The organism is Pseudomonas sp. RIT-PI-S, assembly GCF_025642975.1.
In the GTDB taxonomy this organism is placed as follows: Bacteria; Pseudomonadota; Gammaproteobacteria; order Pseudomonadales; family Pseudomonadaceae; genus Aquipseudomonas.
Window position 1 is genome coordinate 226,008 of record NZ_JANZKJ010000001.1, and the last position, 56,838, is coordinate 282,845.

Below are 56,838 nucleotides of genomic sequence, written 5' to 3' on the forward strand. Positions count from 1 at the left end.
TTCGACCATGAAGCCGCTGTCCATGAGCGCGGCGCTGGAAACCGGCCGCTGGAAGCCGACGGATAAGGTCGACGTGTACCCAGGTTCGCTGCAGATCGGCCGTTACACCATCAAGGACGTTTCCAAGACCGAAGGCCCGGTGCTGGACCTCACCGGCATCCTGATCAACTCCAGTAACGTGGGCATGAGCAAGGTGGCCTTCGACGTCGGGGGCGAAAACATCTACCGGGTGATGTCGTCCGTGGGCCTGGGCCAATACTCGGGCCTGGGCTTCCCCGGGGAACGTGTGGGCAACCTGCCCAACCACCGCGAATGGCACAAGGCCGAAACCGCCACGTTGTCGTATGGCTACGGCCTGTCAGTGACCGCGTTGCAGCTGGTGCACGCCTACGCGACGCTCGCCAACCACGGCAAGCTGGTGCCGCTGTCCATCCTCAAGGTGGACAACGAGCCTGAAGGCAACCAGGTGATTCCTGAAAACGTTGCCTCGACCATCCAGGGCATGCTGCAGCAGGTGATTGAAGCGCCGCGCGGCGTGTTCCGTGCCCAGGTGCCGGGTTATCACGTGGCCGGCAAGAGCGGTACCGCGCGTAAGGCGACCATTGGCTCGCGTGGGTATACCGAGAACGCCTACCGTTCCCTGTTCGCTGGCTTCGGGCCGGTGAGCAACCCCCGCTACGCGGTCGTGGTAGTGGTCGACGAACCCGGCACCGGCGCGTACTTCGGAGGGCTGATCTCCGCGCCGGTGTTCAGCAAAGTGATGTCTGGCACCTTGCGGCTGATGAACGTGCCGCCAGATAACCTCGCCAGCACCCCGCAACAGCAGGCCGACGCTGCTCCCGTAGCGGCACCGGCCTCCGGCAAAGGACGGCAAGGCTGATGAGCATGCCTCTGACTTACCTGTTCCCCGATGCGGGGCGCGATCCATTGATTCGCGAGCTCGCCTTGGATAGCCGTGATGTGCGCCCAGGCGATTTGTTCCTGGCCGTGCCGGGCACCCGCGTCGATGGCCGCCAGCATATCGCCGATGCCCTGGCCCGCGGTGCCGCCGCCGTGGCCTATGAGGCGGATGGTGCAACCGTGCTGCCGCTGACCGACGTGCCGTTGATCCCGGTGCGTGGCCTGGCCGGGCAGCTCTCGGCCATCGCCGGGCGCTTCTATTCCGAGCCGGGCCGCCACCTTCGCCTGGTGGGCGTTACCGGCACCAATGGTAAAACCAGCGTGACCCAACTGATCGCCCAGGCGCTGGATCACCTGGGCTTGCGCTGCGGGTTGATCGGTACCCTGGGAAGCGGCTTCCATGGTGAGCTGAAGAGCGGCCGGCTGACCACTCCAGATGCGGTCGTGGTGCAGGCCACCCTGGCGGATCTGCGCAAGGCCGGTGCCCGCGCCGTGGCCATGGAAGTTTCTTCCCACGCGCTGGAGCAGGGCCGGGTCGCCGCGCTCGACTTTTCCATAGGGGTATTTACCAACCTGTCCCGCGACCACCTCGACTATCACGGCAGCATGCAGGCCTATGCCGAGGCTAAGGCCCGCTTGTTCGCCTGGCCGACCCTGCGTGCCCGGGTGATCAACCTGGATGACGCCTTCGGCCGTGAGCTGGCTGGTCGCCCGGGAATTTCGCGGGTGATCGGCTACAGCCTGGAAGACGCCACCGCCGCGCTCTATTGCCGCGAGGCGCGCTTCGACGACCACGGCGTAAGCGCTACCCTGGTTACCGCGCAAGGCACGTTCAACTTGCGCAGTAACCTGCTTGGCCGGTTCAACCTCAGCAACTTGCTGGCCGCCGTCGGCGCGCTGGTGGCGCTGGACTACCCGCTCGATGAAATCCTCGCGGTGGTACCGAAGCTGCAAGGCCCGCAGGGTCGCGTGCAACGCCTTGGGGGTGGGAACCGCCCGCTGGTGGTGGTCGATTACGCGCATACGCCCGACGCGCTGGAAAAAGTGCTCGGGGCGCTGCGGCCTCATGCCAGCGGCAGCCTGGTGTGCGTGTTCGGCTGCGGCGGTGACCGCGACCGCGGCAAGCGGCCGCTGATGGCGCGTATGGCCGAAGACTTGGCGGACAAGGTCATCGTGACCGACGACAACCCGCGTAGTGAGTCATCGGATGCCATCTTCGACGATATCCGCCCAGGCTTTACCCAACCGGACCGCGCGCGCTTCCTGCCCGGGCGCGGCTTGGCCATCGACGCTGCCATCGCTGAGGCCGGCCCTGGGGACGTAGTGGTGCTGGCTGGCAAGGGCCATGAGGATTACCAGGAAATCCTCGGCGAGCGCCATCCATTCTCCGATATCGAACACGCCGAAGCGGCCTTGGCGACTTGGGAGGCCAACCATGCTTGAGCCCATGGTTCTCAGCCGGCTGGCACTGCCCTTGAATGGGCGCTTGATCGGCGACGATTGCAGCGTTGACGGCGTAAGCATCGACAGCCGCGCCATTACCCCCGGTCAACTGTTTATCGCACTGGCCGGCCCGCGCTTCGATGGCCATGACTACCTGGCTGACGTCGCCGCCAAAGGCGCGGTTGCCGCGTTGGTCGAGCGGGAAGTTGCCGATGTGGACCTGCCGCAACTGCTGGTGGCCGACTGCCGAGTGGCACTGGGCCAACTGGGCGCCCTGAACCGCGCCGCGTTTGCCGGGCCGGTCGCGGCCATCACCGGCTCGAGCGGCAAGACCACGGTCAAGGAAATGCTCGCAGCCATCTTGCGCGTGCGGGGCCCGGCCTTGGCCACCCGCGGTAATCTCAACAACGACCTTGGCGCGCCACTGACCCTGCTCGAACTGGGCACGGAACACTGGGCCGCGGTGATCGAACTGGGCGCTTCGCGCATAGGGGAAATCGCCTATACGGTCGGCCTGACCCGCCCTCAGGTGGCGCTGATCAATAACGCCGGCACCGCCCACGTGGGCGAATTCGGTGGCCCGGAAAAAATCGTCGAGGCCAAGGGGGAGATCCTCGAAGGGCTCGACGATACCGGCGTGGCGGTGCTTAACCTCGACGATGTGGCTTACCCGATATGGAAAGCCAGGGCAGGGGGCCGCAGCGTCCTGACCTTCTCTTTGGCTAACCCCGATGCCAGCTTCCATGCTGGCCCCGTGATCTCCGATGCCCGCGGTTGCCCAGGGTTCGAGCTGCGCTGCAACGACGGCGTGGAGAGCATCCAGCTCAACCTGCTGGGCCAGCACAATGTACTCAACGCCCTGGCCGCCGCCGCCGCGGCCCGTGCCATGGGCGCGACGTTGCCGGAAATCGCCCGCGGCCTCAACAGCGTGCAGCCCGTGAAGGGGCGCACCGTCGCTCAGGTTACCGCCACCGGTACCCGGGTAATCGACGACACCTATAACGCTAACCCCTCCTCGGTAGCCGCGGCGGTTGATATACTCGCCGGCTTTTCCGGCCGCACCGTCCTGGTGCTCGGAGATATCGGCGAACTGGGTGACTGGGCTATCGAGGGCCACCGCCAGGTGGGTGCCTATGCCCAGGGCAAGGTCGACGCGCTGTATGCGGTCGGCCCACTCATGGCCAACGCCGTTCAGGCGTTCGGTGACAACGCCCGCCATTTCGATACTCAGGCTGATCTGATCCAGGCCTTGGCCGTGGAACAGGTCGCCGACACAACCATTTTGATCAAAGGCTCGCGCAGCGCTGCGATGGAACACGTCGTAGCGGCCTTGTGCGAAACCCGCGGGGAGAAACATTAATGCTTTTGCTGTTGGCCGAATTCCTGCAACAGTTCTACAAGGGCTTCGCGGTCTTCCAGTACCTGACCCTTCGCGGGATTCTGGGTGTACTGACCGCGCTGGTGCTTGCGCTGTGGCTCGGGCCCTGGATGATCCGCACGTTGCAAATTCGCCAAATCGGCCAGGCCGTGCGCAACGATGGGCCGCAATCGCACTTGTCCAAGTCGGGTACGCCTACCATGGGTGGCGCACTTATCCTGTCCGCCATCGGTATCAGCACGCTGCTGTGGGCCGACCTGACCAACCGTTATGTCTGGGTGGTGCTCGTCGTTACTTTCTTGTTCGGCGGCATCGGCTGGGTCGATGACTACCGCAAGGTGATCGAAAAGAACTCCCGCGGCCTTCCTAGCCGCTGGAAGTACTTCTGGCAGTCGGTGTTCGGGATCTGCGCTGCGGTGTTCCTTTACACCACCGCCAACACTCCGGTCGAAACCACGCTGATCATTCCCATGTTCAAGGACGCCAGCATCGCGTTGGGCGCCGGCTTCATGATCCTGGCCTACCTGGTGATCGTCGGCTCCAGCAACGCGGTGAACCTTACCGACGGCCTCGACGGTCTGGCGATCATGCCAACGGTGATGGTGGGCGGCGCGCTGGGCATCTTCTGCTACCTGTCGGGTAACGTGAAGTTCGCCGACTACCTGCTCATTCCTTATGTACCGGGCGCGGGCGAGCTGATCGTGTTCTGCGGCGCGCTGATCGGGGCAGGGCTGGGGTTCTTGTGGTTCAACACCTACCCCGCCCAGGTTTTCATGGGCGACGTCGGCGCACTGGCGCTGGGCGCCGCCCTCGGCACCATCGCCGTGATCGTCCGTCAGGAAATCGTGCTGTTCATCATGGGCGGTGTGTTCGTGATGGAAACGCTCTCGGTGGTGATCCAGGTCGCTTCCTTCAAGCTGACCGGCCGGCGAGTATTCCGCATGGCACCGATCCATCACCATTTCGAACTCAAAGGCTGGCCCGAACCTCGGGTGATCGTCCGCTTCTGGATCATTACGGTGATCCTGGTGCTGATAGGCCTTGCCACGTTGAAATTGAGGTAAGCCTGTGTCGCTGATCGCTTCCGATCAATTCCGCATCGTTGTCGGCCTCGGCAAGAGCGGCATGTCCCTGGTTCGCTTCCTGGCGAAGCAGGGCGTTGCCTTTGCCGTGGCCGACACCCGCGAGAATCCACCGGAACTGGCGACCCTCAAGCGTGACTTCCCGCAGGTGGAAGTGCGATGCGGCGCCCTCGATACCGAATTTCTCTGCCGCGCCAGCGAGCTGTACGTGAGCCCCGGCCTGGCCGTCTCCACTCCAGCCCTGGCCGAGGCCGCCGCGCGAGGGGTGAAGCTGTCGGGCGATATCGACCTCTTCGCCCGTCATGCCAAGGCGCCGATTGTTGCCATCACCGGCTCCAACGCCAAGAGCACCGTGACCACCCTGGTAGGCGGCATGGCCCAGGCCGCCGGCAAGCGGGTGGCCGTTGGTGGCAACCTCGGCACCCCGGCGCTGGACCTGCTGGCCGACGACGTCGAGCTGTATGCGATGGAACTGTCCAGTTTCCAGCTGGAAACCACACATCAGCTCAAAGCCGAAGTTGCCACTGTGCTCAACCTCAGCGAAGACCACATGGACCGCTACAGCGGCATGCCGGCGTATCACCTGGCCAAGCACCGGATCTTCCGCGGCGCCCGGCAGGTGGTGGTCAACCGCCAGGATGCATTGACCCGGCCGCTGCTGCGTGACGACATGCGCGTGGGTTCGTTTGGCCTGGATGCACCCGACCTGCACGCCTTTGGCATTCGCCAACAGGGCGCGGCTAAATACCTGGCCTTCGGTCAGGACCTGCTGCTGCCGGTCAATGAGCTGAAAATCCGTGGCGCGCACAATCAAGCCAATGCCCTTGCGGCGTTGGCCCTCGGCCATGCGGTCGGGTTGCCACTGGCGCCGATGCTGCAAGCGCTGCGCGACTTCACCGGGCTGGCGCACCGCTGCCAGTGGCTGCGCGAGCGTAACGGGGTGGCTTGGTACGATGACTCCAAAGCCACCAACGTGGGCGCTGCCCTGGCGGCGATCCAAGGGCTGGGCAGTGATATTGAAGGCAAGCTGGTGTTGGTCGCCGGCGGCGACGGCAAGGGCGCGGACTTTGCCGACCTGCGCGCCCCCGTGAGCCGTTATTGCCGTGCCGTGGTGCTGATAGGCCGCGACGCCGGGCGTGTGGCTCAGGCGTTGGACGAAACGGTGGCCAAGGTACAGGTCGCGAGCCTGGATGAAGCCGTCGAGCGGTGCGCCGAGCTGGCCCAGGCGGGTGACGCGGTGCTGCTCTCACCGGCCTGCGCCAGCCTGGACATGTTCCGTAATTACGAAGAACGCGGGCGCCTGTTCGCCCAGGCCGTGGAGGCACTGGCATGATTTTCAACGCCATCAAGCCCTTCCCATCGCCGCTGATCAGCAACCGCGGTATCGACATCGACTTCCCGATGTTGGCCGGCTGCCTGGCGTTGCTCGGCCTCGGCCTGGTGATGATCACCTCGGCCTCGAGCGAAGTGGCCGCAGCCCAGAGCGGCAATCCGCTGTACAACATGATCCGCCACCTGGTTTACCTGGTGCTGGGCCTAGGCGCCTGCGGGGTCACGTTGATGATCCCTATCGCCACGTGGCAGCGCCTCGGCTGGCTGCTGCTGTTCGGTGCCTTCGGCCTGCTGTTTTTGGTGATCGTTCCGGGAGTAGGGCGTGAGGTCAACGGCTCCATGCGCTGGATCGGCTTCGGCGCCTTCAACGTGCAGCCGTCGGAGCTGGCCAAGGTGTTCGTGGTGATCTTCTTGTCTGGCTACCTGGTACGACGCCAGCAAGAAGTGCGAGAAAGCTGGATGGGCTTCTTCAAGCCGTTCATCGTGCTGCTGCCCATGGCTGGCCTGCTGCTGATGGAACCGGACTTCGGCGCCACCGTGGTCATGATGGGGGCTGCGGCCGCAATGCTGTTCCTCGGCGGGGTTGGGCTGTTCCGCTTTGCCCTGATGGTGGTGCTGGCGGTGGCGGCGGTGTTCGTGCTGGTGCAGGCCCAGCCCTACCGTATGGCGCGGCTGATCACCTTTACCGACCCATGGGCGGACCAGTTTGGCTCCGGCTACCAGCTGACCCAGGCGCTGATCGCTTTCGGCCGCGGCGAGTGGTTCGGCGTAGGCCTGGGCAACAGCGTGCAGAAACAGTTCTACCTGCCCGAAGCACATACCGACTTCGTGTTCTCGGTGCTGGCCGAAGAACTGGGCGTGGTGGGTTCGCTGTGCACGGTCGCGTTGTTCGTATTCGTGTGCATCCGCGGGATGTACATCGGCCTTTGGGCGGAGAAGTCCAAGCAATTCTTCGCCGCGTACATGGCCTACGGCTTGTCCTTCCTGTGGATCGGCCAGTTCCTGATCAATATCGGGGTGAACGTCGGCCTGCTGCCGACCAAGGGCCTGACCCTGCCGTTCCTCAGCTATGGTGGCAGCTCGCTGGTCATCTGCTGTGCCTGCCTGGGCTTGTTGCTGCGCATCGAATGGGAAAGCCGCACGCACCTGGGCAGCGAAGAGGTGGAGTTCACCGAGAAGGACTTTGCCGAGGAGCCGCACCATGGCCGGTAACGTCCTGATCATGGCTGGCGGCACGGGGGGGCATGTGTTCCCGGCGCTGGCCTGCGCGCGGGAGTTCCAGGCGCGCGGTTACGGCGTGCACTGGCTGGGCACGCCGCGTGGCATCGAGAACGAGCTGGTGCCTGCAGCGGGCTTCACCCTGCACACCATCAGCGCCAGCGGGCTGCGCGGCAAGGGCCGAGGTGCCCTGCTAAAGGCGCCGTGGATGCTGCTCAAATCGGTGCTGCAGGCGCGGGCGATCATTCGCCGCCTGCGGCCGATCTGCGTGGTCGGTTTCGGCGGTTACGTCACTGGGCCCGGCGGCCTGGCGGCACGGCTGAGCCGGGTGCCGGTGGTGGTGCACGAGCAGAATGCCGTTGCCGGTACCGCCAATCGGTTGCTGCTGCCCTTGGCCAGCCGAGTCTGCGAAGCTTTCCCGCATACCTTCGCATCCTCGGCCAAGTGCCTGACCACCGGCAACCCGGTGCGCAGCGAGCTGTTCCTGGAAACCCCGCGTCAACCGCTGCCGGGGCGGCGCGCCCGCCTGCTGGTGATGGGCGGCAGCCTCGGCGCCGAGCCGCTCAACAAGCTGGTGCCGCAGGCGCTGGCGAGCCTCCCCGAAGTGCATCGCCCCGAAGTGTTCCACCAGGCTGGCAAGCAACACGATGCTGCTACCGCCGAACGTTACAAGGCTGCCGGCGTCGAGGCCCAGGTGGCGCCTTTCATCGCCGACATGGCCCAGGCCTACGCCTGGGCAGACCTGGTGATCTGCCGGGCTGGCGCGCTCACGGTCAGCGAACTGGCCGCCGCTGGCCTGCCTTCGCTGCTAGTGCCCTTGCCCCATGCCATTGACGACCACCAGAGCCGCAATGCCGATTTTCTGGCCCGCGAAGGCGCTGCCTTCGTCATGCCGCAAGCAACAACCGGCGCCGCGGAACTTGCCGCGCGCCTCGAAGAGGTTTTGATGCAACCGCAGAAACTCATGACCATGGCCGAAACCGCCCGCCGCCTGGCCAAACCCGACGCTACCCGCAGCGTGGTCGATGCTTGCCTGGAGGTGGCCCATGGTTGAAAGCCAGCGCGCCATCCCGCAACCGGAAATGCGCCGTATCCGTCGTATCCACTTCGTCGGCATCGGCGGCGTGGGCATGTGTGGTATCGCTGAGGTGCTGCTCAACCTGGGCTATCAAGTGTCTGGCTCGGACCTCAAATCCTCGGCCGTGACCGAGCGCCTGCGCGCGTTCGGGGCCGAAGTGTTCATCGGCCACCGCGCCGAGAACGCCGCGCGGGCCGATGTGCTGGTGGTGTCCAGCGCGGTCAATGTGAGCAACCCGGAAGTCGCGACTGCCCTGGAGCGTCGCATCCCGGTGGTACGCCGTGCCGAAATGCTCGCCGAGCTGATGCGCTACCGTCACGGCATCGCCGTGGCCGGTACCCATGGCAAGACCACTACCACCAGCCTGCTGGCGTCGGTGTTCGCCGCTGCCGGGCTGGACCCGACCTTCGTGATCGGCGGCCGCCTGAATGCCGCCGGGACCAACGCCCAGCTCGGCAGCAGCCGCTACCTGATCGCCGAAGCCGACGAAAGCGACGCCAGCTTCCTGCACCTGCAACCGCTGGTCGCCGTGGTCACCAATATCGATGCCGACCACATGGCGACCTACGAAGGCGATTTCAACAAGCTGAAGAAGACCTTCGTCGAGTTCCTGCATAACCTGCCGTTCTACGGGCTGGCTGTCGCTTGCCTGGACGACCCGGTGGTGCGCGAAATCTTGCCGCAGATCGCCCGCCCGACGGCCACCTATGGCCTGCACGAAGCCGCCGACGTACGTGGCATCAATATTCGTCAGGACGGCATGCAGACCTACTTCACCGTTCTGCGTCGCGACCGCGAGCCCTTGGACGTGTCGGTCAACATGCCCGGCAATCACAACGTGCTCAACGCGTTGGCCACTATCGCCATCGCAACCGATGAAGGCATCAGCGACGAGGCCATCGTGCGCGGGTTGTCTGGCTTCCAGGGCGTCGGCCGGCGGTTCCAGGTGTACGGCGAGCTGCCGGTGGACGGCGGTAGCGTGATGCTGGTGGACGACTACGGCCACCATCCGCGCGAAGTGGCGGCGGTGATCGATGCCGTGCGTGGCGGTTGGCCAGAGCGCCGCCTGGTCATGCTCTACCAACCGCACCGCTATAGCCGCACCCGCGACCTCTATGACGACTTCGTGCAGGTACTGGCGGACGCCAACGTGCTGTTGCTGATGGAAGTCTACCCAGCCGGCGAAGAGCCCATCCCGGGCGCGGACAGCCGCCAGCTGTGCCACAGCATCCGCCAGCGCGGCCAGCTCGACCCGATCTATGTGGAGCGGGGCACGGAGATCGCGCCAGTGGTCAAGCCGTTGCTGCGCCCAGGCGACATCCTGCTGTGCCAAGGCGCCGGGGACGTTGGTTCCATCGCGCCTCAACTGTTGAAAAGCCCTCTGTTTGCCGGTGCAGTAGCCACTCCGGGGAAAAGCCAATGACCGCCCGTGCCTATGAAAGCTTGATGTCCACGATCGCGCCCAGTGACTTCGGGCGCGTGGCTGTGTTGTATGGCGGCACCAGCGCCGAGCGCGAGGTTTCGCTCAAGTCGGGCGCGCAGGTGCTGGGCGCGTTGCAGGCGGCAGGCGTCGACGCCTTCGGCATCGACGTGGGCGACGATCTGCTGCAGGTGCTCACGCGCGAGAAGATCGACCGTGCCTTCATCATCCTGCACGGCCGCGGCGGCGAAGATGGCAGCATGCAAGGGCTGCTCGAATGCCTGGGCATCCCTTATACCGGCAGCGGCATCCTCGCGTCGGCCCTGGCCATGGATAAACTGCGCACCAAGCAGGTGTGGCACAGCTTGGGCATTTCTACGCCTCGTCACGCGGTTCTGGCCAACGAAGACGATTGTGTGACCGCGGTCACGGAACTGGGCCTGCCTTTGATCGTCAAACCCGCCCATGAAGGTTCAAGTATTGGCATGGCGAAGGTGACCAGCAGCGACGAACTGGTCGAAGCCTGGAAAGCCGCCAGCGCCTATGATTCGCAAGTTCTGGTCGAGCAATGGATCGACGGGCCGGAATTCACCGTGGCCGTCCTGCGTGGGCAAGTGTTGCCAGCGATTGGCCTGGGCACCCCCCACACCTTTTACGACTACGACGCCAAGTACCTGGCTAACGATACCCAGTACCGCATTCCCAGTGGGCTCTCTCCAGAGAAGGAAGAAGAGCTGTTGCAGCTGAGCCTGCGCGCCTGCCAGGCGATCGGGATCAGCGGTTGGGGCCGGGTCGACATCATGCAGGACGCCCATGGCGCCTTCTGGCTGCTCGAAGTGAATACCGCGCCGGGGATGACCGATCACAGCCTGGTACCGATGGCGGCGCGTGCCGCCGGGCTGGATTTCCAGCAATTGGTGCTGTCCATCCTGGCCGATTCTCTGCAGGTGCGAGGCTAACCCATGCGCGCCGCGACCCTTCGTCATCAGCAGCCAATGCCCACCCGCAAGGCCCCGCCTCGCGGCGCCAGCCGTATGGTTGCCAAGGAACCCGTTGCCATGCGCCTGCCGCACGCCAGCGGTGGCTTTTTCAAGAAGCTGCTGTGGCCGCTGGCGCTGGTGGCACTGGCTGCGGGCACATACGAGGGCGCGCAGCGCGCCATGCCGTACCTTGATCGGCCGATTTCCAAGATCAATGTTCAGGGCGACCTGAGCTACGTCAGCCAGCAGGCCGTGCAGCAGCGCATCGCGCCTTATTCGAATGCGCGCTTTTTCAGCATCGACCTGACCGGCATGCGCACCGAACTGGAACAGATGCCCTGGATCGCCCATGCCGAAGTACGTCGGGTATGGCCCGACCAAGTGGTGATTCGCCTCGAAGAACAGCTGCCGGTAGCCCGTTGGGGCGAAGGGCAGTTGCTGAACAATCAGGGCCAGGCATTCGCACCGCGCGAACTGGCCAATTATGAGCACCTGCCGCAGCTGTTTGGCCCGCAGCGTGCTCAGCAACAGGTCATGCAGCAGTATCAAGTGCTGAGCCAGATGCTTCGGCCCCTGGGGTTCTCCATAGCACGGCTTGAATTGCGTGAACGCGGCAGCTGGTTCCTGACCACGGGCGCAGGAAGCGCCGGGCCGGGCATCGATTTGCTGCTGGGGCGTGATCATCTGGTGGAAAAGCTGCGCCGGTTCATCGCCATATACGACAAGACCCTTAAAGACCAGATCACGAATATCGCTCGCGTCGATCTGCGCTACGCCAACGGCTTGGCCGTAGGCTGGCGCGATCCGAGCGCGGCGGCGCCAGCGGTACCGACCGTGGCGAAGAATTGACAAGAGGCAGGACATGGCAAACGCGCAAAGCGGCAAAATGATCGTCGGGCTGGATATCGGCACCTCCAAGGTGGTGGCGCTGGTGGGCGAAGTCGCGGCCGATGGCACCCTCGAGATCGTCGGTATCGGCACGCACCCGTCCCGCGGGCTCAAGAAGGGCGTGGTGGTGAACATCGAGTCCACCGTGCAATCGATCCAGCGCGCGGTGGAAGAGGCCCAGCTGATGGCCGGCTGCCGAATCCACTCGGCCTTCGTAGGGGTGGCGGGCAACCATATCCGTAGCCTGAACTCCCACGGCATCGTTGCCATCCGTGACCGCGAGGTCAGCACCGCCGACCTGGAGCGCGTGCTCGATGCCGCCCAGGCCGTGGCGATCCCAGCGGACCAGCGGGTGCTGCATACCCTCCCGCAGGACTACGTCATCGACAATCAGGAAGGCGTGCGCGAGCCGCTGGGGATGTCTGGCGTGCGCCTGGAAGCCAAGGTGCATGTGGTGACCTGCGCGGTGAACGCTGCGCAGAACATCGAGAAATGCGTGCGCCGCTGCGGCCTGGAAATCGACGACATCATCCTCGAGCAACTGGCCTCGGCCTATTCGGTGCTCACCGACGATGAAAAGGAGCTGGGCGTATGCCTGGTGGACATCGGCGGCGGCACCACGGACATCGCCATCTTCACCGAAGGCGCCATCCGCCACACCGCGGTGATCCCGATCGCCGGCGACCAGGTGACCAACGACATCGCCATGGCGCTGCGTACCCCGACCCAGTACGCCGAGGAAATCAAGATCCGCTACGCCTGCTGCCTGGCCAAGCTGGCCGGTGCCGGCGAAACCATCAAGGTGCCGAGCGTAGGCGACCGGCCGCCGCGCGAGCTGTCGCGCCAGGCGCTGGCCGAGGTGGTCGAGCCGCGCTATGACGAACTGTTCACGCTCATTCAGGCAGAGTTGCGTCGTAGCGGCTACGAAGATCTGATTCCAGCGGGGATCGTGCTCACCGGCGGCACCGCCAAGATGGAAGGCGCGGTGGAGCTGGCCGAAGAAATTTTCCATATGCCGGTGCGCCTGGGCGTGCCGCATACCGTGCGGGGGCTGGATGACGTCATCCGTAACCCGATCTATTCGACAGGCGTAGGGCTTCTGACTTACGGCCTGCAGAAGCAATCCGAAGGCGTGACCTTGACCGGCCTGACTGGCCGCGACAGCAGCTATGGCGATGAGCCCAAGGCGCCGGTGCTGGAACGTCTCAAGCGGTGGGTTCAGGGCAATTTCTGATCGACGGCAGTAGGCGAAAAAACTAGAGAATGAAAGGAGAGGGAACATGTTCGAGCTGGTAGACAACATCCCGCAAAGCCCGGTCATCAAAGTGATCGGCGTAGGTGGCGGCGGCGGCAACGCGGTCAATCACATGGTCAAGAGCAACATCGAGGGTGTGGAGTTCATCTGCGCCAACACCGATGCCCAAGCACTGAAAAACATCGGTGCGCGGACCATCCTGCAACTGGGCACCGGCGTTACCAAGGGCCTGGGCGCTGGCGCCAACCCGGAAGTCGGCCGTCAGGCTGCGATGGAAGACCGTGAGCGTATCGCTGAAGTGCTGCAGGGCACCAACATGGTGTTCATCACCACTGGCATGGGCGGCGGTACCGGTACCGGTGCGGCGCCGATCATCGCCGAAGTGGCCAAGGAAATGGGCATCCTGACCGTTGCGGTCGTGACCCGTCCGTTCCCGTTCGAAGGCCGCAAGCGTATGCAGATCGCCGACGAAGGCATCCGCGCGCTGGCAGACAGCGTTGACTCGCTGATCACCATCCCGAACGAAAAACTGCTGACCATCCTTGGTAAGGACGCCAGCCTGCTGTCGGCCTTCGCCAAGGCTGACGACGTATTGGCCGGCGCGGTGCGCGGTATTTCCGACATCATCAAGCGCCCAGGCATGATCAACGTCGACTTCGCCGACGTGCGTACCGTAATGAGCGAAATGGGCATGGCGATGATGGGTACTGGCTGCGCCAGCGGCCCGAACCGCGCTCGCGAGGCGACCGAAGCCGCTATCCGCAACCCGCTGCTCGAAGACGTTAACCTGCAAGGTGCTCGCGGCATCCTCGTGAACATCACCGCTGGCCCGGACCTGTCCCTGGGTGAGTACTCGGACGTCGGTAGCATCATCGAAGCGTTCGCCTCGGACCACGCCATGGTCAAGGTTGGTACCGTGATCGATCCGGACATGCGCGACGAGCTGCACGTCACCGTGGTCGCCACTGGCTTGGGCGCTAAGATCGAGAAGCCGGTCAAGGTCATCGACAACACCATGCAAACCGCTGTAGCTCAGCAGTCTCAGGCACCGGCACCGGCCCGCCAGGAGCAACCCGCAGTAAACTATCGCGACCTCGAGCGCCCGACCGTAATGCGTAACCAGGCTCACGCCGGTGCCGCCGCGGCCGCCAAGCTCAACCCGAACGATGACCTGGATTACCTGGACATCCCGGCATTCCTGCGTCGCCAGGCTGATTGATGGAATTTATCAGGAGTATAGGGGTGATTGGTGTTCAGCAAAGGCGGGGTCTGGTATTATCGCCCACCTTTGTTGATACCAGTTCGCAACTTGCGCTGAAGCGGCCACTGCCATGATTAAACAACGCACCCTGAAGAACATCATCCGTGCCACAGGCGTCGGTCTGCATTCCGGGGAAAAGGTCTACCTTACCCTCAAGCCCGCGCCCGTCGATGCCGGTATCGTGTTCTGCCGTACCGATCTGGACCCAGTGGTCCAGATCCCCGCGCGTGCGGAAAACGTCGGTGAAACCACCATGTCCACCACCCTGATCCAGGGGGACATCAAGGTCGACACCGTGGAGCATCTGCTTTCGGCCATGGCCGGCCTGGGGATCGATAACGCCTACGTCGAACTCTCCGCGCCGGAAGTGCCGATCATGGATGGCAGTGCCGGTCCCTTCGTATTCCTGATTCAATCGGCTGGCCTGGAAGAACAGGACGCGCCGAAGAAATTCATCCGCATCCTTCGTGAAGTGTCAGTGGAAGACGGCGACAAGTGCGCCACTTTCCTGCCATTCGACGGGTTCAAGGTGAGTTTCGAAATTGATTTCGACCATCCGGTATTCAAGGATCGCACCCAGAGCGCCAGTGTGGATTTCTCCAGCACGTCTTTCGTCAAGGAAGTCAGCCGGGCCCGCACCTTCGGCTTCATGAGCGATATCGAATACCTGCGCAAGCACAACCTGGCGTTAGGCGGCAGCGTAGAAAACGCCATCGTGGTCGACAAGGAAGGTGTACTGAACGAAGACGGCCTCCGGTATGAGGACGAATTCGTCAAGCACAAGATCCTCGATGCCATTGGCGATCTTTACCTGCTGGGCAACAGCCTGATCGGTGAATTCCGCGGCTTCAAGTCGGGGCATGCCCTGAACAACCGGCTGCTGCGCAAGCTCATCGAACAGAAGGACGCATGGGAAGTGGTCACCTTCGAAGACGCGAGTACCGCGCCGATCTCCTACATGCGCCCGGTTGCGGCGGTTTAAGCTCGAACCTTTTCTCTCTATTTCAAAGCCACCTTCGGGTGGCTTTTTTTTATGAGCTCGGGGGTGTGGGTAGGTTTGCGTAGCAGCCGGGTTGGCCCGCGACAGGCCTAGCACCGTGTTATCGCCGGACGCGGCCAGGGCCAGCTGCTACGGGAAATATGTCGGGGTAAAGGTCACTTGCGCCGATGCTTGGCCAGGCGCTCCAGCGCAGCACGCAGGTTGGGGTCGCTAATGCCGTCGGCCGTGGCTTGCAAGTTGTCCGCGGCGGAGTCGGACAGGTCCAGCCCTGGCCCATTGGGGCGCTTGGGGCCAACGCTAGGCTGTACCTTGAACAGAATCCGGGTCAACCCGCTGAATTCAGGCATGGCTTGCAGCCCTTGTTGCAAACGCCGCTGCTGATACCGCAAGCGGGTTGCCCAGTGGCCGTCGGTGACCACCAGCAGCAAGCTACCTTCGCGCCAGGCCGCCACGTGGCAGTGTTCGCGCGCGGCTGGCTGCAGTTGGGTGTCCAGCAGCTTCTTCAGCTGGCCCAGGCGTTGCGCCTGGTTGAGCAGCGCCTTGAGCGGCCTGGCCTCGCGCAACAGGACCGCGGGCGGGCGCGCGGGGTGAGGACGAAATGCCATGAGTGATCTCCGAGAGGGGAGGCATGTTAACAGATGGTCGCAAGCACGAAAGTCAGCCTCTTTGCCATGACGTTTGCTTCAGACGCTTGAAGTTGAAAAAAAAGGCCTTATTGTAAACCCGCCCCGTAAAAGCGCTGTGCCAGCATTGTGGCGTCGCCACTTTCCTCTCCATCGTTTCCGGGTAGAATGCTCGTTCGCATGCGGCCATGAGGGCTGCTCGGGCGACTCCTTGGGGCCGCCCTCCATCCCTAAGTGTGGAAGATCCAGCCGATATGTTTGCGCCTCTGTTGAAAAAACTTTTTGGAAGCAAGAACGAGCGTGAAGTAAAACGCATGCTCAAGACGGTCGGTATCGTCAATGCCTTCGAAGAGAAGATGGTCGCGCTCTCGGACGAGCAGCTGCGTGCCAAGACCGCCGAGTTCCAGGCTCGCGTGGCCAAAGGTGAAACCCTCGATGACCTGCTCCCCGAAGCCTTCGCGGTATGCCGCGAAGCCGGCAAGCGGATCATGGGCATGCGCCACTTCGACGTCCAGCTGATCGGCGGCATGACCCTGCACGAAGGGCAGATCGCTGAAATGCGTACCGGTGAGGGCAAGACCCTCGTGGCGACCCTGGCGGTGTACCTGAACGCGCTGTCCGGCAAGGGCGTGCACGTGGTCACGGTGAACGATTACCTGGCCCGCCGCGACGCCAACTGGATGCGCCCGCTGTATGAATTTCTTGGCTTGACCGTGGGCGTGGTCACGCCCTTCCAGCCACCTGAAGACAAGCGCGCCGCCTATGCCGCGGATATCACCTACGGCACCAACAACGAATTCGGCTTCGATTACCTTCGCGACAACATGGCCTTCAGCATCGACGAGAAATTCCAGCGCGAGCTGAATTTTGCCGTCATCGACGAAGTGGACTCGATCCTCATCGACGAAGCCCGTACTCCGCTGATCATTTCCGGCCAGGCCGAGGACAGCTCCCGCCTGTACATGGAGATCAACCGGCTGATTCCGCGCCTCGAGCAGCATATCGAGGAAGTGGAAGGCGAAGTCACCAAGCAGGGCCACTACACCATTGACGAGAAAAGCCGCCAGGTCGAACTCAACGAAGGGGGCCACCAGTTCATCGAGGAGCTGCTGACCCAGGCCGGCCTGCTGGCCGAGGGCGAAAGCCTGTACTCGGCGCACAACCTGGGCCTGCTGACCCACGTTTACGCTGGCCTGCGCGCGCACAAGCTGTTCCACCGCAACGTTGAATACATCGTGCAGGATGGCAGCATCCTGCTGATCGACGAGCATACCGGCCGGACCATGCCGGGCCGTCGCCTGTCCGAGGGCCTGCACCAGGCCATCGAAGCCAAGGAAGGGCTCAAGATCCAGGCCGAGAGCCAGACCCTGGCCTCCACGACCTTCCAGAACTACTTCCGCCTCTACACCAAGCTGTCCGGCATGACCGGTACCGCGGACACCGAAGCGTTCGAGTTCCAGCAGATCTACAACCTGCCGGTGTTGGTCATCCCGCCAAACCGCCCGCTGGCGCGCAAGGATTTCAACGACCTGGTGTACCTCACCGCGGAAGAGAAGTACGCGGCGATCATCACCGACATCAAGGAATGCATGGCCACCGGCCGCCCGGTGCTGGTGGGTACGGCTACCATCGAAACCTCCGAGCACATGTCCAACCTGCTCAAGAAGGAGGGTATCGATCACAAGGTGCTCAACGCCAAGTACCACGAGAAGGAAGCGGAAATCATCGCTCAGGCCGGGCGGCCTGGCGCGCTGACCATCGCCACCAACATGGCGGGCCGTGGTACGGACATCCTGCTGGGCGGTAACTGGGAAGTCGAAGTCGCCGCATTGGAAAACCCCACCGAGGAGCAGGTGGCGCAGATCAAGGCCGACTGGCAGAAGCGCCACCAACGGGTGCTGGAAGCTGGTGGCTTGCATGTGATCGCCTCCGAGCGCCATGAGTCCCGGCGTATCGATAACCAGCTCCGCGGCCGTGCTGGCCGTCAGGGTGACGCCGGCTCCAGCCGCTTCTACCTGTCGCTGGAAGACTCGCTGATGCGTATCTTCGCCTCCGACCGCGTGAAGAACTTCATGAAGGCCTTGGGCATGCAGTCAGGCGAGGCCATCGAGCACCGCATGGTGACCAACGCCATCGAAAAGGCCCAGCGCAAGGTCGAGGGGCGCAACTTCGACATCCGCAAGCAGTTGCTGGAGTTCGACGACGTCGCCAACGAGCAGCGCAAGGTGATCTACCACATGCGCAACAGCTTGCTGGCCGCCGAGAACATTGGCGACACCATCGCCGAGTTCCGCCAGGAAGTGCTGGACGCTACCGTATCTCAGCACATCCCGCCGCAGTCGCTGCCCGAGCAGTGGGACATCGCCGGCCTGGAGGCTGCCTTGCAAGCAGACTTCGCGGTCAGCCTGCCGATCCAGCAGTGGCTGGACGACGACGAGAAGCTCTACGAGGAAACCCTGCGCGAGCGCCTGCTGGCTGAAATCCTTGCTGCCTACAACGAGAAGGAAACCCAGGCCAGTGCCGAAGCCCTGCGCACCTTCGAGAAGCAGATCCTGCTGCGTGTAGTGGACGACCTGTGGAAAGACCACCTGTCGACCATGGACCATCTGCGTCACGGTATTCACCTGCGCGGCTACGCCCAGAAAAACCCCAAGCAGGAATACAAGCGCGAGTCCTTCACGCTGTTCCAGGAACTGCTCGACTCGATCAAGCGCGACACCATCCGCGTGCTCTCGCACGTACAGGTGCGCCGCGAAGACCCGGCCGAGGAAGAAGCCCGGCTGCGTCGCGAGGCCGAAGAGCTGGCCCAGCGCATGCAGTTCCAGCACGCCGAGGCGCCGGGCCTGGATCAGCCCGAGGCCCTCGAGCAAGGCGAAGAGGGCGTCGTGGCCGCGCTGGCGCCACTGCGCAACGACCAGAAGCTGGGGCGCAATGAGCTGTGCTGGTGTGGTTCCGGCAAAAAATTCAAGCATTGCCACGGTCGCATTGAGTAAAGCTTTGCACGTAAAGTGGCTGCACTCGGCTATGCAGCGTCAAAAACCGGCGCGGAATGTTCATTTACAATCAGTGAACTCCGCTTCCTCGCCGGTCTTTTCCTGCTTAGCCTTCGCCGACTTTTCGTATCAAAGCTGAGGCTTTTGTCGAATCACGCCGCGCCGGCCCTAGCCGTCGCGGCGTTTATCTTTCCAGGGTTCGCCCACTTTCAAGGAGTCATCAATGGCTGTCGGTCTCGGTCCCTTGCCCACGCTGCACCCTGTTCCCGGTTTTGAGTTGGGCATCGCTTCGGCGGGCATCAAGCGACCAGGCCGCAAGGATGTGGTAGTGATGCGTTGCGCCGAGGGTGCCAGCGTGGCGGGCGTGTTCACCCTGAACGCCTTCTGCGCCGCGCCGGTGATCCTCGCCAAGCAGCGTGCCAGCGGCCCTGTGCATTACTTGCTGACCAACACCGGTAACGCCAATGCCGGCACTGGCCAACCTGGCCTGCTCGCCGCCGAGCGCACCTGTGAAACACTCGCCCGCCTGGCCGGGGTAGAGCCTGCGGCCGTGTTGCCCTTTTCCACTGGGGTGATTGGCGAACCGCTGCCGGTAGAGAAAATCGAAGGCGCCCTGCAAGCAGCGCTGGACGACCTCTCGGAGAACAACTGGGCCCAGGCCGCTACTGGAATCATGACCACGGACACCCTGCCCAAGGGTGCCAGCCGGCAGTTCAGCCACGACGGCGTGACGGTCACGGTGACCGGCATCAGCAAGGGCGCCGGGATGATCCGGCCGAACATGGCCACCATGCTCGGGTATATCGCCACCGACGCCAAAGTGGCCCAGCCGTTGCTGCAAGACCTGATCCGTGACGCCGCGAACAAGTCGTTCAACCGCATCACCATCGATGGCGATACCTCCACTAACGATTGCTGCATGCTGATCGCAACCGGCAAGGCCGCCTTGCCTGAAATCACCGAAGCCAGCGGGCCGCTGTTCGCTGCGCTCAAGGCAGCGGTGTTCGAGGTGTGCATGGAGGTCGCTCAGGCGATCGTGCGCGACGGCGAGGGCGCGACCAAGTTCGTGACGGTGCAAGTGAACGGGGGCGGTACTCACCAGGAGTGCCTGGATGTGGGCTATGCGGTGGCCCATTCGCCCCTGATCAAGACTGCCTTGTTCGCTTCCGATCCGAACTGGGGGCGCATCCTCGCCGCCGTGGGCCGTGCCGGGGTACCCGAGCTGGACGTGAGCAAGATCGATGTATACCTGGGCGCTGTGTGCATTGCCAGCCGGGGTGGCCGCGCGCCGAGCTATACCGAGGAGCAGGGCGCCGCGGTAATGGCCGAGGCGGAGATTGGCATTCGCATCGAGCTAGGCCGAGGTGATTGCAGCGAGACAATCTGGACCACGGACCTGTCTCACGAATACGTGAAAATCAACGCCGAATACCGCACCTGATCGGCGAAGGAGCTATTGTGAAACGGGTTCATGTAGCCGCCGCGGTCATCCGCCGCGCCGACGGCAAGGTACTGATCGCCAAGCGCAACGCCACCCAGCATCAAGGCAACCTCTGGGAGTTCCCCGGCGGTAAGCTGGAGGAGGGTGAGCTGCCTCGTGCGGGCCTTGCCCGGGAACTGGCCGAGGAGCTTGGCATTCGTGTGACCTCGGCGCGACCGCTGATCAAGGTAGCCCATGACTACCCCGACAAGCAGGTGCTGCTGGACGTTTGGGAGGTCGATGGCTTCGACGGCGAGCCTCACGGCGCTGAAGGGCAACCCCTTGCCTGGGTAGCGCCCAAGGCACTGCCAGATTACGACTTCCCCGCCGCCAACCAACCGATCGTCACTGCCGCGCGGCTGCCGTCCCGTTACCTGATCACGCCCGATGGGCTGGCCGGGCCCGAGTTGCTCGGGGGGCTGCGCAGGGCTATTGCCGAGGGCGCCCGCCTGGTGCAGCTGCGTGCGCCGAACCTCTACGATCCGCAGTATCGGGATCTGGCGGTGGACGCGGTGGGCTTATGCGCTGGTAAGGCGCAGTTGATGCTCAAGGGGCCACTTGAATGGCTTGGGGATTTTCCCGCTGCGGGCTGGCATCTCTCCGCCGCTCAACTTCGCAAGTACGCAGCCAATGGCCGTCCATTCCCCCCAGATCGCTGGTTGGCGGCTTCCTGTCATGGTGCCGAGGAGTTGGAACTGGCCGAGCGCATGGGGGTGGATTTCGTGACGCTATCCCCCGTGCAGCCGACTCAGACCCACCCGGACGCGGCGCCGTTGGGCTGGGCGCAGGTGCAAGCGCTGATCGCAGGCTTCAGCAAGCCGGTGTTTTTCCTGGGGGGTGTTGGCCCTGATGATTGCCAACGAGCATGGGAAGCCGGCGCTCAGGGTGTGGCAGGGATTCGCGCATTCTGGCCAGCATTGCCTTGATCGCAGCGCGTGCAGCCCTGCTTCGCAGGCTGTCGCCTGCCCCTACACCGGGCCTTCTGCCTGCGCCCATAGCACTTCATCAACCCCTTCGCGGCGGGCGATGATCCGCGCGGCCACGAACAGCAGGTCGGACAGGCGGTTCAAGTAGGCCATGCCAACGCCGGTCAACGGCTCCTCCCGGTGCAACTGCTGGCAGCGGCGCTCGGCGGCACGGGCCTGGCAGCGGCAGATGTGGGCCTGGGCCACGCGCGCCGAGCCGCCTGGGAGGATGAAGTTGCGCAGCGGCCCCAATTCGTTGTTCCAGCGGTCGATGGCGGCTTCCACCCGGGCGACTTCACCGTCGTACAGTGCGCGGTGGCCAGGGATCGCCAGTTCTCCACCAAAGTCGAACAGGCGGTGCTGGCAGGGCGCAAGTACTTTGCCGACCTCGGCCAGCGCTGGTTCGTCGGCAAGCTGTGCCAGCAATAGCCCAAGGTGGCTGTTGAGGGTGTCTACCTCGCCGATGGCTTCGATGCGCGGGTGATCCTTGGATACCCGTCGGCCATCGCCCAAGCCCGTTACGCCGCCGTCACCCGTACGGGTGTAGATTTTCGATAACCGATTACCCATTTCCTCCTCCCAGGGCGGCGGGCCCCGCCACGGCCGGCTGAACCAGCGGCAAACGCAAGGTGAAACAGGTACCCACGCCTTGCGTCGACTGCACTTCCATCTGGCCTTTGTGATTGTTGGTGATAATGAAGTACGACACCGACAGCCCCAGCCCAGTGCCTTGACCAACCTCTTTGGTCGTGAAGAAAGGTTCGAACATCCGCTTGCGCACGCTCTCAGGCATGCCCACGCCGTTATCCTCTACCTGAATCTCGGCCCAAGGCCCGTTGAGTTTCGTGCGCAGCAGAATCCGCCCCGGCTCGGCCGGGTTATCCCGCTGATGAATCGCCTGGGCGGCGTTTTTCAGCAGGTTGAGCAGTACCTGCTCCAGCTCGTTGGCAGTGCCCGGCACCGGCCCTAGGCGGGGGTCAAACTGGCGCACGATCGATTGCCCGCGGAAATCGAAGCCGATGCTCAGGTCGAAATCGCTGCTGGCAATTTCCACGGCCTGATCGATCAAGGCCGGTAGGTCGCAAGGCGCCATCTGCCGATCGCTGCGGCGGCTGAAGCTGAGCATATGGGTCACGATCTTCGCCGCCCGGGCACCGGCGCCCTGGATACCTTCCAGCAGTTGCGGTATTTCCCGCGCTTGCAGGTACTCGTTCACCTTCGCCAAGGGCACGCCGGCTGCCTCGGCCTGCGCTTGGTTCTTCGGCAGCTCCGGCGATAGCCTTCGGCGAATGTTCTGCACGTTATGCAGGATGGCCCCAAGGGGATTATTGATCTCGTGCGCCATGCCGGCAGCCAGCCCGCCGACCGACAGCATTTTTTCGGACTGCACCATCATTTCTTCCAAGGACAGCCGCTGGCTGATGTCGTCGATGCGGATCACCACCCCGCGGCCGGCGCTTCCCGCCAGCGGGTAGCAGGTGAGCGCGTAATGGTGCGGTACATCCCCCTTGAGCCAGGTCACCCGCTCGACCTTGACCACCCGGTGCTGCTCCACGGTGGTCTTGAGTTGCGGCAAGAAGGGTTTGATGGGTTCGAACGCCAGGAAAATAGGCTGGCTGAGCGCTTCGTCCAACGGGGTGCCGGAAAGCGCACTGGCTTCCTTGTTCCACTGGGTGACGTATAGCTCCTCGTCCAGGGCGATCAACGCCGAGGGCATCGAGTCGATGATGCTGTTGAGGTAGTTCTGAAAACCGGTCAGCTTCTTTTCGATCTTGCTGCGTACCTGCACTTCAAGTTCGAGCTTGCGGTTAGTGTGGCGGGTTTCCTCCGCAAGACCTTGGGCGGCATCGTACGCGGCTTGAGAGTCGTCCCGGGCGCGCTTGAGCTGCTGCTCGCGCGCCTCGATGCGCGACAGCATGGTATTGAAGGCTTCGGCCAGGCTGCCGATCTCATCGTGATTGCCGGGCGCGGCGCGCAGGGAATAGTTCTCCTCCCGCGTAACCTGCCGGGTCAGCTCTTCGAGGTCGTAGATCGGCCGGGTGATCAGCCGCCGGATCTGCCGGGCGATCAGCATCCATAACAATACGCTGAACACCAAGATGCCAACGCTGGCGGTAAAGGTGCCGGTGTAGAAGGCCATTGGCAGTTCGCTGCTGGCCACCAGTAACAGATGGCCGGGCCGGCCCGCCGCCAGCGGCAGTTCGGCCACTTGTATGCTGCGAAATTCCGTGAGGCGCCAGTCGTCCAGGTCGTCGAAGTGCTTGGGCAGGGTAAGGTGGCTGCCGTGCTGCAATTGCGCCAGGCGTTGACCGTCGGGCCCATACACCGCCGCCGCGCGCAATGGTGAATAGCTGTCGAACTCCTGGAGCAGGGCGTTCGCCGCCTCCCCTGACGTGGCCGCGCGTTGCGCGAGCTGTGGTTGCGTTACCAGCCGGGCGATGGTCTGCAGGGCTTGGGGCGCCATGCTTTCATGGGAAATCCAATAGGCTGCGCTGATAAAAGTCAGGTTGGCCACCACCAGTACCGTGACCATCAGCACCAGTAGTGCGGCGAGCAGTTTTTGCCCAACGGGGAGATTTTCAAGACGCTGTCGCAGTTGCATCGCAGATCCAGCTCGCAGGGAACGCGCCGGAGTGTAGCAAAGAGTGTGCTCAGTTCGTTGGCAGGCCTTTGTCTCGGAGCGCTTGCAAGAGCGCCTGGCGCAGGCTTTCCAGGGTGGGCACTGGCACCGCCGCGCGCTGTGCCTGTACACAGGCATGACCGATCAGGTAGGCGATTTCCGTACGGCGGCCGGCAGCTACGTCCTGGTACATGGAGGAGTAGTTCGCAGCCGTCGCAGTGATGACCTTTCCCACCTCCGCGTGCAGATCATGTGCGGCGTCGGGCTGGCCAATTGCTTGCAGCAGGGCGGTCAGCTCCTCACACAGGGCCGTGACCTGCGGCGAATGATCGTGCAACTCGCCGTTACGGCATTGGTGCAGCACCGTCAGCGGGTTGATCGCGCAGTTGATCGCGAGCTTGCGCCATAGGCGGGTCATGATCTCGGGCGTCCACTGATGGGGGATGGCGGCCTGGGCGAGGTCGTTTAACCACGATGGGGCGGGAGCGCCGTCTGCGCTGCCTAGCCAGGTGAAGCCTTGCCCGGCAAAGACCACGGTGCCGTCGTCGCGCTGCCAGGCGCCCTCCGTGGTCGAGGCGAAAAACACCTCGGCCCTGGGCAGGGCTGCCGCCACGGCCTGTTGGCTACCCAGCCCATTTTGCAGCAGCAACACCTGCGCCCGCTCCACCAGCCGGTGGCGCACGCTGGCGACCGCCGTTTCCGCGTCATAGGCCTTGCAGGCCAGTAACAGCCGGGCAATAGGCTCCTCGGTGGCGGCGGTCTGCGCGGGTAGAGCAAAAGTTGTTTCGTGCGTGCCCTCGAGCAGGCGCAGCCCTGGCCCTTGCTGGTAGCGGTTCACCCGGGCGGCGTCACGCAACAGCAATCGCACTGGCAAGCCAGCGCGGGCCAGGCGACACGCCCATAGCGTGCCAACGCTGCCCGCGCCCAGTACATGCCAGGGAGTATCGGCCACCCGCTCAGGCTTTCGCCGGCAGGCGCCGTGCGTTGACCAGCCCAGACGAATAGGATTCCTGCAGCAGCCGGCTGGCTTCACCGAACAGGCTCAGTGGTTCGACCGGCAGGCTTTTCTCATCAAGGCCTACCAGGCTGATGCCGGCACGCAGGTCAACCAGGCCTGCGCTGGTCATGAAGCCCTTGAGGTTAAGGCCGTCGTGCAGCCGCTTGAAGCTGCTGGGCGCGCATTCCTGCAAGCTGCGGGGCAGGGTCAGCAGCACGAAGTGGTGCTCGTCCACGCGGGCCAGTACGTCCAATGGCCGCACCATCTGTTGCAAGCGCCGGCCCACACCTTGTAGCAATTCGTCGTAGAATCCCTCGCCGTATTCGCGCTGCAAGGCCTCGGCATTCTGCAAACCAATCAGCAGGTAGCACAGGGCGCCGCCCCGGGCCTGGATCTGGCGCAGGCTGTCGTCGAGTTTTTGCCGCAGGTAGCGGCCGTTGCCCAGGCCGGTGAGTGGGTCGACAAGGTTGCGCTGTTCGAGGCTGGCGATGTTGTCGCGCAGCAACCGGTTTTCCCGGCCCAGGCGCTGGAACATGCTGTAGAGCCGGTCGCCGGCGTGCACCCGAACCAGCAGTTGAGCTTCGACCAACGCTGGCGGTAGCAGGTCGTCGACGCCCAGGTCAGCGGTTTCATCGAGCAGTTCGGCACTTGAGCGTGAGTCCACCAGCAGTATCCAGGTATGGCTCTCGGTGGCCTCGTCCAGCAGGCGGACCCGCGCCGCCAGCGCAAGGCCCTCGTCGCCTGAGGTCAGCAGCAGGTTTGCCGGCCGCTGGTCGAGTTCCGCCAGTGCGCCCTCCATGCTGGACAGGCGTACGTCACCGTAGCCGCCCTGCGACAGGAGCGCGGCCGCGCTTTGGCACAGGCGCGTATCGTTGGCGGCCAGGAGGATACTCAGGTTGGGGTTTGACATCTAACGCTCGCAATGAAGGAAATACCGCTGTGTAACGGAAACGATGCTATCCATAGGCTTCTAACCCGGTTTGCGAGGAAAGCATGTCGTAATGCTGGCACTCGTTATAATGATCCACGCTTTTGGTCGTCAAGCCGGGCAAGCAGGTTTCTTACGCTTTACCGACAAAAAACACCCCGTATGCTGCTTCTTAGTAACAATCTGGAGATTATTTAATGCCCTCGTTCGACGTAGTGTCCGAGTTGGACAAGCACGAAGTCACCAACGCCGTCGACAACGCCATCAAAGAGCTGGACCGCCGTTACGACCTCAAAGGCAAGGCGTCCATGGCGTTCAATGAGAAGGACAAGACCGTGTCCCTCACCGCCGAGGCTGAATTCCAGCTCGAAGCGACCCTTGAGATCCTGCGCATGGCCATGGTCAAGCGCAAGATCGATGTGAAATGCCTCGAAGTGAAAGACGCCTACGCATCTGGCAAGGAAATGAAACAGGACGTACTGCTGCGCGAAGGCCTGGACAAGGAAATGGCCAAGAAAGTAGTCGCCTTGATCAAAGACAAAAAGCTCAAGGTACAAGCCGCCATCCAAGGGGAGCAGGTCCGTGTGACCGGCAAGAAGCGCGACGATCTGCAAGAGGCTATCGCCGCGCTGCGTGTGGCGGAAATGGACCTGCCGCTGCAGTTCAACAACTTCCGCGACTGACCGGGCGCGGAACCATCCGGGGCGGCTCGGCGTCGGACGGCTGTTAACGGTGGCGACAGGCTCGCCGCCTTGAATAGCCGATACTGGAGACGCCCCTATGGATCTGAACGCCGAAGTGGACCACCTCGTCCGCGCTTCCCAAGCCTGGATACCGATGATCATGGAGTACGGCAGCCGGGTAATCCTGGCCGTGGTGACCCTGACCATCGGTTGGTGGCTGGTGAACAAGGTCACCCGGGAGATCGCCAAGCTGCTCGCCCTGCGCCATGCAGACCTGGCGCTCCAAGGGTTTATCAGCACCCTTGCCAACATCATTCTGAAAATTCTCTTGATGGTCAGCGTTGCCTCGATGATCGGTATCGAGACCACGTCTTTTGTTGCCGCCATCGGCGCCGCTGGGCTTGCAGTGGGCCTGGCGCTGCAAGGTAGCCTGTCGAACTTCGCCGGCGGGGTGTTGATTCTGCTGTTCCGGCCGTTCCGCATCGGAGATTGGATCGAGGCTCAAGGGGTGTCTGGCACCGTGGATGCGATTCAGATCTTCCATACCGTGTTGCGCACCGGCGACAACAAAACGGTAATCGTCCCCAACGGCAATCTCTCCAACGGGATCATCACCAACACCAACCGCCAACCCACCCGCAAGATCACCCTGGACATTGGCGTGGACTACGACGCTGACCTGCAGAAGGGCCGCCAGGTGTTGCTCGACCTGGCCAAGGACTCGCGCGTGCTCGAAAGCCCGGCCCCGGAAGCGGTAGTCGCGGCCCTGGGGGACAGCGCGATTACCCTGTCGCTGCGGCTGTGGGTTAATACCAGTGACTACGGCGGTGTGCTGAACATGCTCAACGCCGAGGTGCGCGACCGGCTGCGTGGGGCCGGGATCGACATTCCCTTCCCGCAACGGGTCATCCGCCTGGTGCAGGAGGACGCAGCGCCACTCACGCCACAACCGCTGTCCCAGGCCATGTCCAGGGCCGCGCCACAAGGCGCGGCGCAATCGAAGGAGTAGGCCCTGGCGAAGCCTGCGAACCTGCATGCCGCCGGTTCGCAGGCTAACGCCGAGCTCCTGGAGCGGCACCCACAGCCCCGAGTTACGCCTCGGGGGCCTTGTGATAGCGCCAATGCAGCAGAATCAGCACCAGCGTGGGCACGCCCATCAGCGCGGTGATGAGGAAGAAGTTGTGATAGCCATATTTCTCGACCATGACCCCCGAATAGCCACCGATCAGCCGCGGCAGCAGCAGCATGATCGAGCTCAAAAGGGCGTACTGGGTCGCCGAGAACTTCAAGTTGGTCAGGCTCGACAGATAAGCCACGAACGCTGAGGTCGCCAGGCCCGAGCTGAGGTTGTCCAGCGAGATCGTCACTACCAGCATCCTCAGGTTAGGCCCCATGTCCGCCAGCATCAGGAACAGGATATTGGTCGCCGCCGAGGCCGCGCCGCCGACGAACAGGATCGGCATGATGCCGAAGCGCACGATCAACAGCCCACCCGCGCCGGCCCCCAACAGGGTCATCACCAGCCCGAACAGCTTGCTCACGCTGGCGATCTGGTCCTTGGTGAAGCCTTGGTCGATGTAAAACACATTGGCCATGACCCCCATCACCGTATCGGACATCCGGTAGGTCGCGATCAGCCCGAGCAACAGCAGTGCCTGCCAGCGGTAACGCAGGATGAAGTCGTTGACCGGTGTTAGCACAGGGGCAAGCCCGCGGCGGCCCACGGAGGACAAGCACAGCCCAGTGAGGAGGGTGTACAGCAGCGCACGGAGGAAAGCACGGTCTTCGAGCAGCAGGTCTAGCGGGCTCATCTCACCGCTGAGTACGCTGGCGAAATCGGTGTTGTACAGCTGGGTGAACATCGCCGGGACCGACACCAGCAGAATGATCAGCACCACCACCGAGGCCAACTGGTGAATGAAGCCGTAGCGGGCAGCGGACAGTTGGGTACGCAGCGGTACGGGTGGCTCGCGCATCAGTAGGCTAGTGATCAGCGCGGGCACCATCATCACGCCGAACAACAGGTATGTGCCGGCCCATGCCCGGTGCAGGTAAGCGAACCCGGTAGAGCCGAACCCCTCGGCGAAGAACAGCGCACCGGCGGTCGCCAGCAGCGCGGCAACGCGATAGCCCGCCATGTAGCTGGCCGCGAGCGCCGCCTGGCGTTGGTCGCCAGCGATTTCCAGTCGGTAGGCATCCACCGCGATGTCCTGGGTGGCAGAGGCGAACGCCACGACGACCGCGATCGCGATCAGCCAAGGCAAGTGTTTTTGCGGATCACAGAAACTCATGCCGATCAGCCCCAGCACGACCAGGGCCTGGGCCAGCACCAGCCAGGACCGCCGCCGCCCGAGGCGCGCCAACCCTGGCAGGCGCCACTGGTCGAGCAAGGGCGACCACACCCATTTGAAGGCATAGGCAAGACCGATCAAGCTGGCATAGCCAATGGTTTCCCGAGCGACCCCCGCTTCGCGCAGCCAGACCGAAAGCGTCGAGAACACCAACATATAGGGCAGGCCAGAGGCGAAGCCGAGAAGCAACAGCACCAGCGTGGAAGGGCTGGCATAGGCGGCCAAAGCGGCGCGCCAGGTTTTACCGGGCATGGGCGAAAACGTGCCTCAAATCTGCAAAAACAAAGCGCGCACTCTAACCGCTGTACTCCTCCGGGCGCCAGCCATGCCGCCGGATATCCACACGATTCCCGCTGATCGACAGCCCTTCGCCACGCAACCGTGCGCGTTGCTCGTCGCCGCTGGGGCTGCCGACCGGCAAGCTCAGGCGGCCGCCGGCGGCGATGACCCGGTGCCAGGGCAGGCTCGAGCCTTCAGGCAATTGGCTCAACTGGCGGCCAACCCAGCGCGCCGCTCGAGCAAGCCCAGCAAGCTCGCCAAGCTGGCCGTAGGTCACCACGCGGCCGGGCGGAATTGCCGCCAGCACGGCGTACAAGGCGAGCTTGCGCGGGTCAGGTAACGGCTCGGATACATTATTGGTAGCAGGGGGGCGGAACTCGCTTGGCATAATCGGGTCAGTCCTGAGTCCTTCGTTATCGCAGCATAACGACGATCTTCCACGAAATAGAGTCCGTAGTCGCCTATGTTCCCCAGAACCCTCTTGTGTGTGGCTGTCACCTGCACCATGTCTTCCGCTTTCGCAGACACCGTCTGGTTGAAAAACGGAGACCGCCTGACCGGTACCATCAAGGTGTTCGATGGCGGCAAGCTCATGATCGATACCGCCTATGGCGGCTCCATTCCGGTGGACATGAAGCAAGTCAAGACGCTTGAGTCCGACCAGCCGCTGCTGGTCCGTCAGGACGCTTACGACAGCGAAGTCGCCAAGTCTCTGAAGCCCTCGGATGAAGGCAAGGTGATACTGGCTAACGGCGAAGCGCCCAAGACTGTAGAGCTGGCGAGCATCCAGCAGTTGATGAAGCCCAAGCCGTTCGTGCAGGACCTGAACTGGAAAGGCAACATCGATGCCGCGTTGGACTTCAAGCGCGCCGAAAACGACACCGATGACTATAACGTGGCTTTCAAGACCACCGCCCGCCACGGCCGTTGGCGTCACATCGCCGACGGCGAGTACAACCGCGAGACTCAGGACAGCGTTACCGATACCAATAATTGGGCCTTGGAGTACTCGCTGGACCGCTTCATCACAGACCAGTGGTACTGGCAGGGGCGCCTGAACTACAAGCGTGACCAGATCGAAGACCTGCAGCGTCAGCGCACCCTGGGTACCGGCCCGGGTTATCAGTTCTGGGACAACGAACTGGGCGCCTTCTCCCTGGGCGGCCTGTTCAACCGTACCGACTACCGCTTCGCTGATGGCGCCAAGGAGAACTTCTATTCGGTAGCCTTGAAGTGGGATTACAACCGCTACCTGATCGGCAAGACCGTCGAATTGTTCAGCACCGGCGAGCTGGGCCGGCCATTGAGCAACGTGGCCGACTACAGCCTCGATGCCGAAGTGGGCCTGCGCTATAAAGTCACCGAGTGGGCCTCGCTGAACCTCAAGTATGAGAAGGACCTCGTTACCGGGACCCAGGATGGCAACGACCTGGACAGCAGCCGCTACACCGCAGGTTTTGGTGTTACCTGGTAAGCCCTGCAATAACCGGAAACATCTGCGCCGGCCTTACGCCGGCGTGGGGTTGCCGGGTGGGTGCGGAGTGCATGGGCAAGCATGCGCTTGAAATGAGGCGTATCGTCGGCACATATACGGATGACTTTCGCCGAGGATCTTTTGATGCGCTTTTTGCTGGTGTTACTGCTCCTGTTCCCAGTGCTGGAACTGTATGTTTTTTTCCGGGTAGGCCTGGCCATAGGTTTCTTCCCGGCCCTGCTGTTGATTATCGCCGGCTCCGCCTTCGGGGTTCTGGTGCTGCGGGTAGCTGGGTTGGCCACCGCATTGCGGGCCCGTGAAAGCCTGAGAGGCGGGCAACTGCCTGGCGAAGAATTGCTAAACGGGGCAATGGTGGCCGCCGGTGGGCTTTTGCTGGTGATACCGGGCTTTCTCAGCGATCTACTAGGTGCTCTGTGCCTGCTGCCGGTGACTCGCAAGCTGATCGCCAACAAGCTACGCGAGCGTACCGAAGCTCAGGTCATGCGCCAACGTGCCTTCAGCGATGTCGGCCAAGGCCCTTCGAACGGTTCGCCGGCTGGCAGCCCGCGCCGGCCTAACGTGATCGAAGGCGAGTACGAACACCGCGATTCCTGACCCCCGCATCTGAGCAAGCGCCCCGCTTTCCGGGGCGTGGTGCTTTCAGCCTACTGAAAACTACCAAAATTTTTTTCAAGCCGACCTTGTAATCCCCAGGCATGGCCTTATGTATGGGTCACCGCAAGGTGCCGGCCCCAGCAGCCGGCCATCATCCGCGCTGAGCGTATCGGGTACCGGGTACTGCGTATCGTCTAGCGCGACCGGCGAAAGCCGGATTGCATCAATGGGCCGGGCGCACCTGGCCGATGGACAACCATAATTAGGAGAGATCGACAATGAAGCTTCGTCCTCTGCATGACCGCGTCGTCATTCGCCGCAGTGAAGAAGAGTCCAAGACCGCCGGCGGCATCGTTCTGCCTGGCTCGGCCGCCGAGAAGCCGAACCGTGGCGAAGTCGTCGCTGTTGGCACTGGCCGCGTTCTGGACAGCGGTGAAGTTCGCGCCCTGGCCGTGAAAGTAGGCGACAAGGTCGTGTTTGGTCCTTATTCGGGTAGCAACACTGTCAAGGTTGATGGCGAAGACCTGCTGGTAATGAGCGAGAACGAAATTCTCGCGGTCGTCGAAGGCTGATAAGCCTCGCTGATTTCCCGTCACGACTTCTGATTCAAGGAAAAAGATCATGGCTGCTAAAGACGTAAAATTCGGCGATTCCGCTCGCAAGAAAATGCTGGTTGGCGTTAACGTTCTGGCTGACGCCGTCAAGGCGACCCTGGGCCCGAAAGGCCGTAACGTGGTTATCGCCAAGAGCTTCGGCGCTCCGACCATCACCAAGGACGGCGTTTCCGTCGCCAAGGAAATCGAGCTCAAGGACGCCTTCGAGAACATGGGCGCCCAGTTGCTGAAAGACGTTGCCTCCAAGGCCAACGACGAAGCAGGCGACGGCACCACCACCGCTACCGTTCTGGCTCAGGCCATTGTGACCGAAGGCTTGAAATCGGTTGCCGCCGGCATGAACCCGATGGACCTCAAGCGCGGCATCGACAAAGCGACCTCCGCTATCGTCGCCGAACTGAAAAACCTGTCCAAGCCATGCGCCGACAACAAGGCCATTGCTCAGGTCGGTACCATCTCGGCTAACTCCGACACCGATATCGGCGAAACCATTGCCCGTGCCATGGAAAAGGTCGGTAATGAAGGCGTGATCACCGTCGAAGAAGGCTCGGGTCTGGATAACGAGCTGAATGTCGTCGAAGGCATGCAGTTCGACCGCGGCTACCTGTCTCCTTACTTCGTCAACAAGCCGGACACCATGGTGGCCGAGCTGGAAAACCCGCTGCTGCTGCTGGTTGAGAAAAAGATCTCCAACATCCGCGAACTGCTGCCGGTGCTGGAAGCTGTTGCCAAGGCTGGCCGCCCGCTGGTCATCATCTCCGAGGACGTTGAAGGCGAAGCGCTGGCGACCCTGGTCGTCAACAACATGCGTGGCATCGTCAAGGTCGCGGCCGTCAAGGCTCCAGGCTTCGGCGATCGCCGCAAGGCCATGCTGAACGACATCGCCATCCTCACCGGCGGTACCGTCATCGCCGAGGAAATCGGCCTGTCCCTGGAATCGACCACCCTGGAGCACCTGGGCACCGCCAAGCGCGTGACCATGACCAAGGAAAACACCACCATCGTTGACGGTGCCGGTACCAAGGAAGACATCCTGGCTCGCGTTTCGCAGATCCGCGCTCAGGTTGCCGAAACCAGTTCCGACTACGACCGTGAAAAACTGCAAGAGCGTCTGGCCAAGCTGTCCGGCGGTGTTGCCGTGATCAAGGTCGGTGCTGGCAGCGAAGTCGAAATGAAAGAGAAAAAAGCCCGCGTTGAAGACGCCCTGCACGCAACCCGCGCAGCCGTCGAAGAAGGCGTAGTGCCTGGCGGTGGCGTGGCCCTGGTTCGCGCGCTGCAGGCCATCTCCGGCCTCAAAGGCGACAACGAAGATCAGAACGTGGGTATCGCGTTGCTGCGTCGTGCGGTTGAAGCCCCGCTGCGCCAGATCGTCGCCAACGCTGGCGACGAGCCAAGCGTTGTAGTCGACAAGGTCAAGCAGGGTTCGGGTAACTACGGTTACAACGCTGCAACCGGCGAATACGGTGACATGATCGAGATGGGTATTCTAGACCCGGCCAAGGTGACCCGTTCCGCGCTGCAAGCGGCGGCCTCCATCGGTTCCCTGATGATCACCACCGAAGCCATGATCGCTGACCTGCCGGAAGACAAGGCTGCCGGCGGCGGCATGCCTGACATGGGCGGTATGGGTGGCATGGGCGGCATGGGCGGCATGATGTAAGCCCGGCTGACCTTAGCCTCTAAGAAAACCCTGCCTGCGAAGGCAGGGTTTTTTTATTGAGGGTGTGTATAAGGTAAGCTGCGCCGGCCTCGGGCCATATACCCGTACCAAAGAGGGACTCATCCATGCGCATTCTCGTGGTCGAAGACAACCGCGATATCCTCGCGAACCTGGCGGACTATCTCGGCCTCAAGGGTTATACCGTCGATTGCGCCCAGGACGGCCTGTCGGGCCTGCACCTGGCCGCCACCGAGCACTACGACCTGATCGTGCTCGACATAATGCTGCCTGGCATCGACGGCTTCACCCTCTGCAAGCGGTTGCGGGAAGACGCCCGGCGCGATACCCCGGTCATCATGCTCACCGCCCGCGATCAATTGGACGATCGCCTGCAAGGCTTTCGCAATGGCGCTGACGACTACCTGGTCAAGCCGTTTGCGTTGTCGGAGCTGGCGGCGCGGATCGAGGCAGTCATGCGCCGTGCCCAGGGGGGCGGCCGCCGCACCCTGCAGGTGGCGGACCTGCAATATGACCTGGACACGCTGGAAGTCACCCGGGATGGCAAGCTGCTCAAGCTCAACCCGGTGGGGCTCAAGCTATTGGCCGTGCTGATGCAGAAAAGCCCCCATGTGCTGCGCCGCGAGGTGCTCGAAGAGGCCCTGTGGGGCGACGATTGCCCTGACAGCGACAGCCTGCGCAGCCATGTACACCAGCTACGCCAAGTGATCGACAAGCCATTCACCAAGCCTCTGCTGCAAACCGTCCATGGCGTCGGCTATCGGCTGACCGAGGGCCGTGATGGAGTTTAAACAAAGCCTCGCTCAACGCATCATCATCGCCTTCGCACTGATGAGCGCGCTGGTGGCCGGCGCCTTCGCAGTCGGCATCGTGGCCACGGTCCATCTGGTGGAGGAGAAGCTGATCTCCGCGGGCCTGGGGGGCGACCTGCAGCGCCTGCTGTTGATGGACACTATGGACGACTGGAGCCATCGCCCAGAGCCGGACCAGTTGTTCTATTTCAGCGAGGGGCGGGGTGATTTCGCGTTGCCCAAGGACCTGCGCCACCTGTCACCCGGGTTCCATGAGGTATTTCGCGGCAACCTTTCCTACCACGCGATGGTAGAAATCATTGACGGCCGGCATTACGTGTTGCTGCAAGACCAAAGCGATTTCGAAGAACGCGAGCGCATCCTGTTCGCCGTGGTGGTGGTGGGGTTCGTGCTGAGCCTGGCGCTGGCGGTCCTGCTGGGCTGGGTGCTGGCGCGCCGGGTAATGGCGCCGGTTATACGCCTGGCCCGGCAGGTTCGCCACCGTGACCAGCTCCTTGGCCTTGCGCCGCCGCTTGCCCCCGATTATGCCGCCGATGAGGTCGGGCAGCTGGCGGTGGCATTCGATGCCACCCTGGGCCGCTTGCGTGAAGCGCTGACCCGGGAACGGCTGTTCACCAGCGACGTGTCTCATGAGCTGCGCACCCCGCTGATGGTGCTGGCCACTTCCTGTGAACTGCTGCTGGCCAACGACCGCCTAGACCCGCGCGCCCGCGCCCAGGCGGAACGTATTACCCGCGCCTGCGAAGAAATGCGCGACTTGGTGCAGACCTTCCTGATGCTCGCCCGGGCCCAGCGCAACGAGGCGTTGGCGGTGCAAGCGACCCTTCCTGAGGTAGCGGCCGATCTCGTTTCCCAATGGCGCCAGCCCATCGAAAACAAGGGCCTGACCCTTACCTACGAGCCTGCGGAAGTGGGCGATACGCGTTACAACGCGACGTTCTTGCACACGGTGATGGGCAATCTTCTGCGCAATGCATTGCATTACACCGACCAGGGTTTTATCCGCCTGAGCCTTGGCGCTGGCAGGTTCAGTGTCGAGGATTCCGGTGTGGGAATCCCGGAAGAAAAGCGCGAGGCGATGTTCCAGCCGTTCGTTCGCGGTAACGAGAAGCGCGGAGAAGGGCTTGGCCTTGGGTTGTCGCTGGTGCAGCGCATCTGCGATGACCAAGGCTGGACGGTGACCCTGACCACGAACGAGCCTCATGGCTGCGCTTTCCACGTTGACCTGGGCGCAGGAACCTAAATGCCCAGTGCTCCCGCCGGTGCCTTTTGAAACATCTGGCAACAGGCTGCGAGCCCTGTTAACGTCCATTACGGTTTTTTCACATTCATATGACCCACCGATGACTTGCCGCGAACTATGGTCGCGCAACGTTTTTGGAGGTGATATGAGCGACCAGATCAAGCTTGAATTTTCCGAAAAATACGACGAGGCTCACGCCAGGCGCTATTTTCACAAGCACCAGAACGGGCTGGCCCGGCGCTTGTCCCATCTGCGCGATGTGCAACTGGCCCGTAAGGCGCTGGAATTGGCCGGTGACCCAGGCCTGGTCCTGGACCTGCCCTGCGGTGCCGGGCGTTTCTGGCCAATGTTGGCGGAGAAGGCGAACAGGGTGGTGATCGGCGCAGACAACTCGCCGGACATGGTCGCCACTGCGTGCCAGATGCAGCCGCGGCACATCGTGGATCGCGTTCGGCCAATGCAGACGTCGGCATTTGATATCAAGCTTCCTGATAACGCCGTCGACAGCATTTTTTCCATGCGCCTGATGCACCACATCGGCGAGTCCGGCCATCGGCTGGCGATGCTTCGGGAGTTTCATCGGGTCAGTCGCGATTCGGTGATTCTGTCGCTATGGGTAGATGGAAATTACAAAGCTTGGAAACGCAAGCGCTCAGAGCAGCAGCGGTCGCGGCGGGGCGAGGCGCCCAAGTACCAGAATCGTTTCTTGTTGCCGGTGCAAACGGTGGAGGCCGAGTTCGTTGAGGCTGGGTTCCGGATTCAGGAACGCCTGGATTTCCTGCCGCTGTATGCCATGTGGCGAGTGTATGTATTGCGTAAGGAGTAACCTTTGATGGCGGTAGAAGGGGCAAACGAGGTCAGCGCCACGAACGGGCAGCCGGGCTTTGAGCATTATTGGCAAAGCCACGGGGAATGGGTCGAAGAGCCCAACCGCCGGCGCGGAGGGGAAAGCGGCGTGCAGCGCGTGATCCTCCCAGACGAGCGGATGATTTACGTCAAAAGGCAGGTCGGGCATATCTACCGCTCGCCGCTACACCCATTTGGTCGGCCTACGGTCCTGCGTGAGCGCGATGCCTTGCGAGGCCTGAGCAAGTTGCAGGTGCGGGTGCCACGGCTGCTGTTCTGTGGGGCCCGGCGTGATCAGGAATTCGGCTGGAAAGCTCTGCTGGTGACCGCTTCACTCGACGGCTTCGAGGAAATCACCCAGTGGTACGAGAAAGGTGGTCGCCAACGCTATGGCGAAGCGCTGCACGACCAGTTGCTCAAGGACCTAGCCGTTAACCTGGCGAAAATGCACCAGGGCCGTTGGCAGCACAGTTGCCTCTATATCAAGCATGTATTCGTGCGAGTCGTGGAGGGCGACGGTGTGCCACGAGCAGAGGTTGCCCTGCTCGACCTGGAGAAATGCCGGCGCCGGTTCACCGCGGCGGCGGCCTCCCAGCATGATATGAAACAGCTGCGCCGCCATTCGTCGTTCCCCGATGCGGACTGGAAGAAACTGCTCTACTTTTACGAGACGGCGTTTGGCAGCGTTGTCAAAGGGTTAGAGCGATGAACTTACAAATTGCACGAGGTGTGTTTCTGCTGGCCTCCCTTGCACTGGCCACGGTTGCGGTCGCTGCTTGGGACGAACCCCAGGCGGGCGTGTTGCGCGCCGAGGCTGGTCAAGGCTTGTGCCCGTTCCCACGGGTGCAGAAGAGCGATACCGACCCGGTCATACAACCGGGCCATAACATGTTGCTGCTGATGTTCGGGCTCACTCAAGGCCTGCGCTCAGGCGCGTGAAGCAAACTGCGTGCAGAAAAAATCCCGCCTGTTGGCGGGATTTTTTTTGGTTGGAGAACCCTGTTGTTCATCGTGACATTTTTTGTAGCAGCTGAGCTCGCGGCTGGCCCACAACCATTCGATGCCCTGGCGCGGGGAAAGCACGGCTGCCACGGATCGAGGTTAGCCAGTTACATGGCTATGCGACATGCAAATGATTATCCCAAAGCCCGGGCGGCAGGTCCATTGGCGTGCCCAGCCATTGCCCCGCCTGGGCCCGGTAGTAACGGCAGCGGCCTTGCCCGGAGGTGACCACGAACCCGCCTTGCACCGCCGCCACCCCAGCACAGTCGGGCATGGGGGCATCCACCTTTACCTCCGCGGAGTCCAGGTCCCATACGAAGAACCGGTTGGCCCGTGGCGCCGTTACCGCTACCAGGCGCAATTCATCGTTGATCGCGACGCTTGCGGTGTAGTTGCCCATCGACAGCAGCTGCGCCTCACTGACCGGAAAAGGGCAGAAGGCGGCCCCTGGGCGTTTGATCGCCAGCAGCTGCGCTACCTCACCGCCGCTGCCCATGAACTGCTGGCAGGCGGCGAGGGTGCCGTCGGCGGCGACTGCCAGGTGACGGATGCTGTTCATCGGCTGGTCGAGGGTTTCTTTGCTGATCAGGCTACCGTCCCGGCGCAGCAGCACCAGGCTCGGCTCCATGGCATCCAGGTTCATTTCCACCCGGCTTTCGGCCTCGGTACGGATGCCTCCGTTGGCCACCGCCAGGGTTTCGCCGTCCGGCAGCCATGCCACCTCATGCGGGCCAATGCCATGGGTGGCCAACTCGCCGGTGCGCTCGAGGCGCTCGCCGACGAAGCGGTAAATCCCAAGCAGGCCCCTGCCGGGGTCGCGGGTGTCGTTCTCGGTGGCGTACAGCCATTCCCCCGCGCCATGAATAATCGCATGGCCATAGAAATGGCGATCTGGCTCCGAGCGCACGGTTTGCAGCAGGCGGCCGTCGCGCAGGTCGAGCAGGTAGCTTTCGGTACCGGGGCGGCGGGCGACGAACAAGGCCAGGGGCAGGAGAGGGTGTTCGACGATGGCATGGCAACGTTGCGCTACCTGGGTGCTGAATGCCTGGGTACCGTCCAGCCGATAGCCCACCGCGTAGTGGCCACCGTCGGCGTCGTCACGGGCCGACAGCAGCAACACGTTTCCCTTGCGGCCGTTGCTCAGGCGCCAGGCCCCGAGGTTAAAGGCGCCGCTGATGAGGTTGGCGAACGCCGAAAGCGGACGTGGCCACATGTCAGTCACCATCGTTGGCGTTGAAGCCCAGCTGGATGCCCAGCGCCCGCGCCAGCTCGGTTTCGTGCAAGCGGTGCACCGTGTTGAGGCTGTCGTAGATCTGGGTGAGGGCCTGCTGGCCGGCCGGGTCGGCTAGCAGCTCGGTAAGGCTGCGCGGGTTATCCGCCAGTGCTTTAGCGGCCGTGGCATAGGCCGCGTCGATCTTCTCCGCCAAGGGTTTTTGTCCGCTCGGCAACAGGTTCCGCAGCCCCTTGCCATCCACGCCGTTCCACACCGCCTGGGCCGCTTGCAGGCTGGCTTGCAGGCTTTTGAGCGAAGCTTGGCTGCGCCAGGCCTCGGCCTGATACGGCTGGGGCACGCCCTTGCTTTGGCGGCCCATGGGCGCGCCGAGTTTTTTCTTCAGGCTGTCGAGGGCGGTGACCTGGGCACGCAGCAGGTCGGCAATGGCCTCGTGGGCATCGGCGTAACGCTGGTTCGGGAACTTGCTCAGTTGAGCGAGCATGCCGTCGTTGCGCTTCCAGGCGCCTAGAATTTCTTCGGCCAAGGCCTTCTGGCGTTCACCGATGGCCACCAGCAGCGGGCAATAGCTGGCCTTGCGGGCCGGGTCAGCCAGCTCTGGTTTGCTGTCGAACAGAATGTATTCGTAGGCGGACAACCCCTGCACTACCACACTGGCCTTGGCCAGGGCCGCGCCGTCGACGGCCTCGCCACTGGCCACCAATTGCTCCACCTGCCGGCCAACCAGGTTTTTCTTGTCTGGCCAGAACTGCACCGACCAGGCGCGGTTGCCCTCGGCCAATGGACCGATCAGCAGCGGTTGCAATGCCGCCCAGGCCTTTTGTGCGCTGAGGAAGTCCGCACGGGCTTTGTCCAGGTCCTCTGTGCCCTGGCAGAACGCCAGGGCGCTTTGGGCCAACTGGCGGTCTGCGTCTACCCATTGGCTGTAGGTGGGCAGAATGACCTGGGTGGCCAAGGCGGCGCTCGTCACCGCTTGCGGATCCTGCGGCGCGCAGGCGCCAAGGGCGAGGGCGGCAAGGCTGGTGAATAGCAGCTTGGGACGGAACATGCAGGGCTCCACTTAAAAAGGTCAGGGATCTTATAGGGATTGGAGAAAGGCCAGCAATGCCGCGCGTTCTTCGACGTCGAAGCGCAATACCCTTTGCTTGGCCGATGCCGCTTCGCCATCGTGCCAAAGCACTGCTTCGAGCAGGTCGCGGGCACGGCCGTCATGCAGGAAACGCCCCCGCGGGTTGACCGTTGCCGACAGCCCGATGCCCCATAGCGGCGGGGTGCGCCAGTCCTGGCCACGAGCGTCGAACACGCTGTAGTCGTCGGCGAGGCCCGGGCCCATGTCGTGCAGCAGCAGGTCGGTGTATGGGCGGATCAACTGGTTGGCAAGTTCCGGTTCGGCCGCGTCGGCGCGGGTGCGGTATTGCGCGACATGACAGCTCTGGCATCCGGCCTGGTGGAACAGCGCCTTGCCTTGCAGCACCCGAGCATCGCTTTCACCACGGCGGGCTGGTACGCCAAGGTTACGGCTGTAGAACAGCACCAACCGGCGGATGTTATCGCTTACCTCGAAGGGCTGTTGGGCGCTCTGATTGCCATTGGCGGCGTTGCGGCACGCCGCCTGCGCAGAAGTGCAGTCGTCCGCGGGCAGTAGCGACGAGGTTATCCCCAGGTCGCTGGCGAAGGCATGGGCGTTTTGTTGATCGAGGTTCGGTTGGGTGGCCTTCCAGCCAAAGCGGCCGAGCACGGTCTGACCGCTGGCGTCGTCGAATACCCGGTTAGGCCTGCCGCGCACACCGTCGCTGCCGGTGGCCTGAAGGCGGGCGTTTTCGAGAATCGCCCGCTCAGGAATGGCCTCGAGTAAGCCCAGGCCGATCATGGGCGGGGCAATGCGGGCGGAGGTCCGCACCTGTGGGTGCAACGGCCCATAGCCCAGTTGGTCGATGCGCAGCCGCGGCTTGCGCAGCTCGACGGTAAAGCCATCGGCAAAGGTCACCGGCATTGGCTCGTAGGCCACTCGCACGCGGCCCTCCGGCGGCACCCCCGGTATCGCCATGTCTTGCAACTGAGTGCCATAGACCGGCTCGGGCGCGGCGCCAAGCCGGCGCACCACTTCCACCGTCTGCTCCGTTGGCGGCACGGCCAGGCGCACCAGCATGGATACCGCATTGGGTGCGTCGGTTTCTGGCGGCTGGCCGCGCCCGTCGCGAATATGGCAGTTCTGGCAGGCGTTGGTGTTGAACAACGGCCCCAGCCCGTCACGGGCGGTGGTGGTCGATGGAGCAATGACCCACGGGCTGCGAAAGAAACTGTTACCGGCGCTGAAATCCACCCGGCGCGCCGCGCTCAGGTTAGCGGAGGGCAGGGCATAGGCATTCACGTCGCGGCGCCATACGGTTGCGGCCCCGGCCGAGCGCGCCTCGTCGGGCTCCGCCTGGCTAAAATCCGGTGCCTGATCGCATGCAGCCAGGCTGAGGGCCAGGAGCAGCAGGGGAAAACGGCCCAGCGTTGAAAGCATCGGAACACTCTGTATCGCAGAAAAGCAAAGGCGAGCCGCTGCTAGGCAGGGGCTCGCCAGGGTGGAACCGCGGATCAGAATTCGTGATCGGCGTTGTCCGGGTTCAGGTCGGTAATCCCCAGCTTGCCTGCGGCCTGCTCGATGGCGCCGGTCTGCTTGACCAGCGCGCCGATGGCGTCGCGCACGATCTGATTGCCCGCAGTGTTGCCCGCCGCGATCAGCTGGTCGAAGTGTTCACCCTTGTTGGCGTGGTCGACGATGACCTGCATCTTCGCCTCGGTATCGGCCAGGTCCGCCTTGAGCGTTTCATCGGCGGCCGGATCGATCTTCGCCACCAGCGCAGACAAGCTCGGGCCGGTCAGGCGGGTGCCGTCGGCGCGCAGGTATTCGCCCAGGTACACGTTGCGGATGCCCTTGGCGTTGAAGAAGGCGGACACGTGGGTGTTGTCGCTGAAGCAATCGTGCTCGTCTTCCGGCGAGTTCGCTTCCAGGGCCACTTTCAAGCGTTCCCCGGCCAGCTCGCCCAAGGACAGGCTGCCCATGCCGAAGAGCATCTTGCGCAGGCCGCTGTCGACCGGTTCGGCTTCCAGGGTGGCGCGGTAGTTGTCCGCCACGCCCGGCTTCCAGTTGCCGACCATTTCTTTGAGGTCGCTGACCAGCAGCTCGGTCGCAGCTTTCAGGTAGGCGCGGCGGCGGTCGTTGTGGCCACCGGTGGCGCCTTTGCCTTGCAGGTAGTCACTGGCTGGGCGGTTGCCCGCGCCCGGGCCGGTGCCGTTCAGGTCCTGGCCCCAGAGGAGGAATTCGATGGCGTGGTAGCCGGTGGCGACGTTGGCCTCGGAACCGCCTAGCTCGTTGAGGCTGGCGAGTTTTTCCGGGGTGATGTCGCTTACGTCGACCTTGTCTTCGCCCACTTGGATCTCGGTGTGAGCGATGATGTTGGCGCTGGCACCCGGGTTGCCCAGTGCGGGCTCGTAGCCCTTGGCTACGTAGTCGATCAGGCCTTCGTCCAGGGGCCAGGCGTTCACCTGGCCTTCCCAGTCGTCAATGATGGTGTTACCGAAACGGAACACTTCGCTTTGCAGGTAAGAAGGGCGTGCCGCCAGCCAGGCTTCGCGGGCGGCCTTTAGGGTGTTGGCGTCGGGCTTGGCGAGGAAGGCATCGACCGCTTGCTCGAGGGCGGTGGCGGTGGTCAGTGCGTCGCTGAAGACTGCATGGACCATTTCGGCGTAGTGGCCTACCACGGCCTTGGCTGCGGCCTGGTCGAGGGCGACGGCTGCCGGGGTGGCATTTGCCGCCGTTGGCGTCGGGGTTTGCGCAGCTGCTTTGTCCTTGTCGCTACTGTCGCCGCAGCCGGCGAGAGAAATGGCGACAGCCAGCAGACTGGCAACCAACGGCGTACGAATCATGGGCAATTCCTGCGTCAATAGAGGCGGTGGGCGGCAAAGCGCCGAACGAAGCGGGCCACATAATGCGAAGGATTTGCATTTTATGTAAAGAGTTGGGTGAAAAATAATTCACCCAAGGTGCAGGTTAAATTGGCGTCACACGCACGCGCTGGGCCTGCTTGATAAACGCGAGCAAATCTCGCGCAGGCAGGGGTTTGGAATAGTAGTAGCCCTGCCCCTCATGGCAGCCCTCGGCGATGATATAGGCTTCCTGCTCGGCGGTTTCTACGCCTTCGGCGATCACCTGCATGCCGAGGCTCTTGCCCAGTTGAATCACCGCGCGAACGATGGTGGCGTCATCCTCGTCGTCGAGCAGGTCCTTGACGAAGCTCTTGTCGATCTTGATCTTGTCCAGCGGCAGCGAGCGCAGGTAGCCCAGGGACGAATAACCGGTGCCGAAATCGTCGATGGCGATCAGTGCCCCGGACCGGCGCAAGCTCAGCAAATGCTGGGCCGCCGTGCTGATGTCCTCCATCAGGCCGGTTTCGGTGACTTCCAGTTCAAGGCTGCGCGGCGGCAGGCGATACATCTGCAACAGGTTGCTCACCACCCGCGGCAGCTCGCTATGGTGCAACTGCACCGTAGAGAGGTTCACCGCCATGCGCAGGTGGCCGAAGCCCTGATCGTGCCATTCGCGTAACTGGCGGCAGGCTTGGTCCAGCACCCACTCGCCAATGGCGATGATGGTGCCGTTCTGCTCGGCAAGGGGGATGAACTGGTCTGGCGGGATCAGGCCGAATTCCGGGTGGTTCCAGCGCAACAGTGCTTCCACGCCCACGATCTGGTGGTCGCGGTAGCTGATCTGCGGCTGATACACCAGGTACAGCTGATTGCCCGCCTGGGCTTCGCGTAGCGCTTTCTCCAGCTCGCGGCGGCGGCGCATTTCGCTGTCCACACTGGCGATATAGAACTGGTAGCGGTTGCGCGACCGGCTTTTGGCCAGTGTCATGGTCTGCTCGGCCTTTTGCAGCAGCTTCTCGGTGCTGTCGCCGTCTTCAGGGAAGAGGGTGATGCCGATAGTCGCGCGCAGGCGGATTTCCATCGCCTCGAGCACGAACGGGGCCGCCAGATCATCGAGGATATGCTGCGCCAGTTGCGCGGCCTGGTAAGGCTCTTCGATGCTGGCCTGAACCAGCGCGAACTGGTCACCACCCAGGCGGGCCAGCGCACCCAGGCGGCCGCTGTGGGCCCGCAGGCGGTCTGCCGTCGCCAGCAGCAACTGGTCGCCCGCCTGGTAGCTGAACTGCTCGTTGATGCCCTTGAAGTCGTCCAGGCCTACGCAGATGATCGCCACCCGCTGTTGCAGGCGGGCGGCATCCACGAGGATCTTGTCGAGCTGCTGCTGCAGTTGCAGGCGGTTGGGCAAGCCGGTGAGGAAGTCGTACTGGGACATGCGCAGCAGGCTGTCTTCGGCCTCCCGACGCAGGCTGGTATTGCGCTCGATGGACGCCAGCAGCTGGTTGGCGGTGCTGACCCACTGGCCGAGTTCGTTATGTTCATGGCCGCGGGGTGGTGGCAGCTGATGCTGGCCGGGGCGGTCCGGGTTGATTTCACTCAGGTGCTGCAGCATGCGCGACAGCGGCTTGGTCAGCAGCCAGTGATACACAAGGTACAGCACCAGCCCCATGAGCATCGCTCGCAACACGCCAGACACAAACAGCACCACCGAGTTACGGACGAACTCCTGGCCGTAAGTGGCGGTATCTATGGTGATGTTCAGGTCGCCGTAGTATTCGTTGTAAGGGGCGCGGCCGACCAGGCGGATGCTGAAGGTGCGCTGCTGGCCCAGCACCGGGTCGGTGAGCCAGCGGGTAGGCGTGTCCATCAGGGCCCGCTCGCGCTCGGCAAGCATGGTTTCGCCGGTGTGGCCGATCGAGGCTGCACGCACTGCCGGGTCCTGGAACAGGCCTTCGATGACCTGCATGCCCATTTCCTTGTCCAGGCTGTAAACCGCCTGGGTGGACGGGTCCTGGAACATGTCGAGGATACGCTCGGCATCGCGGGCGATGGTATGCCGGGTTTTGTAGGCATCCAGAACGATCTGCCCACAACTGAGCACCACGCCAACGATAAGCGTGGAAAGCAACACGATCCTCAGTAGCTTCAGCGACAAGCTGTGCTTGAGTTCCACCTTCAAAGGAAGATTCCTTGTTCCGAGCACACGGCAACCAGTGGCCCGAGTATTGGCAAAACCATGGATGACCGTCAAAGGGTTCGAGCAGATTCAAGACGCAGGGTGCAGCCAGGCACCTATAGAAAAGCGCGTCACCTTTGTATCGGTAGAGGGGTGGGGAACTTGAGCGCAGCGGCGAAGGGAGGTTCAGGCGCTGGCGACAGCCTGCGAACCGGGGCGGGAGCCTTTCAGATCCGTGGTTCGCGGGCTGCGCCTGCTCCTACAGGGGCGCGGCGGCCCCCGGCGGGACATCAGGCCTTGAAGGGGCTACCTTCGAACTGCTCGGCAACGAATGCCCAGTTGACCAGGTTCCAGAAGGCTTCGACGTATTTCGGCCGCACGTTGCGGTAGTCGATGTAGTAGGCGTGTTCCCATACGTCGCAGGTCAGCAGCGGGGTATCGCCATTGGTCAGCGGGTTGCCGGCACCGATGGTGCTGGCCAGGGCCAGGGAACCGTCAGCTTTTTTCACCAGCCAGCCCCAGCCGGAACCGAAGGTGCCGATGGAGGTTTTGCTGAACTCTTCCTTGAACTTCTCGAAGGAGCCAAAGGCCTGGGTGATGGCTTCGGCCAGTTTGCCGGTAGGTTCGCCGCCACCATTAGGCGACAGGCAGTTCCAGTAGAAGGTGTGGTTCCAGACCTGCGCGGCGTTGTTGAAAATGCCACCGGAGGAGGTCTTGACGATTTCTTCGAGGGTCTTACCTTCGAACTCGGTGCCAGGAATCAGGTTGTTCAGGTTTACCACGTAGGTGTTGTGATGCTTGTCGTGGTGGTATTCCAGGGTTTCCTTGGAAATGTGCGGCTGCAGTGCATCGTGTGGATAAGGCAGCGGCGGCAGTTCAAAAGCCATGTGATTCTCCTAATCAGGTCTGTTGCGGTATGCGCAAGGCCGATCACGGGCGGCCGTGGCTGCGTCCGCTCGTCGGCGGGCACAAGCTCGGGATCATAGCACCGGGCCGGGGCGCTTAACCACGCAGCAACTGTGTGGGATAGACGCCTCGGCCGCTGATAAACGCAGCGACCTCAGCCGGCAATAAGTTGCCCCGCCACCGTGAACATCATCAGTGCCACGCCCAGGTCCAAGGCCCGCCAGGTGGCTGGCCGCGCCAGCCAGGGTGCGAGCCAGGCGGCGCCGAGAGCGAGGGTGAAGAACCACAGCAGCGACGCGCTCGCAGCGCCGGCCACGTAGGCCTGTGGCACCGCCTGGCGGGCGCCGAAGCTGCCGATCAGCAATACCGTATCCAGGTACACATGGGGGTTGAGCAGGGTAACCGCCAACGCGCTCAGCAATACCGCCTGGCGCGAGCGTGGGCGCTGGTCCGCGGCGGCCAGCACTTGCCGGGCAAAGGCACGGCGCAGGGCCTTGCAGCCATACCAAAGCAGAAAGGCCGCGCCGCCCCAGCGAGCCACGGCCAGCAATGCTGGGCTTTGGGCGAGCACGCTGGCCAGGCCAAATACCCCCGCGCTCACCAGCAGCACATCGCACAGCACACAGAGCGCGGCCACGGGCAAGTGATGCTCGCGCCTCAGGCTTTGGGCCAATACAAAGGCATTCTGCGCGCCGATGGCCACGATCAAGCCGATGGCGATCAGCAGCCCGTTGAGGTAGCTCTGCAACATGGGGTGTCTCCTTGAAGTGGATGACAGTGTGCTGCCCGGCGGGATATAAGAAAAACCGATTCTGTGGATGGGGCATTAGCAAAACTGATGTTCGATTACAAACTTCTAGCTGCATTGGCGACTGTCATCGAACAGGGCGGCTTCGAACGCGCCGCCCAGGCGTTGGGGCTATCGCAGTCGGCGGTGTCGCAGCGGATCAAGCTTCTCGAAGCGCGGTTGGGCGAGCCCGTGCTTGTTCGTGAAGCGCCACCCAGCCCGACCCCGGTGGGCCGCCAGTTGCTCAACCATGTGCAACAAGTGCGCTTGCTCGAACGGGACCTGCGCGAGGCTGTCCCCAGCCTGGAGGAGGGCGGCGCGCCGGAACGGCTGCGCGTGGCGATCAACGCAGACAGCTTGGCCACCTGGTGGCCGGCGGCGGTCGCTGACTTTTGCCAGCAACGCAAGGTGTTGCTGGACCTGGTGGTCGAGGACCAGGACGTTGGCCTGCGGCGCATGCGCGCCGGTGAAGTCGCCGCCTGCCTGTGTGCCGCGCCGCGCCCGGTGGCGGGTGCCCGTAGCGAGCCGCTAGGAGCGATGCGCTATCGCGCGGTGGCGACCCCGGCGTTTATCCACAGGCATTTTCCGGATGGCTTCAGTGCCCCGGCATTGGTCCGAGTGCCGGCGCTGGTGTTCGGCCCGGACGATCTCTTGCAGCACCGCTACATGGCGTCGCTGGGCATCGAAGGCGGCTTCGCCCACCATCTGGTGCCGTCGTCGGAGGGGTTCGTGCGGATGACCGAAGCGGGCCTGGGCTGGGGCCTCGTTCCAGAAATGCAGGTGCGCGCGCAGCTGGCCAGCCGCATGCTGGTGGAGTTGTTGCCCGACCACCCCAGCGATGTACCGCTGTATTGGCACCACTGGCGCAGCGGCGGCAAGTTGCTCGCCGACCTTACGGCCGAGCTGGCCAAACAGGCAGCGCGTGCCCTGGTACCCATGGCGAGCGTCGGCAATGCCGTCGGCAACAAGAAGTGAGGAAGGCATGAACATACTGGTTACCGGTGCCACCGGGTTTATCGGCGCCAGCTTCGCCCACGCGGCCCTTGGCCAGGGCCTGGCGGTGCGAGCCAGTGGCCGCCGGGGCGAGCGCCTGGCAGCGTTGGCGCGGCTGGGCGCCGAGGTGATCGAGGGTGACCTGGCCGACCCGGACCTGGCGCGGCGTGCCTGCCAGGGTATGGAGGTGGTGGTGCATTGTGCCGGGCTGGGCGGCCATTGGGGCCGGGCCCCAGCCTTCGAACTGGCCAACCTGACCACGACTGAAAATGTTGTCGAGGGGTGCATCAAGGGGCAGGTGCGGCGGCTGGTGTACTTGTCCAGCGCCCAGGTGTACGAGCGCCCGGCCGGCGGCCAGGCGGTGCGCGAAGACCAGTTGCCCGCGCGCCGACGCTCATTGCAGGCGCAAACGCGGTTTCGCGCCGAGCAGCGCGTGTTCGGCGCTGAGGAGTTTGGCCTGCAGGTGCTGGCCTTGCGACCGGCGCCGGTGGTAGGCGAGGGCGAATCGCAACTTTGGCCGCGGCTGTTCGGTCTCTGCGCCCGAAGCCGGCTGCATATCCTTGGCAATGGCCTGAACCGGGTGGACTTCACTACCCTGGCAAATCTTGACCACGCCCTGCTTGCTGCAATTCACGCAGGTGACGATGCTCTCGGCCGGGTCTACAACATTGCCAACGGCACCCCGTTGCCGTTCTGGGACGTGCTCAACTACGGCCTGCGCCAGCTGCAGTTGCCGCCGCTGCGCAGCTACCGGCGAGTCGCGCCAGCCCGGCTGATGGCGGGCCTGTCCGCCTGCGTTCGCGAGTACTGGCCGGGGCATCCGCAGCCCCCGTTGCTGCCTGCCGATATCACCTGGATGACAGAAGATTTCATCCTCGACATCGGCCGTGCCCGGCATTATCTGGGCTATCAGCCGCACGCCTCGATCTGGGCGGGCATGGACGCGCTCTGCCGAGGCTGGCGTGCCCAGGATACGTCCGGCAAATACCGCTAGCGCAGCCGTTGCGCTACGGCTTTTGGCGCGGTGGTAGACTCGCCGCCATTGCCTTAACCGATTCAAGGACGCTCGCCATGCGCAAAGAAGCCATCGACGATTTTGACGATAACCTGCCCAGCCTCACCGCCAATGACCGCGACGAGGATGAGCCCGTGCTCGAACCCCGCCCAGGCGCGCGCCATGAGGCGGTGTATTCGCGCACCGTACCGGTGATCAAGGTCAAGGCGCCCGGCTCCGGCGCGCTCTGGGCGCTGGTGGCCGCCTTGTTTATCGCATTGGGCGGGCTGGGCTGGTGGAGCTTTCAGCAGATATCGCTGATGGAGCAGCAACTGGTCGCCACCCAGGAGAGCTTTGCCAAGGTCAGCGAAGAGGCGGCGGGGCGGTTGCAGGCTATCAGCGGCAAGGTGGCGGACGGTGAAAACAGCGTGACCAGCGACACCGAGGCGCTCAAGTTGCAGGTGCGCCAGCTCCAGGCCCGGCTCGATGACCAGGGGCGGCAGCAGCAAGGCGTGGCCGGGCAGCAAGGGGCGACGGATAAACGCGTAGAGCAGCTCAATGGGCAACTGGGTACGCAGGCGGCGGCGGCCGAGCAGGTGCAGAACCAGCTCAAGGCCTTGAGCACCGACCTCGCCAGCCTCAAGGCCGCGCAGGCCGGCACCACAGGCTTGGAAGCCGAGCTCAAAAGCTTAGCCACCGACGTGACGGCGCTGAAAAAGCAAAGTGACGTCGGCAGCCGCCTGGAGCGGCTGGAACAGGAGCTGGTGGTGCTCAAGAGCGAGCAGGACAACCGCCCGGCGGCCGCCCAGGCCAGCGGCCCCAGCACAGCGGAGTTCGACGCCTTCCGTGGCCAGACCACCCGCAACGTCAACGGCTTGCAAGCGCAGATCCAGAACCTTCAGGAGCAGATCGACCGCAAGGCGCCTTGAGCCCGGGAGCCGGCCTGCCTAAAAAGTCAGCGGCGCGCCTTCTCGGGTTGCGCCCGATCCTACAGAGCGAACCGGGCAACCCTCGTTACAGCCGTGGGTAATCGAGGTAACCCACCGCACCATCGGCGTAGAAGGTTTCCGGGTGGGCTTGGTTGAGCGGTGCATCCGCGGCCAGGCGTGCGGGCAGGTCCGGGTTGGCAATGAACGGCACCCCGAACGCCACTGCGTCGGCGTCCCCCCGGACAAGGGCGGCGTTAGCGCTGGCCTTGGTGTAGCGCTCATTGGCGATATATACCCCGCCGAAGGCCTGCTTGAGCTGCGGCCCAAGGCTGTCGTCAGCTTCTTTTTCCCGGGCGCAGATGAAGGCGATGCCGCGCTTGCCCAGCTCACTGGCAACGTAGATGAAGGTTTCTGCGCGGTTAGCGTCGCCCATGTCGTGCGAGTCTGCCCGTGGTGCCAGGTGTACCCCCACCCGGCCCGCGCCCCAGACGCTGGTTACCGCGTCGGTGACTTCAAGCAGCAGGCGAGCGCGGTTCTCCAGCGAACCGCCGTACTGGTCGCTGCGCTGGTTGGTGCTGCTTTGCAGGAACTGGTCGAGCAAATATCCATTGGCACCATGCACTTCCACGCCATCGAAGCCGGCCTTCTTTGCATTCTCCGCCCCTTGGCGGTAGGCCTCCACGATACCGGCGATCTCGCTCGTTTCCAGTGCGCGTGGCGTGACGTATTCCGTGACCGGCCGAACCAGGCTCACATGGCCTTTGGGCTGGATAGCACTCGGGGCGACCGGCAGCTCGCCATTAAGGTAGCTAGGGTGGGAAATGCGGCCCACATGCCACAGCTGGAGGAACATGCGCCCGCCGGCCGCATGCACGGCCTTGGTGATGTTGGCCCAGCCGGCCACCTGCGCATCGCTCCAGATGCCGGGCGTGTTGGGATAGCCCACGCCCATCGGCGTGACGGAAGTGGCCTCGGAAAGAATCAACCCGGCGCTGGCGCGCTGCACGTAATACTCCGCCATCAGGGCGTTGGGCACCCGGCCAGCACTGGCGCGGCAGCGGGTCAACGGGGCCATGATGATGCGGTTCGGCAGTTCCAGGTCGCCGACGCGGAGAGGATCGAACAGGGTAGTCATCAAGAGTGCCTCGCTTAGTGGGTAGCGGGTGCCAGGTCGGCCTGGCCGCCCCGGTTGAAAGTGATCAGGGTCAGCACCAGCGCCAACCCAGCCAGCATGGCTGCCGCCAGCGGCACGCGGGTCAGGTCCATGCCGTGGTCGATCACGGCGCCGCCGACCCAGGCGCCGAGGGCGTTGCCGGTGTTGAAGGCGCTGATGTTCAGGGTGCTTACCAGGTTGGGCGCGGCCTTGCCGAAGCTCACCACGTTCACCTGCAGTGCCGGCACTGCGGCAAAGGCAGCCATGGCCCAAATGAACAGGGTGATCTCAGTGGGAATCACGGCCGCGCTGGTCCAGGCCAATGCGGTGCACACCAGCGCCATGGCGATAAAGGCGCCGGCAAGGGTGGCCGCCAGCTTGCGGTCCGCCAGCTTGCCGCCGACGACATTGCCCAGGGTGAGGCCCAGGCCAATCAGCAGCAGGGTGAAGGTGATGCCGCGGTCCGACACGCCGGTCACCTCGCCCAGCAACGGCGCGATGTAAGTGAACAGGGCGAACATGGATGCCGAGAACATCACTGTCATGCTCAGCGACAGCCAGATTCCCCAGCCCTTGAGGCCGGCCAGCTCCGCGGCCATATGCAGTTTTTGTTCGTCGTGGCGCTTGGGCAGGTACCGCAACAGGCCAATGAACGCCACCACGCCAATCACCGTCACGCCCCAGAAGGTAGCGCGCCAGCCTGCCGCCTGGCCCAGTGCGGTGCCCAACGGCACGCCCAGCACGTTAGCCAGGGTCAGGCCGGTGAACATCAGCGCGACCGCCGAGGCGCGCCGGTTAGGCTCCACCAGGTTGGCGGCCACCACCGAACCGATGCCGAAGAAGGCGCCGTGGCAGAGCGCGGTCACCACCCGGGCAAACATCAACACTTGGTAGTCCGATGCCACCGCGCACAACAGGTTACCGATGATGAACACGCCCATCAGCACCACCAGTGCCAGCTTGCGTGGCAGGTGGGCAGTCGCCATGGCCATGAAGGGCGCGCCCAGGGCCACGCCGAGGGCGTAGCCTGTGACCAGCCAACCGGCGCCGGGGATGGAAACGTTCAGGTCCTGCGCCACGTTGGGCAGCAGCCCCATGATGACGAACTCGGTGGTGCCGATGGCGAACGAGCTGAGCGCCAGGATAAACAAGGGAAGTGGCATGGAGGGTCCTTTCAGAGCTGTTCGCTCAGTTGCTCGAGGAACTGCCGGAGGCGCTCCTCATTACGTTGAAAATAATGCCATTGCCCGACCTTGCGGCTGGTCACCAGCCCGGCCCGCTGCAAGGTGGCCAGGTGCGCCGATACCGTGGACTGGGACAGGCCGCAGCGCTGGTCGATCTGCCCGGCGCATACGCCATGGTCGTGGCTGTGGCCTTGCTCGGGGAATTCGCCCTTCGGGTCTTTCAGCCAGTGCAGGATGTTGCGACGCACCGGGTGGGAGAGGGCTTTTATTATGTCGTCGAGGTCGAGTGGCATATGGCAGGGCTCGGTGAGATAACGGTATATCGCGATGCGGCGAACTATAAATCGGTTTATCGCGATATTCAAATATCGCTAGGTTATGTGGCGCTGCCCGAAGGCTATATACGCGGGGCGAGGCCGGGAGCCGGCGCGTGCTAAGCTCGGCCCATGAACTTCCTCGCACACCTGCACCTTGGCGGCCCCTTGCCGGAGCAACTGCTCGGCAGCCTTTATGGGGACTTCATCAAAGGCCCGCTCGAGGGGCGTTTTTCGCCTGCCCTGGAACAGGCCATCCGCCTGCACCGCGCCATTGATACCTATACAGACAGCCACCCGATAGTGCTGGCGGCGCTGGCGCGCTTCCCCGCCCAACGAAGGCGCTTTGCCGGCATCATCCTGGACGTCTTCTTCGACCATTGCCTGGCCCGCCAGTGGGCGGCCTACCACCCCCAGCCGTTGGGCCAGTTCACCGCCCAGGTGTATGGCGTATTACGCCGCACCCCTGACCTGCCAGGGCGATTGGCGACCATTGCACCGCTGATGATCGAGAATGACTGGCTCGGCTCCTATCAAGACTTCGAAGTATTGGGGCGGGTGCTGCTGGGGATCTCCAGGCGGTTGTCGCGGCCTGAGGGTTTGCAGGGGGCAATGCCTGAGCTGCGGGCGCTCTACCCATACCTGATGGAGGACTTCCAGCGGTTCTATCCGGAGCTACAACGCTTTGCCGCTGAACGCGGCGGCGCTGAGCACCTATTACTCGCCGGGCGCCTGTAGGAAAATTCCCGCGCTGCGGTTAATGTGGCGCAGTATTTTCAGTAGGCGCCCTGCATGTCCTCTTGCGTTTTGCTGCCCCTCATCTTGCCCGGCCGGGCGGCCTGAATCATGGCCGGCCCGGTTTTCCCCTGGCGTAACGACAACCGCTTCGAGCTGTTGATCGATGGCCCTGCGTTTTTCCCACGCATGCTGGCCGCCATCGGCAATGCCCGCGCGCACGTTGACCTGGAACTGTACCTGGTGGAGGCGGGGCACTGTGCCGACGCCGTGGTGGACGCGCTGATAGCAGCGGCGGAGCGCGGCGTACGGGTGCGCTGCCTGTTCGATGGCTACGGCAGCCTGGCTTTCGGCACCGCCTTGAGCCAACGGCTGCTCGCCGCGGGCGTTGAGCTGCGGCTGTATAACCCGGTGAGCTGGCGGCGTGGCGGGCGCAACCTGTTCCGCGATCACCGCAAGCTGCTGTTGGTCGACCAGGCACTGGCGGTGGTCGGCGGCACGGGCGTTACTGACCAGTTTTGGCAGCCCGATGCGGACCTCAGCGAGTGGCACGAGGTGATGGTCGAGATCCGGGGCCCGGTGGTCGCAGACTGGCAAATGCTGTTCGACCGCCAATGGCGCGCCAACCTGCGCCGCACCGCCTGGCGGCCGGCGACGCACTTCGGCCTGCCACGCGTGCCGCGCATGCCCCCTAGCGGTGAGGGGCTAGGGCGGGTGGCCTACTGCGACGCCCGCCAGCACCGGGACATCCTGCGCTCGCTGGTGCGTGCCATTCATGCCGGGCAACAGCGCATCTGGCTGGCGACCCCGTATTTTCTCCCCACCTACAGCGTGCGCCGCTCCCTGCGCCGCGCCGCCCAGCGCGGGATCGACGTGCGTCTGCTGCTCACCGGGCCCCGCACGGACCACCCCTCGGTACGCTACGCCGGCCACCGTTACTACCCCAAGCTACTGCGGGCAGGGGTGAAGATTTTCGAATACCAGCCGTGCTTCCTACACCTGAAGATGGTGATCATCGACGATTGGGTCAGCATCGGTTCATGCAACTTCGATCACTGGAACCTGCGCTTCAACCTGGAAGCGAACGTTGAGGCGCTCGACCCAGCGCTCACCGCTGCGGTCAACGCAAGCTTCGAAACAGACTTCGCCCGCAGCCGCGAAATCACCCTGGAGCAGTGGAACGCCCGGCCGCTGTGGCGCCGCGCCAAGCAGCGGGTTTGGGGATGGCTGGACCGGATGGTGGCTAATTTGCTGGATAGCCGGGATTAAGGCCGCACCTGTCGCCTACGAGCTGCAAGCTGGTATCACTGGGGGCTAGGCAAAGCCCGCGAACCGGCGTCGCTTGGGGCCCGCAGGCTGTCGCCAGTTGCTGCGAAACCCCCGGCCAATAAACCGGCGGCCAGTGCCGGACCCTGTGTTGCTGGGCGGAGCCCGAGAATTTATGGCACCGCCAGCGGGAGCCTCGCCTCTCGTAGGCGCCAGGCCCTGCCTGCGCGGGCGCATACCACGCATGGTGTTACAGCGCTCACGGCGAGCTTGCGCTGAAGAAAGAAATCTCCCATGCGGCCCGCCCCCTTTTCTGAAGTGGGCAAAGCTCGCGAGCCTGGCGCTACCACGGCTGGCGCGCCTGCCCTTTTACTGCTCCAATACCCGCGGCCCCTCGCTCAGCAAGGACAGGGATATGTTCCAGATCGACCGCAGCAGCAAGGTGTTGCTGGTAGACCAGATTCGCCACGGCATCGTTGATCGGATCGAGACTAGCCAATGGGTGCAGGGCGCCCGGCTGCCGTCGGTGCGGGCATTGGCCAGGCAGCTGGGCGTAAGCATTTACACCGTTACCGGCGCCTATGAGGACCTGGTCGCTCAGCAGGTGATCGAATCGCGCCCAGGCACGGGGTATTTCGTACTGCCGGGTAAGCACTGCGGGGGCGCCAGCGATAGCGGCGAAGCGGTGGTGCCGTCCAGCCTGCATGGTGGCTTTCTCTACCGCTCGCTCGACCCCTCCCTCTACGAACTGCCGGTCAGCTCCGGCTACTTGCCTCCTGCGTGGTTGGCGGAGGCGGTGCCACCCTCGGTCACTGGCCGGCTGATCCGCGACGCACTCGCATGCAGCGTGCCGGCGCCCGCCGCTGGCGGCCAGGAACTGCGCCGGGTGATCGCGCGCAAGTTGCACGATTTGCACATCGCTGCCAGCAGTCAGCAGATCGTGGTCACTGTGGGCGCGACTCATGCCTTCTCGATGATCCGCAAAGTGATGCTGCGAGAAGGGGACTACCTGCTGGTCGAGGACCCCAGCTACCTGCTGTTGCAGCTCAAACTGATAAAGACGCAGGATTTCAACATCATCACCGTGCCACGGCTCAGCGACGGGCCGGACATGGACGTCTTCGAGGCCATGGTCGCCCGTTACCGGCCGCGGCTGTTCCTTACCCAGACGTTGGTGCACAACCCTACCGGTGGCAGCACCTCACCGGCAAAGGGGCACAAAATCCTTTCCCTGGCCGAGAAATATGATTTCCATGTGGTGGAAGACGACGTCTATGGCCCGCTGTCTTCACAACCAACCCTGCGTCTGGCCAGCCTGGATGGCTTTAATCGCTGCTTTTATCTCAGTGGGTTCAGCAAGGTGCTCAGCCCCGCGCTGCGCCTGGGCTACGCCGTGGCACCCGCGGCTTTCGTAGAGCGGCTGGTGGAGGAGAAGATGGCCGGCCTGCTGTGCGGCTCGGCTATCGACGAAACCATCGTGACCCATACTTTGCAATCCGGCCGTTACCAGCACCACCTCGATACCTTGACGCAGCAGGTGATGAAAGCCCGGGCTACCGCAAGGGAGTGGCTAGGCGCGGCCGGGGTGGCCTTCGACGATTACAGCCCCGATGGCATTTTTCTCTGGGGGCGAATGCCCGGGTACCTGGACCTTCGCCGGTTGATCGAGCAGGCGCATCAGGCGGGGATCCTCCTGGCCCCCGGCTCGTTGTTCAGCCATGGCCAGCAGTACGACCAGCATCTGCGCTTCAACGTCACCTACTGCAACGATCCGCGATTCAAGGCTTTCATACATACGCATCTGGCACCGGCTCAGCAGCTGTCGTAGGAGATTCCATGGCTACCCACACCTCCTGACCCGTAGCAGCATGGCTTGCCGACGACAGGCGTAAGCCAGCGAGTAGGGCCATCACAGGCGTGAATCAGCAACGCTTGGCCAGCCACACCAGCACGATCACTACCCCACACACCACCGGCGTCAGCCAGTTCCAGCTCTCGCCCATCAGGAAAATCGAAAAGGCGAAGGTGAAGAATGGCTGCAGCAGTTGCAGTTGGCTGATGCGTTGAATGCCGCCCAGCGCCAGGGCGCGGTTCCAGGAGAAGAACCCCAGCAGGGAATTGACCCAGGCCAAAAACAGCAGCGCTACGATGCCTTGGCCGCTGAGGTTGGCAAGGGTCTGGCCGTCATACAGCCACAGGCTGGCAGGCAGCAGTACCGGCAGGCTCAACACGAGCGTCCAGCACATCACTTGCCAGCCTGGGAGCTCCTTGGACAGCGCGCCGCCCTGGGCGTAGCCGAAGCCCGCCAGCAGCACCGCACCCAGCAGCGCCAGGTCACCTATGTAAAAGTCCTCAACGCCCTTGGTAATTGCCATGTAGCTCATGACCACGGCGAAGCCCAGGCATGACACCAGCCAAAACGCGCGGGAGGGCCGGGTGCCGGTGATCAGCGTACCGAACACGGCCGTGGACAGCGGCAGTGCCGCGAGCAGCACCCCGCCATGGCTGACCGGCACATATTGCATGCCTAGCGCAGTGAGGATGGGGAAGCCATACACGATGCCGGTAGAAGTGAGCAACATGCGTTTGACCTGCGAGCGGTTTGGCAGCTTCGCCCGGCCAAACACCAGGAATGGAATGGCCGCGAACGCCGCCAGCACCGAGCGGAAAATCCCCACCTGCATCGCGCTCAGTTCGCCGGCTAGCATCTTGGCTGCGGGTAGGGTCATGGCGAATGCGGCCACGGAAATCAGCCCTAGCAGGTAGGCGTGAAGGTCCTGGTTCTTGGCATCGGGCTGGGTTTGCAGGTTCGCTACGTTG

The 56,838-nt window shown here is 63.4% G+C and carries 50 protein-coding genes and 1 pseudogene (2 of these 51 running past the window's edge); 33 read left to right on the plus strand and 18 right to left on the minus strand.

Annotated elements, in window-relative coordinates; translation table 11 throughout:
• The 13 genes from OGL93_RS01050 to lpxC form a co-directional block, all read left to right on the plus strand.
• Positions 1–880, plus strand: the 3' portion of a protein-coding gene (locus tag OGL93_RS01050) for a penicillin-binding protein 2 (RefSeq protein ID WP_263261086.1). It extends 869 nt beyond the left edge of the window; 880 of the gene's 1,749 nt are visible here — the last part of the coding sequence; the start codon falls outside the window, past its left edge; its stop codon occupies positions 878–880.
• Entirely contained in the window at positions 880–2,343 is a 1,464-nt protein-coding gene (locus tag OGL93_RS01055) for a UDP-N-acetylmuramoyl-L-alanyl-D-glutamate--2,6-diaminopimelate ligase (RefSeq protein ID WP_263260461.1), read from the plus strand. Before OGL93_RS01050 ends, OGL93_RS01055 begins: the two co-directional genes overlap by 1 nt.
• Entirely contained in the window at positions 2,336–3,703 is a 1,368-nt protein-coding gene (gene murF, locus OGL93_RS01060; RefSeq protein WP_263260463.1) for a UDP-N-acetylmuramoyl-tripeptide--D-alanyl-D-alanine ligase, read from the plus strand. The genes OGL93_RS01055 and murF overlap by 8 nt, the downstream gene beginning before the upstream one ends.
• Positions 3,703–4,785: a phospho-N-acetylmuramoyl-pentapeptide-transferase gene (gene mraY, locus OGL93_RS01065; protein ID WP_263260464.1), complete on the plus strand. Its 1,083-nt coding sequence runs from the start codon at positions 3,703–3,705 to the stop codon at positions 4,783–4,785. The genes murF and mraY overlap by 1 nt, the downstream gene beginning before the upstream one ends.
• A gap of 4 nt (positions 4,786–4,789) precedes the next feature.
• The gene (gene murD, locus OGL93_RS01070) at positions 4,790–6,136 is read left to right on the plus strand and encodes a UDP-N-acetylmuramoyl-L-alanine--D-glutamate ligase (protein WP_263260466.1); all 1,347 of its coding nucleotides are present in this window, start codon (positions 4,790–4,792) and stop codon (positions 6,134–6,136) included.
• Positions 6,136–7,347 (plus strand): putative lipid II flippase FtsW, encoded by a 1,212-nt coding sequence (gene ftsW, locus OGL93_RS01075; RefSeq protein ID WP_263261087.1) that lies wholly within the window; start codon positions 6,136–6,138, stop codon positions 7,345–7,347. Before murD ends, ftsW begins: the two co-directional genes overlap by 1 nt.
• On the plus strand, positions 7,337–8,407 hold the full coding sequence (murG, locus tag OGL93_RS01080) for an undecaprenyldiphospho-muramoylpentapeptide beta-N-acetylglucosaminyltransferase (RefSeq protein WP_263260468.1): 1,071 nt from the start codon (positions 7,337–7,339) through the stop codon (positions 8,405–8,407). The genes ftsW and murG overlap by 11 nt, the downstream gene beginning before the upstream one ends.
• Positions 8,400–9,854 carry a UDP-N-acetylmuramate--L-alanine ligase gene (murC, locus tag OGL93_RS01085; RefSeq protein ID WP_263260469.1) on the plus strand — a complete coding sequence of 485 codons (1,455 nt, stop codon included), beginning with the start codon at positions 8,400–8,402 and terminating at the stop codon, positions 9,852–9,854. Before murG ends, murC begins: the two co-directional genes overlap by 8 nt.
• Positions 9,851–10,810 (plus strand): D-alanine--D-alanine ligase, encoded by a 960-nt coding sequence (locus OGL93_RS01090; protein WP_263260471.1) that lies wholly within the window; start codon positions 9,851–9,853, stop codon positions 10,808–10,810. The genes murC and OGL93_RS01090 overlap by 4 nt, the downstream gene beginning before the upstream one ends.
• 3 nt (positions 10,811–10,813) lie before the next feature.
• Positions 10,814–11,680 carry a cell division protein FtsQ/DivIB gene (locus OGL93_RS01095; protein WP_263260473.1) on the plus strand — a complete coding sequence of 289 codons (867 nt, stop codon included), beginning with the start codon at positions 10,814–10,816 and terminating at the stop codon, positions 11,678–11,680.
• Between the two features lie 13 nt (positions 11,681–11,693).
• On the plus strand, positions 11,694–12,953 hold the full coding sequence (gene ftsA, locus OGL93_RS01100) for a cell division protein FtsA (protein WP_263260474.1): 1,260 nt from the start codon (positions 11,694–11,696) through the stop codon (positions 12,951–12,953).
• Positions 12,954–12,999: 46 nt separating this feature from the next.
• Entirely contained in the window at positions 13,000–14,193 is a 1,194-nt protein-coding gene (gene ftsZ / locus OGL93_RS01105) for a cell division protein FtsZ (protein ID WP_263260475.1), read from the plus strand.
• A 112-nt stretch (positions 14,194–14,305) separates the two neighbouring features.
• Entirely contained in the window at positions 14,306–15,217 is a 912-nt protein-coding gene (gene lpxC / locus OGL93_RS01110) for a UDP-3-O-acyl-N-acetylglucosamine deacetylase (protein WP_263260476.1), read from the plus strand.
• Positions 15,218–15,390: 173 nt separating this feature from the next.
• On the opposite strand, the gene OGL93_RS01115 is transcribed toward lpxC, so the two are convergent.
• Positions 15,391–15,840, minus strand: a complete 450-nt coding sequence (locus tag OGL93_RS01115) for a DUF721 domain-containing protein (protein WP_263260477.1) — start codon at positions 15,838–15,840, stop codon at positions 15,391–15,393.
• Positions 15,841–16,112: 272 nt separating this feature from the next.
• On the opposite strand from OGL93_RS01115, the gene secA reads away from it, so the two are divergent.
• The 3 genes from secA (at position 16,113) to OGL93_RS01130 (ending at position 21,257) form a co-directional block, all read left to right on the plus strand.
• Positions 16,113–18,851, plus strand: a complete 2,739-nt coding sequence (secA, locus tag OGL93_RS01120; RefSeq protein ID WP_263260478.1) for a preprotein translocase subunit SecA — start codon at positions 16,113–16,115, stop codon at positions 18,849–18,851.
• Positions 18,852–19,074: 223 nt separating this feature from the next.
• Positions 19,075–20,292, plus strand: coding sequence for a bifunctional glutamate N-acetyltransferase/amino-acid acetyltransferase ArgJ (gene argJ, locus OGL93_RS01125; RefSeq protein ID WP_263260480.1), 1,218 nt, complete (start codon positions 19,075–19,077; stop codon positions 20,290–20,292).
• Positions 20,293–20,309: 17 nt separating this feature from the next.
• On the plus strand, positions 20,310–21,257 hold the full coding sequence (locus OGL93_RS01130) for a Nudix family hydrolase (RefSeq protein WP_263260481.1): 948 nt from the start codon (positions 20,310–20,312) through the stop codon (positions 21,255–21,257).
• Positions 21,258–21,299: 42 nt separating this feature from the next.
• Here the strand turns inward: OGL93_RS01130 and OGL93_RS01135 are convergent, their stop codons facing one another.
• Genes OGL93_RS01135 through OGL93_RS01150 form a run of 4 tightly spaced genes read right to left on the minus strand, consistent with a single transcriptional unit; the run spans position 21,300 to position 25,823 of the window.
• Positions 21,300–21,866, minus strand: a complete 567-nt coding sequence (locus tag OGL93_RS01135; RefSeq protein WP_263260483.1) for a cob(I)yrinic acid a,c-diamide adenosyltransferase — start codon at positions 21,864–21,866, stop codon at positions 21,300–21,302.
• Complete coding sequence (locus OGL93_RS01140; protein WP_263260484.1) at positions 21,859–23,898, minus strand: sensor histidine kinase; 2,040 nt, start codon at positions 23,896–23,898, stop codon at positions 21,859–21,861. Before OGL93_RS01140 ends, OGL93_RS01135 begins: the two co-directional genes overlap by 8 nt.
• Positions 23,899–23,947: 49 nt before the next feature.
• Positions 23,948–24,868: a putative 2-dehydropantoate 2-reductase gene (locus tag OGL93_RS01145; protein ID WP_263260486.1), complete on the minus strand. Its 921-nt coding sequence runs from the start codon at positions 24,866–24,868 to the stop codon at positions 23,948–23,950.
• A gap of 4 nt (positions 24,869–24,872) precedes the next feature.
• Complete coding sequence (locus OGL93_RS01150) at positions 24,873–25,823, minus strand: diguanylate cyclase (RefSeq protein WP_263260488.1); 951 nt, start codon at positions 25,821–25,823, stop codon at positions 24,873–24,875.
• Positions 25,824–26,038: 215 nt separating this feature from the next.
• Between OGL93_RS01150 and OGL93_RS01155 the strand changes: the two genes are divergently transcribed.
• Together OGL93_RS01155 and OGL93_RS01160 are read left to right on the plus strand one after the other, a co-directional pair.
• Entirely contained in the window at positions 26,039–26,524 is a 486-nt protein-coding gene (locus OGL93_RS01155; protein WP_263260490.1) for a YajQ family cyclic di-GMP-binding protein, read from the plus strand.
• 97 nt (positions 26,525–26,621) lie between these two features.
• Positions 26,622–27,455 (plus strand): annotated as a pseudogene (locus tag OGL93_RS01160) (mechanosensitive ion channel domain-containing protein); the annotation flags it as partial.
• Between the two features lie 160 nt (positions 27,456–27,615).
• Here OGL93_RS01160 and OGL93_RS01165 read toward each other — a convergent pair.
• On the minus strand, positions 27,616–29,127 hold the full coding sequence (locus OGL93_RS01165) for an AmpG family muropeptide MFS transporter (RefSeq protein WP_263260492.1): 1,512 nt from the start codon (positions 29,125–29,127) through the stop codon (positions 27,616–27,618).
• A 43-nt stretch (positions 29,128–29,170) separates the two neighbouring features.
• Positions 29,171–29,542 carry an MGMT family protein gene (locus OGL93_RS01170; protein WP_263260493.1) on the minus strand — a complete coding sequence of 124 codons (372 nt, stop codon included), beginning with the start codon at positions 29,540–29,542 and terminating at the stop codon, positions 29,171–29,173.
• Between the two features lie 75 nt (positions 29,543–29,617).
• Between OGL93_RS01170 and OGL93_RS01175 the strand changes: the two genes are divergently transcribed.
• The 9 genes from OGL93_RS01175 (at position 29,618) to OGL93_RS01215 (ending at position 37,375) form a co-directional block, all read left to right on the plus strand.
• The gene (locus OGL93_RS01175) at positions 29,618–30,628 is read left to right on the plus strand and encodes a DUF481 domain-containing protein (protein WP_263260495.1); all 1,011 of its coding nucleotides are present in this window, start codon (positions 29,618–29,620) and stop codon (positions 30,626–30,628) included.
• 144 nt (positions 30,629–30,772) lie between these two features.
• Positions 30,773–31,243, plus strand: a complete 471-nt coding sequence (locus tag OGL93_RS01180) for an FxsA family protein (protein WP_263260497.1) — start codon at positions 30,773–30,775, stop codon at positions 31,241–31,243.
• Positions 31,244–31,521: 278 nt separating this feature from the next.
• Positions 31,522–31,815 (plus strand): co-chaperone GroES, encoded by a 294-nt coding sequence (locus OGL93_RS01185; RefSeq protein ID WP_040261854.1) that lies wholly within the window; start codon positions 31,522–31,524, stop codon positions 31,813–31,815.
• Positions 31,816–31,864: 49 nt separating this feature from the next.
• A complete protein-coding gene (gene groL / locus OGL93_RS01190; protein WP_263260498.1) occupies positions 31,865–33,517 on the plus strand; it encodes a chaperonin GroEL in 1,653 nt (550 codons plus the stop codon).
• Positions 33,518–33,642: 125 nt separating this feature from the next.
• Positions 33,643–34,326, plus strand: coding sequence for a two-component system response regulator ColR (gene colR / locus OGL93_RS01195; RefSeq protein ID WP_263260499.1), 684 nt, complete (start codon positions 33,643–33,645; stop codon positions 34,324–34,326).
• Positions 34,316–35,590 (plus strand): HAMP domain-containing sensor histidine kinase, encoded by a 1,275-nt coding sequence (locus tag OGL93_RS01200; RefSeq protein ID WP_263260501.1) that lies wholly within the window; start codon positions 34,316–34,318, stop codon positions 35,588–35,590. The genes colR and OGL93_RS01200 overlap by 11 nt, the downstream gene beginning before the upstream one ends.
• A gap of 145 nt (positions 35,591–35,735) precedes the next feature.
• Complete coding sequence (locus OGL93_RS01205; protein WP_263260502.1) at positions 35,736–36,416, plus strand: class I SAM-dependent methyltransferase; 681 nt, start codon at positions 35,736–35,738, stop codon at positions 36,414–36,416.
• Positions 36,417–36,422: 6 nt separating this feature from the next.
• Positions 36,423–37,145, plus strand: a complete 723-nt coding sequence (locus tag OGL93_RS01210) for a lipopolysaccharide kinase InaA family protein (protein WP_263260504.1) — start codon at positions 36,423–36,425, stop codon at positions 37,143–37,145.
• Positions 37,142–37,375, plus strand: a complete 234-nt coding sequence (locus tag OGL93_RS01215) for a hypothetical protein (RefSeq protein ID WP_263260506.1) — start codon at positions 37,142–37,144, stop codon at positions 37,373–37,375. Before OGL93_RS01210 ends, OGL93_RS01215 begins: the two co-directional genes overlap by 4 nt.
• 178 nt (positions 37,376–37,553) lie before the next feature.
• Here the strand turns inward: OGL93_RS01215 and OGL93_RS01220 are convergent, their stop codons facing one another.
• From OGL93_RS01220 to OGL93_RS01250, 7 genes are all read right to left on the minus strand, one after another.
• Positions 37,554–38,651: a DUF1513 domain-containing protein gene (locus OGL93_RS01220; RefSeq protein WP_263260507.1), complete on the minus strand. Its 1,098-nt coding sequence runs from the start codon at positions 38,649–38,651 to the stop codon at positions 37,554–37,556.
• Between the two features lies 1 nt (position 38,652).
• A complete protein-coding gene (locus tag OGL93_RS01225; RefSeq protein ID WP_263260509.1) occupies positions 38,653–39,717 on the minus strand; it encodes an imelysin family protein in 1,065 nt (354 codons plus the stop codon).
• A gap of 30 nt (positions 39,718–39,747) precedes the next feature.
• Positions 39,748–41,178 carry a di-heme oxidoredictase family protein gene (locus OGL93_RS01230; RefSeq protein WP_263260510.1) on the minus strand — a complete coding sequence of 477 codons (1,431 nt, stop codon included), beginning with the start codon at positions 41,176–41,178 and terminating at the stop codon, positions 39,748–39,750.
• Positions 41,179–41,252: 74 nt separating this feature from the next.
• A complete protein-coding gene (locus OGL93_RS01235; protein ID WP_263260511.1) occupies positions 41,253–42,584 on the minus strand; it encodes an imelysin family protein in 1,332 nt (443 codons plus the stop codon).
• Positions 42,585–42,708: 124 nt separating this feature from the next.
• Positions 42,709–44,760 (minus strand): GGDEF domain-containing phosphodiesterase, encoded by a 2,052-nt coding sequence (locus OGL93_RS01240; RefSeq protein ID WP_263260513.1) that lies wholly within the window; start codon positions 44,758–44,760, stop codon positions 42,709–42,711.
• Between the two features lie 287 nt (positions 44,761–45,047).
• On the minus strand, positions 45,048–45,644 hold the full coding sequence (locus OGL93_RS01245) for a Fe-Mn family superoxide dismutase (protein WP_263260514.1): 597 nt from the start codon (positions 45,642–45,644) through the stop codon (positions 45,048–45,050).
• 173 nt (positions 45,645–45,817) lie between these two features.
• The gene (locus tag OGL93_RS01250; RefSeq protein WP_263260515.1) at positions 45,818–46,414 is read right to left on the minus strand and encodes a LysE/ArgO family amino acid transporter; all 597 of its coding nucleotides are present in this window, start codon (positions 46,412–46,414) and stop codon (positions 45,818–45,820) included.
• Positions 46,415–46,501: 87 nt separating this feature from the next.
• Here OGL93_RS01250 and OGL93_RS01255 point away from each other — a divergent pair, with 87 nt between their 5' ends.
• The 3 genes from OGL93_RS01255 to OGL93_RS01265 all read left to right on the plus strand — a co-directional run bounded on the left by OGL93_RS01255 (position 46,502) and on the right by OGL93_RS01265 (position 49,366).
• Complete coding sequence (locus OGL93_RS01255; protein WP_263260517.1) at positions 46,502–47,425, plus strand: LysR family transcriptional regulator ArgP; 924 nt, start codon at positions 46,502–46,504, stop codon at positions 47,423–47,425.
• A gap of 7 nt (positions 47,426–47,432) precedes the next feature.
• A complete protein-coding gene (locus OGL93_RS01260) occupies positions 47,433–48,437 on the plus strand; it encodes an NAD(P)-dependent oxidoreductase (RefSeq protein ID WP_263260519.1) in 1,005 nt (334 codons plus the stop codon).
• Positions 48,438–48,514: 77 nt separating this feature from the next.
• A complete protein-coding gene (locus tag OGL93_RS01265; RefSeq protein WP_263260520.1) occupies positions 48,515–49,366 on the plus strand; it encodes an ATPase in 852 nt (283 codons plus the stop codon).
• Between the two features lie 85 nt (positions 49,367–49,451).
• Here the strand turns inward: OGL93_RS01265 and OGL93_RS01270 are convergent, their stop codons facing one another.
• Genes OGL93_RS01270 through OGL93_RS01280 form a run of 3 tightly spaced genes read right to left on the minus strand, consistent with a single transcriptional unit; the run spans position 49,452 to position 51,996 of the window.
• Positions 49,452–50,501 carry an alkene reductase gene (locus OGL93_RS01270; protein WP_263260521.1) on the minus strand — a complete coding sequence of 350 codons (1,050 nt, stop codon included), beginning with the start codon at positions 50,499–50,501 and terminating at the stop codon, positions 49,452–49,454.
• A gap of 14 nt (positions 50,502–50,515) precedes the next feature.
• Positions 50,516–51,682 (minus strand): MFS transporter, encoded by a 1,167-nt coding sequence (locus OGL93_RS01275; protein ID WP_263260522.1) that lies wholly within the window; start codon positions 51,680–51,682, stop codon positions 50,516–50,518.
• Positions 51,683–51,693: 11 nt separating this feature from the next.
• A complete protein-coding gene (locus OGL93_RS01280) occupies positions 51,694–51,996 on the minus strand; it encodes a metalloregulator ArsR/SmtB family transcription factor (protein ID WP_263260524.1) in 303 nt (100 codons plus the stop codon).
• 153 nt (positions 51,997–52,149) lie between these two features.
• On the opposite strand from OGL93_RS01280, the gene OGL93_RS01285 reads away from it, so the two are divergent.
• The 3 genes from OGL93_RS01285 (at position 52,150) to OGL93_RS01295 (ending at position 55,846) form a co-directional block, all read left to right on the plus strand.
• Entirely contained in the window at positions 52,150–52,755 is a 606-nt protein-coding gene (locus OGL93_RS01285; protein WP_263260526.1) for an ACP phosphodiesterase, read from the plus strand.
• A gap of 108 nt (positions 52,756–52,863) precedes the next feature.
• On the plus strand, positions 52,864–54,021 hold the full coding sequence (locus OGL93_RS01290; protein WP_263260527.1) for a phosphatidylserine/phosphatidylglycerophosphate/cardiolipin synthase family protein: 1,158 nt from the start codon (positions 52,864–52,866) through the stop codon (positions 54,019–54,021).
• Positions 54,022–54,433: 412 nt separating this feature from the next.
• The gene (locus tag OGL93_RS01295) at positions 54,434–55,846 is read left to right on the plus strand and encodes a PLP-dependent aminotransferase family protein (RefSeq protein WP_263260528.1); all 1,413 of its coding nucleotides are present in this window, start codon (positions 54,434–54,436) and stop codon (positions 55,844–55,846) included.
• A 94-nt stretch (positions 55,847–55,940) separates the two neighbouring features.
• Here OGL93_RS01295 and OGL93_RS01300 read toward each other — a convergent pair whose 3' ends face one another.
• Positions 55,941–56,838, minus strand: partial view of a DMT family transporter gene (locus OGL93_RS01300; RefSeq protein ID WP_263260530.1) — the 3' portion only. It continues 11 nt past the right edge of the window; only the last 898 of its 909 coding nucleotides appear in the window; its start codon lies off the right edge, out of view — the gene reads right to left on this strand; the stop codon is at positions 55,941–55,943.

Bases quoted from the DNA above. Each gene is read 5' to 3' on its own strand.
- OGL93_RS01055 (WP_263260461.1), top strand. From the start codon at position 880: ATGAGCATGCCTCTGACTTACCTGTTCCCCGATGCGGGGCGCGATCCA.
- murF (WP_263260463.1), top strand. From the start codon at position 2,336: ATGCTTGAGCCCATGGTTCTCAGCCGGCTGGCACTGCCCTTGAATGGG.
- mraY (WP_263260464.1), top strand. From the start codon at position 3,703: ATGCTTTTGCTGTTGGCCGAATTCCTGCAACAGTTCTACAAGGGCTTC.
- murG (WP_263260468.1), top strand. From the start codon at position 7,337: ATGGCCGGTAACGTCCTGATCATGGCTGGCGGCACGGGGGGGCATGTG.
- murC (WP_263260469.1), top strand. From the start codon at position 8,400: ATGGTTGAAAGCCAGCGCGCCATCCCGCAACCGGAAATGCGCCGTATC.
- OGL93_RS01090 (WP_263260471.1), top strand. From the start codon at position 9,851: ATGACCGCCCGTGCCTATGAAAGCTTGATGTCCACGATCGCGCCCAGT.
- OGL93_RS01095 (WP_263260473.1), top strand. From the start codon at position 10,814: ATGCGCGCCGCGACCCTTCGTCATCAGCAGCCAATGCCCACCCGCAAG.
- ftsA (WP_263260474.1), top strand. From the start codon at position 11,694: ATGGCAAACGCGCAAAGCGGCAAAATGATCGTCGGGCTGGATATCGGC.
- ftsZ (WP_263260475.1), top strand. From the start codon at position 13,000: ATGTTCGAGCTGGTAGACAACATCCCGCAAAGCCCGGTCATCAAAGTG.
- lpxC (WP_263260476.1), top strand. From the start codon at position 14,306: ATGATTAAACAACGCACCCTGAAGAACATCATCCGTGCCACAGGCGTC.
- OGL93_RS01115 (WP_263260477.1), bottom strand. From the start codon at position 15,840: ATGGCATTTCGTCCTCACCCCGCGCGCCCGCCCGCGGTCCTGTTGCGC.
- secA (WP_263260478.1), top strand. From the start codon at position 16,113: ATGTTTGCGCCTCTGTTGAAAAAACTTTTTGGAAGCAAGAACGAGCGT.
- argJ (WP_263260480.1), top strand. From the start codon at position 19,075: ATGGCTGTCGGTCTCGGTCCCTTGCCCACGCTGCACCCTGTTCCCGGT.
- OGL93_RS01135 (WP_263260483.1), bottom strand. From the start codon at position 21,866: ATGGGTAATCGGTTATCGAAAATCTACACCCGTACGGGTGACGGCGGC.
- OGL93_RS01140 (WP_263260484.1), bottom strand. From the start codon at position 23,898: ATGCAACTGCGACAGCGTCTTGAAAATCTCCCCGTTGGGCAAAAACTG.
- OGL93_RS01150 (WP_263260488.1), bottom strand. From the start codon at position 25,823: ATGTCAAACCCCAACCTGAGTATCCTCCTGGCCGCCAACGATACGCGC.
- OGL93_RS01155 (WP_263260490.1), top strand. From the start codon at position 26,039: ATGCCCTCGTTCGACGTAGTGTCCGAGTTGGACAAGCACGAAGTCACC.
- OGL93_RS01165 (WP_263260492.1), bottom strand. From the start codon at position 29,127: ATGCCCGGTAAAACCTGGCGCGCCGCTTTGGCCGCCTATGCCAGCCCT.
- OGL93_RS01170 (WP_263260493.1), bottom strand. From the start codon at position 29,542: ATGCCAAGCGAGTTCCGCCCCCCTGCTACCAATAATGTATCCGAGCCG.
- OGL93_RS01175 (WP_263260495.1), top strand. From the start codon at position 29,618: ATGTTCCCCAGAACCCTCTTGTGTGTGGCTGTCACCTGCACCATGTCT.
- OGL93_RS01180 (WP_263260497.1), top strand. From the start codon at position 30,773: ATGCGCTTTTTGCTGGTGTTACTGCTCCTGTTCCCAGTGCTGGAACTG.
- OGL93_RS01185 (WP_040261854.1), top strand. From the start codon at position 31,522: ATGAAGCTTCGTCCTCTGCATGACCGCGTCGTCATTCGCCGCAGTGAA.
- groL (WP_263260498.1), top strand. From the start codon at position 31,865: ATGGCTGCTAAAGACGTAAAATTCGGCGATTCCGCTCGCAAGAAAATG.
- colR (WP_263260499.1), top strand. From the start codon at position 33,643: ATGCGCATTCTCGTGGTCGAAGACAACCGCGATATCCTCGCGAACCTG.
- OGL93_RS01200 (WP_263260501.1), top strand. From the start codon at position 34,316: ATGGAGTTTAAACAAAGCCTCGCTCAACGCATCATCATCGCCTTCGCA.
- OGL93_RS01205 (WP_263260502.1), top strand. From the start codon at position 35,736: ATGAGCGACCAGATCAAGCTTGAATTTTCCGAAAAATACGACGAGGCT.
- OGL93_RS01210 (WP_263260504.1), top strand. From the start codon at position 36,423: ATGGCGGTAGAAGGGGCAAACGAGGTCAGCGCCACGAACGGGCAGCCG.
- OGL93_RS01215 (WP_263260506.1), top strand. From the start codon at position 37,142: ATGAACTTACAAATTGCACGAGGTGTGTTTCTGCTGGCCTCCCTTGCA.
- OGL93_RS01220 (WP_263260507.1), bottom strand. From the start codon at position 38,651: ATGTGGCCACGTCCGCTTTCGGCGTTCGCCAACCTCATCAGCGGCGCC.
- OGL93_RS01225 (WP_263260509.1), bottom strand. From the start codon at position 39,717: ATGTTCCGTCCCAAGCTGCTATTCACCAGCCTTGCCGCCCTCGCCCTT.
- OGL93_RS01230 (WP_263260510.1), bottom strand. From the start codon at position 41,178: ATGCTTTCAACGCTGGGCCGTTTTCCCCTGCTGCTCCTGGCCCTCAGC.
- OGL93_RS01235 (WP_263260511.1), bottom strand. From the start codon at position 42,584: ATGATTCGTACGCCGTTGGTTGCCAGTCTGCTGGCTGTCGCCATTTCT.
- OGL93_RS01245 (WP_263260514.1), bottom strand. From the start codon at position 45,644: ATGGCTTTTGAACTGCCGCCGCTGCCTTATCCACACGATGCACTGCAG.
- OGL93_RS01250 (WP_263260515.1), bottom strand. From the start codon at position 46,414: ATGTTGCAGAGCTACCTCAACGGGCTGCTGATCGCCATCGGCTTGATC.
- OGL93_RS01255 (WP_263260517.1), top strand. From the start codon at position 46,502: ATGTTCGATTACAAACTTCTAGCTGCATTGGCGACTGTCATCGAACAG.
- OGL93_RS01260 (WP_263260519.1), top strand. From the start codon at position 47,433: ATGAACATACTGGTTACCGGTGCCACCGGGTTTATCGGCGCCAGCTTC.
- OGL93_RS01265 (WP_263260520.1), top strand. From the start codon at position 48,515: ATGCGCAAAGAAGCCATCGACGATTTTGACGATAACCTGCCCAGCCTC.
- OGL93_RS01270 (WP_263260521.1), bottom strand. From the start codon at position 50,501: ATGACTACCCTGTTCGATCCTCTCCGCGTCGGCGACCTGGAACTGCCG.
- OGL93_RS01275 (WP_263260522.1), bottom strand. From the start codon at position 51,682: ATGCCACTTCCCTTGTTTATCCTGGCGCTCAGCTCGTTCGCCATCGGC.
- OGL93_RS01280 (WP_263260524.1), bottom strand. From the start codon at position 51,996: ATGCCACTCGACCTCGACGACATAATAAAAGCCCTCTCCCACCCGGTG.
- OGL93_RS01285 (WP_263260526.1), top strand. From the start codon at position 52,150: ATGAACTTCCTCGCACACCTGCACCTTGGCGGCCCCTTGCCGGAGCAA.
- OGL93_RS01290 (WP_263260527.1), top strand. From the start codon at position 52,864: ATGGCCGGCCCGGTTTTCCCCTGGCGTAACGACAACCGCTTCGAGCTG.
- OGL93_RS01295 (WP_263260528.1), top strand. From the start codon at position 54,434: ATGTTCCAGATCGACCGCAGCAGCAAGGTGTTGCTGGTAGACCAGATT.